Below are 57,119 nucleotides of genomic sequence, written 5' to 3'. Positions count from 1 at the left end.
TTTTCTCGGCACGACCGACAAATTCCTCGCCGCGCATCGCTTCTACGAGAAGAACGGCTTTACAGAGATCGCCAAGACCGCCCTGCCCCGCTCGTTCCCGCTGATGGCGGTGGACAGCAAATTCTACCGATATAAGGTCGGCTGACCGAAGCTTTCAGAAGGTCATGATGGCTGAAACAGCCACTTCCGCTCGATCGCGGCGGCGAGATCGATCTCATTGCGGCGAGCAAACAGCAGGAGGTGTCCAAGTACGTCGGCGGCCTCGTCGGCGAGGTCACGCTGCATGTCTTCAGCCGAGCGGCCCTTCGCGCGGCCGCGGCCGGTCAGGCGGTTCCAGGCCTGGGTGAGCTCGCCCATTTCCTCCTGCAGCTTCAGAAGAAACCAATCGGCGTCACGCTCAATGCCGTTTGCGGCGACATGGGAAGAGGAAGACGTTTCGAACTGGTCGGCGAGACGGCGCAACATGGATGTTCTCCTTTTGTTTATGAAGGAGAACCCTGATTCCCGATGATTGTCCAGAGTGCTCGGACGGCGATCAGCCGTGGTCCGGCAGCAGCATGCAATCGTAAGACCGTTGCTTCAGCGCGTCGCAGGCGGACTCGGCGGCGTCCTTGCTGGCGAAGCCGACGAAACGGGCGCGATAGATCTTGTTCGCCCCCTGCCCCACAGCCTCGGTGTAGGGAGAGGCCGAGACGAGCGGCGCACCGCCTTCCGACTTGGCTTGGTTGAGAAGCGCACGCGCCGCATCGGCGCTCGGGGCGGCCGAAATCTGGATCTGCCAGTTTCCATCGGCCTTCTCTGCCGAGGTCTTCGCCGCCTTGTCAGCGGTCAAGATCTCGTCCATTGCGGTAGGGCGTTCCAGCGGGACGACGGCATCATCGGCGTAGGCGAGGCTGTTCGCGGCAAGATTTTTGGGGGCCAGGTTCTTCGGCGCGGGCTCGCCGGCCGGACGCCGTGCGTTCAGCGGCACCGGAACATCGGAAGCATCGGCCGCCGAAGCGACTTCGACAGGTTCTGTAGCGCCGACGCTCGCTACCAGCCCGGCGCCGCCAGAAGACGAGGCGCGGCCGAGATAACGATCGAGCAACGCCGCCATCTTGTCGTCGCGGCTGCGGGCGGTGCGACCGCCGAACACGACGCCGACCACCCGGCGGTTGCCGTCCTTCACGGCACTGACGAGATTGAAGCCGGAGGCGTTGGTGTAACCGGTCTTGATACCGTCCATGCCCTGATAGCGGTACATGAGATTATTGTGGCCGCGCACGGTTCGGCCACGGAAATTGAAGCTTGCCACCGAAAACAGCCGGTATTCGTTCGGATAGTTCCTCATCAGCGCCACCGCAAGAGTCGACATGTCACGCGCGGTCGTCACCTGGCTGCTGTCCGGCAGGCCCGATGCGTTGACGAAGACGGTTCGGCTCATTCCGAGCTGGCGGGCCTTTGCCGTCATCATCCGGGCAAAGCCGCTTTCGGAGCCGCCGAGCTTCTCGGCCATGGCGGCGGCCGCATCGTTGGCGGATTTGACGATCATGCCATAGACCGCCTCGCGCACGGTGATCGTGCCGCCCGCTTTGACACCAAGCTTGGTCGGCGGCCGTGCGGCGGCATATTTCGACATCGCGACCTGCGTGTCCCAGGAGATATTGCCGCGCTTCAAAGCTTCGAAGGTGAGATAGAGCGTCATCATCTTCGTCAGCGACGCCGGATGGTTCAGCGTATCGGCGTTTTCGGCGGCGAGAACCTTGCCGGTTCGGGCATCAAGGACCAGAGAAGCGCTGCCGGCAAGCGCAGCAAGAGGCGCCGAAACGGCAAGCGTCACGGTCAAAACAGCCGCCAAAAGCTTTTTCATGCACTTCCCCTTGATGCCCCCGGCTCCCGATAGGACCGGCATTTGTCCCGTAATGTGACAGAAGCCGCAAGTTTGGCGCGACTTTGAGGCAACGCCTACCATTTTTCTAGCCTTTTCATTGTCTTGGTTAACCGGATATAAAAGGACTTGTCCACCTTCGGGATTCAGCAAGGCTTAAGTCGGGCTCGCTAATCTCCGGCGATCGCAGGGGACGGACGCCGCATGACAGGACATTGGAAGCGACTGGCAAAACGCGCGGCGATCGGCGCCGGGCTGGAAGTCTCCTCGCTGCTCGCCTCGGCTGGACTGATGCGCGCAGCGCGCGGGCGTGGCGTCGTCTTCACGCTGCATCATGTCCGTCCGCACATTCCCCAGGACTTCGAGCCCAACGCGCATCTTGAAATTACCCCCCGCTTTCTCAATGCAGCGCTGCAGCGCCTGACACGGTCGGGCTATCGCTTCGTGCCGCTCGACGCCGTGCCGGCGCTGCTTGCGGAACCCGACGACGGGCGACCGTTCGCGGCCTTCACACTCGACGACGGCTACGTCAACAATCTGGAATACGCGCTGCCAGTCTTCGAGCGGCACCGGGCGCCGTTCACGGTGTTCGTCACCAAGGGTTTTGCCGAAGGTTCGCACAGTATCTGGTGGGAGACGCTCGCCGTCCTGCTGCGCCAGACACGAGAAATCCGCTTCGATTTCGGCCGCGGCACGGAACGGCTGGTGCTCGACAGTCCGCAGCAGCAATGGGATGCCTTCGATCGATTCGCCGCTTACATCCACCACTCCGACGAGGCCTACGCCGTCACCGCAATCGATACGCTGGCGCGGGAAACCGGCATCGAACCAACCGATATCGTGCGAGATCTGGTCATGAGGCCCGACGAATTGCAATGGCTCGCCAGGCGTCCACTCGCAGCGCTCGGCGCCCACACGATCAGCCATCGCGCGCTTGCCCGCCTGCCGGAGCCAGAAGCGCGAATCGAGATGCAGGTTTCGGCGGATTACCTGGAGGCGTTGACCGGCATCCGTCCTGTTACGATCGCCTATCCCTACGGCACAGCCGATGCCGCGACCAGCCGCGAGGCGCGCATTTCAACCAATCTCGGCTTTGCGGTCGCAGTCACCACCCAGCCCGGGCTGCCGGCTGCGGACAGAACAGCGTATCTGCCGCGCATTTCGCTTAACGGTTTCTATCAGAAGCACCGTTACGTCTCCGCACTCGCCTCCGGCATACCCCTGAAGCTCATGGGCCGGTGAGCCGTCACGGATACATTCGCACCTTTTGCCAGTCGCCTTCGGGCGAGGACCGACGAAATTCGATTCGGTCGTGCAGGCGGAATGTCTGGTCCTTCCAGAATTCGATCGAGGTCGGGCGGATGCGGAAGCCGGACCAGTAGGCGGGGCGCGGAATATCGCCGAGGGCATAACGCGCAGTATATTCCGCCACCGCCTTTTCCAGCGCGAAACGACTTTCCAGCGGCCGCGACTGCTTGGAAGCCCAGGCGCCGATGCGGCTGCCGCGCGCACGCGTCTTGAAATAGGCGTCCGCTTCGGCATCGCTCACGATCTCGACGGGGCCGCGCAGCCGCACCTGCCGGCGCAGGCTTTTCCAATGAAAGCACATGGCCGCTTTTTTCTGCCCTAAGATTTCACGACCTTTCTGGCTCTCAAAATTGGTGTAGAAGACGAATCCGTCGTCATCGAATCCTTTCAGGAGAACCATGCGGACATTCGGAAGACCATCCTCATCGACCGTTGCGAGCGCCACGGCATTCGGGTCGTTGGGCTCGGAAGCCTCCGCTTCCTTCAGCCATTCGGCAAAAAGCTTGAAGGGTTCGCCGCTTTCGGTAAAGTCACCGCTTGTTAACTCGTTTGCCGACATATTAGCTCAAATGCCCCGGATCATTCAAAACTCGCCCAGCTTTTCATAACTGGACAGGACGCAGGGTGGAAGTCATAGCAAAGTCAATTCGCCATACAAAGGGCCTGCGGCAACGCAGCAGGGCATTCTTGGTCATGGCCGTCGCGATGCTGTCGCTTTCCGGCTGTGTTGGCAGCGGCATGGATTTCCTGAGCGAAACCAAGGTCGACCGGTCGGTGGCAACCGGCACCGTGCCACAGACCCCGCCGAGCACGGACACACTTTCCGACGAGATGACCGTGCGTAACGCCGTGACCTCGGCCGATGTGAACAAACTCGAAGGCCAGCCGCTTCCCTGGGCCAACGCATCGACGGGCAGTGCCGGCGTCATCGATACGATCGTCGAGAACAATGAGGCGGGCCAGGTCTGCCGCCAGTTCCGCACGACGCGGCATTCCTATGTCGGTATCGCCAAATTCTACGGCAAGACCTGCCTGGTCGGCGGTGGCAATTGGCAGCTCTTGAGTTTCCAGCCGGAAAGTTAATTCCGAGGAAAGCTAGTTCCGGCGGGAAGCTGATTCCCGTGGGAAAGCTGATCGGGCCGGCCGACAAGTTAATGTCCGGCCCTGTTCAGACGAATGCTTAGCAAAGAGCTAACCATTTACGACAAAACACCCCACATCTCTCCCTAGAAATAAGAAGTGATTAGCAACTCGGCTCCACGATCGGCCTTGAGAATGGCTCTTCGTGCCTTTGCGGCGGGTGGGCCGTGCAATTGATATTGGAGTTTCGGGATGCCGGGCAAGGATAAGGCCTCCGGCATCGCAACACCGGCGGTTTTGACATGCGCGATCCTTACAAAATTTTGGGCGTCAAGCGCGACGCGGCGGCAGACGAGATCAAGGCGGCCTGGCGCAACATGGCCAAGGCAGCCCATCCCGACCACAATCAAGGCGATCCGACGGCGACAGCGCGGTTTGCCGAGATCGGCCGCGCCTATGAAACGCTGAAGGACCCGCGCAAGCGCAGCCTGTTCGACAATGCCGTGCGCATGGCGGAAGCCAAGAAGCAGGAACAGACGATCATGCAGCAGCGCCAGGCCGCCCGCGAGGCGGCGGTGCGCGCCAAGGCAGCGCAGGCCAATGCCGAGCGCGTGATGGAAGAGCTGGCGCGAGCCGCCCAGAAGGCTGCCGCCGAGAACTCCAAGCAACAGGCTGGATCGGCTGAGCCCGCCGACGAGATGGTCGAGCGTATTTTCGGCGCCCAGGCGCGTGCGGCAGCCGGCGGCCAGACGCAAGGTCGCGCACAGCAGGCACAATATCAGCAGACGCAAAACACGCAGGCACAGAGCCAGCAGGCGGGCGAAACCGGCAGGCGGGTGGACGGCGACGCCGCCGAGACAGAGACTAGGGGCGACGAGGAAGCCGGCGAAGCTGCCGCAACTGCCGGCGCCAACCTGTCGCTGCCGCTGAGCATCCTGACATCGCTCGTACGCCGATTCACCGGCGCCAAGGATGCAGGCCTCGAGAAAGCGCCTGACGAAGTGACGACGGCGACGGTCACGATCGACGATGTATTGAAGAGCGGCTGGATCACGGCATCGTTGCCGGAAGGCCGCGAAATCGGCTTCGCTTTACCGGCAGGCACGACGGATGGTCACGAAGTGAGGCTCAAGGGACAGGGCTTCAAGCTGCCGGGCATGCAGCGCGGCGATGCGGTCATCAACATCCGCATCGCGCCCGATCCGCGCTTTACGGTCGACGGCTTCGATCTGCACGCCGTGCTGCCGCTCAGCATCGAAAACGCGGTGCTCGGCACCGAGGCCCGCATCGACGGACCGAGCGGTCCGCTGAACGTTAGCGTTCCCGCATGGTCCGGCTCAGACAAGACCATCCGGATACCCGGCCAGGGATTGCCCCGCGAAGAAGGCGGAAGAGGCGATCTCGTCGTCGAATTGCGCATCATGTTGTGGGAAAAACCCGACGACAAGGTCACCGATCTCATGAGGAGCATGCGCGAAGGCCTGTTCTTGTGAAATTTTCATGACATTCGCACCCTTTGTTACGATCCCTAACAGTTGATGATCTCGGCCAAGCTTGAACCGATTAACGGCCTATGCCATAGGCAGGATCGATCAGATTCCTAGGGAGCGAAACATGGCTCAAGCATCCGGCCTCATGGCAGGCAAACGCGGCGTCATCATGGGTGTCGCCAACAATCGTTCGATTGCGTGGGGTATTGCCAAGGCCATTCATGCGCAGGGCGGAGAAGTCGCATTCACCTATCAGGGCGATGCATTGAAGAAGCGCGTCGAGCCGCTTGCCGCCGAAATCGGCGCGACGCTGGTCGGCCACTGCGATGTCAGCGACGAAGCCACGATCGACGCCGTTTTCGAGAATGTCGAAAGGCTCTGGGGCAAGATCGACTTCATCGTGCACGCGATCGGTTTTTCCGACAAGGACGAGCTGACCGGCCGGTATGTCGACACGACGCCCGACAATTTCGCCAAGACGATGCAGATCTCCGTCTATTCCTTCACCTCGGTCGCTCGCCGCGCCGAGAAGCTGATGACGGATGGCGGCTCGATGCTCACCCTCACCTATTACGGTGCGGAAAAGGTGATGCCGAACTACAACGTCATGGGCGTCGCCAAGGCCGCGCTCGAAGCGAGCGTCAAATATCTCGCCGTCGACCTCGGACCGAAAAACATCCGCGTCAACGCCGTTTCGGCCGGTCCGATCAAGACGCTTGCGGCCTCGGGCATCGGCGATTTCCGCTATATTCTGAAGTGGAACGAATATAACGCGCCGCTGCGCCGCACCGTTACCATCGAGGAAGTCGGCGATGTCGGCCTTTATCTCCTGTCCGACCTCTCGCGCTCCGTTACCGGCGAAGTGCACCACGCCGACAGCGGCTATCATGTCATCGGCATGAAGGCGGTCGACGCGCCTGACATCTCCGTCATCAAGGACTGACTACTCCATAAGCGGAGCCGAGACCGTGCTTATCTACGTGATCAGACACGGCCAGACAGACTGGAACGCTGAGCGCCGCCTGCAGGGTCAGAAAGATATCCCGATGAATGCGACGGGCCTGGAACAGGCCCGTCAAAACGGCATCGCGCTCAAGGACATTCTCGGCGACACGGCCGATCAATTCGATTTCGTGGCAAGCCCGCTCGGGCGCACGCGCGCGACCATGGAAATCATGCGCGCCGCGATGGGCCTGCCGCCGCTTGCCTACCGCACCGACCCGAGGCTGGTGGAGATATCCTTTGGCGATTGGGAGGGCTCGACGCTCAAGGAATTGAAGGCGACCCAGCGCGAGCGGGTGGCGGAACGCAACGCCTCGAAATGGGATTTCATCCCGCCCGGCGATGACGCGGAAAGCTATGAAATTCTCTCCTGGCGCACCGGCTCATGGCTGACCTCCGTCGATCGTCCGACGGTCTGCGTGACGCATGGCGGCGTCATCCGGACGCTTTTCAAGACGATCGCCGATCTGCCGAAAAGCAGCGCCGCGGAAGGCGAAATCCCGCAGGACCGTATCGTCAGGATCGATACCGCAGAACGGACGATCGTCTGGCTGTAAGACCCAAATCGCACGGCTGTCTCGAAACCATCGTGGGCGCCACAAAAGAAAGTGTGTCACGTGATATTTCGTGGCGCGCCTCGGTCAGACCCGTCTACTTGACGATATCGAGATCATTGATAACGCGCTTGCCGTCGACCTCGGTATAGAAGACGATAACCTTCACGCCAGCTGCGAGGCCGTCAAAATTGAATTCCTCGGGCGCCTGGTAGGTCTTGCCGTCGTCAAGCGTCAGCACGAGATTTGTTGTATCGACCTTCTTGATCGTGGCCTCGACATCGGCGCTCTCGGCAAAACCGCTCATCGGTGAAAGGAAACTTGCTGTGGCCAAAAGCGTGGCGACGACGAAACGCATGGCAACAATCCTTTTGAAGCGCTGCACGAGAACATGACTGGTCACAGATAAGCTCCTGAATATGGCGAAAATTGCCCGTAAGAATGGCTTTTCCCGCCCAATTGATGAATAGGATTTTAAATATAATCAAGATGCCGCGTTAACCCTGCCTTCTTCCCATCCCGCAATTTTTCGGCGTCGAATGGGGCAATCGTAAATTAACCCCTGCGCCCTACAGTCGCTTCGAACATGGGAGTTTCATTTTGCTATCCAGGCTCGGCGACAGCAAGCAGTTGCGGCGCGTGTTGAAGAATACTCGCGTTTCGTTTCTGGTTTCGTCGCTTGTTGCCCTCGTCGTCATCATGATCGGCGTCGGACTCGACCGCGCCAATACTGCGTCTTATATGCGCGAACTTCACATCCGCACCGAAAACGAGACGAATCTCATCCGCACCCGCGTCATGGCGCAGATCAATATGGACCTCAGCATCGTCCGTGATCTGTCGAACCTGATTTCCGTCAGCAGCGCTGCAAACAGCGAGGAGATGGAGCGCCAGATCAACTGGCTGCTGATCCAGAACCCGTCTTTCGTTCATATCGCCGTCGCACCCGACTTCATCGTTAGCAGCATCTACCCGCCGCAGTCCGACAATGAGCGAATCGGCCATGACGTGCGCGAGCCCCTCTTCTCACGCCAGGCGATCACGCATGCGGCCGGCGATCAATCGGCGCGCTTTTACGGGCCGATCAAGACCGACGGCCGCGATGCCTTTGCCATCTTCTTTCCGGTTTTCGTCAGAGAGAAAGGCGAGCGGCAGATCTGGGGCGCGGTCGAGGTCGTCATCGACCAAGACATGTTCTACGAGGCGACAGGGCTGAAGGCCGCCCTTAACCGCGAGAACCAGGAACGCTACGCGCATCTTGACCATCTTTCGATTGCCATCAGGGATATCTCGCCGGCCGTCGCGTCGACGCCGTTCTTCGGCTCCCCCGGTATTTACGACGAGGATCCGGTGCACCGGGAGATCGGCTTTGCCGGCGGCAGATGGGAGCTTTCCGCCGTCCCGAGCAGCGGCTGGGAGGCAATACCCGAAAACCGCACTGAACTGCGCCTGATCGTCGCCGCCGCCAGCTGCATCATCATCATCCCCATCTTCTTTGCCACACTCCTGCTCGGCGAGCGCAACCGCAACATCACCGAGCTGGTGGCGCGTGAAGCGAAACTGCTGGAACTGTCGCAGCGGCTCAATCTCGCGCTTGAATCCTCGAATATCGGCATCTGGGAGCTGCAGGATCATTCGAGCAGCCTGCTCTGGGACGCGCGCGCCGCGGCCTTGCACGGCAAGCCGGCGAGGGAAGGCAGTTGGCCGCTCGACGAATGGCTGGCGGCGATCGTGCCTGAGGACCGTGAGGTTGCCGAAGTGCATTTCTTCAGCTGCAGCATCGCCGGCGCTGCCTGCACGGGCCAATACCGCATCATGCTTGCCGACGGGGGCATCCGCTACCTGCGCTCGGTCGGCGCCGTCTATACGGATGCCGGCGGCGCCGGCAAGACGATCGGCATCGTCTGGGACGTAACCGCCGATGCCGAGACCACCGACACGCTGCGCAAGGCCAAGGATACGAGCGAAGTCAAGAATGCCGAACTCGAGCTGGCGCTGGAAGAACTCTCGAGCCGCGAAGGGCAGCTCGCCGAGCTCTCGAGCCGGCTCGACCTGGCGCTCAATTCCTACCAGTGCGGCATATGGGAGGCACGGCCCGGTCGAGGCGGCTCGATCTGGAATGAACGGATGCACGAGCTCTACGGCCTCCCTCCCCGCAACGGATTCATGACCGAGGAAATCTGGCTCAGCCGCATCCATCCTGATGACCGCGGCCTGGCGCTCGAGAGCGCCCGTTACTTCAAGCAGAGCGGCGATACCCATACCCTCGTCTGCCGCGTAATCGTCGATGACGGTTCGGTTCGATATGTCCGCTCGGTCGGCAAGGTCCACCAGACGGCAAGCGGCGAGATGAAGATTATGGGCATCGCCCTGGATGCCACCGAAGACGTGCTGATGACGATCCGGCTGAAAGCCGCCAAGGACGAGGCGGTCGCCAAGAATATCGAGCTCGAGCTCGCCAAGAACAGGATCGAGCATAATTCGCTGCACGACCCGCTGACCGGGCTCGCCAATCGCCGCAAGCTCGACATCGCACTGGCAAACCTCACTCGCGACGGTCGCGGGCAGCGCCAGAAATTTGCGATCCTGCACATCGACCTCGACCGCTTCAAGGAAATCAACGACACGCTCGGCCATGCCGCCGGCGATGCGATGCTCGTGCACGCCTCCAAAGTGCTTGCCAAGAACGTTCGCGGCAGCGACGTCGTCGCGCGCATCGGCGGGGACGAATTCGTCATCCTCGCGCTTGACGTCGGCGACACGGAAATGGCCGAACTCTCGACGCGGATCATCGAAGAGATGCGCCAGCCGATCGATTTTCAGGGCTTCTCCTGCCGCTGCGGCGTGTCGATCGGCGTGGCGCTCGCCAACGGCATTCATGTCGATGCGCGCAAGGTGCTGATCAATGCCGATATTGCGCTCTACCGCGCCAAGAGCATGGGTCGCAACCGCTTCGAATTCTTCAATCACAATCTCCAGGCCGATATCGTCAACACCAAGCGCACGGCCGACGAGATCCTCGCCGGCATCGAGAATGGCGAATTCACCGCCTGGTACCAGCCGCAATTCTCGGCCCGCACGATGGAACTAACGGGTGTGGAAGCGTTGGTACGCTGGACACATCCGTCCAAGGGGCTGCTTTCGCCCGACAAGTTCCTGCGCATCGCCAGCGAGATCAATGTCGTGCAAACCCTCGACCGGATCGTCCTCGAAACGGCGCTGCGCGACAAGATACGCTGGGCGGGGCGCGGCATCGACGTTCCCAAGGTCTCCGTCAATGTTTCGGCGCGGCGGCTGCATGATGGCAGCCTGTTGGAATCCCTTGCCGGTCTGCATATTCGTCCGGGCGAACTCTCCTTCGAACTGGTGGAATCGATCTTTCTCGACGAGAGCGAGGATGTGGTTTCGCACAATCTCGAACGCATCAAAGCACTCGGCATCGACATCGAGATCGACGATTTCGGCACCGGCCATACGTCGATCGTCAGCCTGTTGAAGCTGAAACCCAAGCGGTTGAAGATCGATCGCCAACTGGTGCAGCCGATCATCGGATCTTCGCAGGAGCGCGCGCTGGTCAGCTCGATCATCGATATCGCCCGTTCGCTCGGCGTCGAGACGGTGGCCGAAGGCGTTGAGACTGCAGCGCATGCCGAACTGCTGCGCGATCTCGGCTGCGACATCCTGCAGGGCTATGCCTTCTCGCGGCCGCTTTCCTTCGACGATTTCACCGCGGAAGCGACCGGGACGGGATGGCGGGTGGCCTCATGATCGCAACCTGCCGGTCTAACTTCCCGCTCGCGGAAAGAAGCTAGTCCCGTTCATCGTTCACAAAGGACGGAAACAGCATTTCCGCCGCGGCCGGTTTGACGCAAAGAAAGGCTTTTGCCTCGACGGTTTTTTGGCCTATGAGTGTCGCGCCTTTTCAAGCAATGGCGCGGCCGGCGGCGACCGGCCATGGCGCCACCGTGGGAACACATGTCGCACAATACATTCGGTCATCTCTTCCGTGTAACCACCTGGGGCGAAAGCCATGGTCCGGCGCTCGGCTGCGTCGTCGACGGCTGCCCTCCGGGGCTGCGCTTCAAGCTCGAGGACCTGCAGGTCTGGCTGGACAAGCGCAAGCCGGGGCAATCCCGCTTCGTGACGCAGCGGCGCGAGGATGATCTCGTCAAGGTGCTGTCCGGCGTGATGCTGGATGCCGACGGCGAGACGATGACATCAACCGGCACGCCGATCTCCATGCTGATCGAAAACACCGATCAGCGCTCCAAGGATTACGGCGAGATCGCCAGGCAATATCGCCCCGGCCATGCCGACTATACCTATGACCTCAAATACGGCATTCGCGATTATCGCGGCGGCGGCCGCTCCTCGGCGCGCGAGACCGCTGCACGGGTCGCTGCCGGCGGCATCGCCCGGCTCGTCGTGCCGGGCGTCACCGTGCGCGGCGCCTTGGTACAGATCGGCAAGCACAAGATCGACCGGCGCAACTGGGATTGGGACCAGGTCGGGCAGAACCCGTTCTTTTCGCCTGATGCAGCGATCGTGCCCGTCTGGGAGGAATATCTCGACGGCATCCGCAAAGCCGGCTCCTCGATCGGAGCGGTCGTCGAAGTGATCGCCGAAGGCGTGCCGGCCGGCCTCGGCGCGCCGATCTATGCCAAGCTCGACCAGGACATCGCCTCGCTGCTGATGTCGATCAACGCCGTCAAGGGTGTCGAGATCGGCAATGGTTTTGCCGCTGCCGAAACCTCAGGCGAAGACAATGCCGACGAGATGCGCATGGGCAATGACGGCACGCCGATCTTCCTTTCCAACAATGCAGGCGGTATTCTCGGTGGCATCTCCACCGGGCAGCCGATCGTGGCGCGCTTCGCTGTCAAGCCGACTTCCTCGATCCTGACCGAGCGCCAGTCGATCGACGCCGATGGCAAGAATGTCGACGTGCGCACCAAGGGCCGGCACGATCCCTGCGTCGGCATCCGCGCCGTGCCGATCGGCGAGGCGATGGTCGCGTGCGCCATCGCCGATCACTATCTTCGCGACCGCGGCCAGACCGGCCGGCTGAAATAGGAGCGCCGCATGTCTTATGACCAGAAGCGCGTCGTCGACGCCATCAGGGCCTTCGAGGCCGGCGAAATCGTCGTCGTCATGGACGACGACGACCGCGAGAACGAGGGCGACCTGATCGTTGCCGCCGTGCACGCCACGTCGGAAAAGATGGCCTTCATCGTGCGCCATACCTCGGGCATCGTCTGCGCGCCGATGCCGAAAGAGGAGGCCAAGCGCCTCAACCTCAACGCCATGGTGGCGGAAAACGATTCCGCCCATACGACGGCCTTCACGGTTTCGGTCGATTTCAAACACGGCACCACGACCGGCATCTCGGCCGACGACCGTACGCTGACGGTGCGCAACCTGGCCAATCCCAATGCCGGGGCTTCCGATTTCGTCCGTCCTGGCCATATCTTCCCGCTCGTCTCCCGCGAGGGCGGCGTGCTGATGCGTTCAGGCCATACCGAGGCAGCCGTCGACCTCTGCAAACTTGCCGGCCTGCCACCGATCGGCGTCATCTCAGAACTGGTCAATGATGACGGCACCGTCACACGCGGGCCGCAGGTGGTCGAATTCGCCGAAAAGCACGGGCTGAAGCTCCTCTCTGTCGCCGATCTCATCGCCTATCGCCAGCGCAAGGAAACACTGGTCGAACACGGCGCGAGCTTCGACATCGAAACGTCATTCGGCAAGGCCAAGGCCCATACCTATTCTCTTCCCTGGGATCCGATGCAGCACCTCGCCGTCGTCTTCGGCGACATCCGCGACGGCGTCGACATCCCGGTGCGCCTGCATCCGGAGAATGTCGCGGAAGATCTCTTCGGCAAGAATAGCCCTGTGGATTTCTACATGAAGAAGATCGCCGAGGAAGGCCGCGGCGTCATCGTCTATCTGCGCGAGGGGTCGGTCGGCGTCGGTCACTACGACAATGGCCGCAAGGCCCGCAGCCAAGGCCGCGAAGGCCATGCTGAGGCGCAGACGCGCGAGAGCGAATGGCTGGAAATCGGCCTGGGCGCGCAGATTCTGAAAGACCTCGGCGTCGGTTCGATCAAGCTGCTTGCCAGCCGCGAGCGGCACTATGTCGGCCTGGAAGGCTTCGGCATCAAGATCAGCAAGACGGAGATCTGCTGAGGGCTTTTCCCTTCTCCCCAGCGGGGAGAAGGGGTATGTCGCAGCGCCCTGCCGCTCTCACTAGCCGGAGCAGGACTATCGGACGAGATTATCCTCTCCACCCCTCCAGAAACACGACCCTCTCGACACCAGCAAACCGCGCCAGCCGGTCCAGCTCCGCCTCAAGCTTCTCCAGTCGCCCGGCCGAAGGCTTGACGCCCGGCTCCAGCCAGAGCCGCCTGACATCGAGCGTCGATTTCTTCCGATCCGCCTTCATATCGATGCGGCCGATCAGCCGGTCGCCTTCGAGCAGCGGGAAGACATAATAGCCGTATTCGCGCTTCGGCTCCGGCACGAAAATCTCGATTCGGTAGAAGAAGCCGAAGAGGCGTTCGGTGCGGTTGCGGTCGCGGATCATCGGATCGAAGGGGCTGAGCACGCGGATACGTGGCGGAGCATCAGGATAGCTGTCGAGCGTTGAGAGAAAATCTGTAAAAGCCCAGGACGGGCGCGCCTTGCCGTCGAGCACGGGTTCGATCAGCACCTCGATCAGTTCATCGCGATGGGCTGCGACCCAGGCCTTGGCTTCATCCGGCGAGACCAGGTCCCAGAAAGCGGCGATTTCGCCATGGGTGGCAAAACCGAGGCGGGTGAGAGCGCTGCGGCAGGCCCAGTCGACGAATTCCTCGCGGCTCACCTCCGGCTCGCGGAATTCGGCTGGAACAACGCGCTCGGTGAGATCATAAATCTTCTGGAAATTCGAGCGGCCGGCGATGGCGAACTTGCCGATGTGCCAGAAATATTCGAGCGCCGTCTTGTTCGGATGCCAATTCCACCAGCCGCCGGAGACATGGCCATCGACCTTGACGTCGCGCGCCAGCATCGCGCCGTCGCGCTGCACCCGCTCATAGGTCTCCTCGAACGCCGCCTCGAAGCCCTCGCCGCGCCATTTGCGCCAGCGTTCAATGATGACCTTCTCCTGATGGCTGAACTTGTGCTTCCAATAGACGAAGAAGGCGCTCGGCAGAATGGAGGCGTCATGCGTCCAGTGCTCGAAGAGCACCCCTTCCTTTTCGAGCAGCGTGGTCAGATGCTCGCGCCTATAGGTCTGGTTGCGGGAAAACAGGATTTGGTGATGCGCCCGCTCCACCGTCTGGATGCTGTCCACCTGCACGAAACCCAGATCATGGATGAGCTGCAGCAGCCCGGCTTTGGTCAGAGCACGGTTCGGCGGAGCACTGAGGCCCTGCTTGGCAAGAAAGACCCGGCGGGCGTCGGAATTGGAAAGCAGATTCGTCATGAGCGCATCATAATCCGGAAAATCTTCCTAGCCACCCGATATCGCCAGCGTGTTTTGCTCTTTCATCATGCTCGATTACCCGTATAGAAGCAGGACTTTCTGGATGCGAGGATTGGTTTGGATATTCGTTTCGAAGGCGCCGGGGTCAGTTTCGGAGCACGGGTAGCGCTGGAGCCGCTGACGCTTGCTCTCGGCGAGAAGCGTATCGGCGTCATCGGGCTCAATGGCTCGGGCAAAACGACTTTCGCACGATTGATCAACGGATTGACGAAGCCGTCGATCGGGCGGGTGATCGTCAACGGCCGCGACATGAGCGATGAAAAGACGGCCGCGCCTGATGTCGGCTTCATCTTCCAATCGCCGCAGAACCAGATCATCCTGCCGATCGTCAGGGACGACATAGCCTTCGGATTGAAGCGACGCGGCTTCACCAAGGCGGAGATCGAGGCGAAGGTCGACGGCGTGCTCGCCCGTTTCGGCGCGCAGACGCTCGCCGATCGAAGGGCGCACGAGCTTTCCGGGGGCGAGTTGCAAATAGCGGCCCTCTGCTCGGTGCTTGCGACGGGGCCAAGCATTCTTATCCTGGACGAACCCACCAACCAACTGGACCTCAAGAATCGGGCGCTGGTCGAGAAGATCATCACCGGGCTCCCGGAAAGCGCCATCGTCATCACTCACGATCTGGACCTGATTGCCGGTTTCGAGCGGGTGCTGCTGTTTCACGAAGGACGGCTTGCTGCCGATGCGCCGGCGGCCGACGCGATCACCCGCTACAGGGAGATCGTCCTCTGATGCAGTCGTTCTATGTCGAAGGCAACAGCGCAATGCATCGGCTTTCGCCACGCGTAAAGCTGCTTTCGCTTGCGATCGTCAGCGTCGTGCTGTTCATCAGCGTGAACATCGCGCTGCTTTCTGTCGCCGTGCTGCTGGCGGCAATCGTCTGCCGGATGGTCGGCATGCCCGTGAAGGACGGGTTGAGACGGCTGCGGCCGATCTTCCTGACGATCGTCATCGTGGCGTTCTTCAACCTCATCTTCAACCCCTGGCACGATGCAGTGGTGACGCTGCTGCGACTGACGGCGCTGCTGCTTCTGGCCGCCACCGTCACGGCGACGACGACCATTGCGCAATTCATCGACGAGGTGACGGCGCTCGCCCGCCCGCTGGAGCGTACCGGTTGGGTGCAGGCCGACGATATCGGCCTGGCCATCGGGCTCGTCCTGCGTTTCGTGCCGGAAATTCTCGGCCGGTATCAAGCAATCCGCGAGGCACATGAGGCGCGCGGACTGAAGGTCCGGCCAACCACGCTGCTCGCGCCGCTGATCATCCTGACGCTCAGGGATGCGGATAATGTCGCTGCGGCGATTGACGCGCGCGGCATTCGGCGGCATGGGAATTAACCATTAAAAATTACGGAGTTCATGATGAGCACCCGCGACCTCGTTCTTACCGCCCTCTTTGCCGCGATCATCGTGGCCCTCGGCCTGCTGCCGCCGATCACGCTCGGCTTCATTCCGGTGCCGATCACCGCCCAGTCGCTCGGCGTGATGATGGCCGGCGTAGTGCTCGGCGCCCGGCGCGGCGCGCTCGCCGTGGTGATCGTGCTGTTGCTGGTCGCTTTCGGTCAGCCGGTACTTTCCGGCGGCCGCGGCGGCCTTGCCATCTTCGCCTCGCCGTCGGCCGGCTTCCTCGTCGGCTGGATCTTTGCCGCCTTCGTTACCGGCTATCTGAGCGAACGGCTGGTCAATGAGCAGCAATCCGGCCTGGTGCAGACGGTGAGCTTCTTCCTCGCTGCCATGGTCGGCGGCATCGTCGTGCTTTACGCCTTTGGCATCACCTATCTGGCGACAGCCGGCGGCATGGGCTTCTCGAACGCCTTCGTCGGCTCGATGGTTTATCTCCCCGGCGACGTAACCAAGGCTTTCGTCGCAGCCCTTCTCGGCCGCGCCGTCATGGTCGGCTACCCGCTGCTGCCGGCGCGCGCCTAGTCCAAAAACCCATAAAGCCAGTCGCGCGTTTCCTCGGGCAACGAGGCCGGCGACTGGTCTTCGCGGGCGCGGGCCTGCCAGATGATTTCCACCTCGGCGGCACGCTCCTCCCCGGTGTCTATGGAAATCAGGAAGCCGATGGAACGCACGCCGATCTTGTCGACGGCTGCGGTGAAGGTGGCCGGTTCGTGATAGTGCAGCGGACGATGGAGAATGCAGGACACTTTGCTGGCGCTATAGAGCGGTTCGTCCTCCACGTCGGGGCGTGACGACCAGAAGCTCGAAAGGGCAGACTCCGCATAGGAAATATAGGAGGCCAGAAACATTTGGCCATTCATATCGACATCGCGAAACGGCACATGTATTTCCGCCACTCCTGGGCGTTTCGACTGACTCATAAACAGAACTGCCTTACAATATTCCCCAACGCCGACAGTACTGCATAAATCTTAAAATCGGAAACGATTTCAGGACGAAATCATGCAGCAGTTCAAAGCGTTACTGTAGGCCTCGCGAGTCTGTGTGACGACGGGGCGCTGCCGTGGCGCTGGTTTTCGAAGCAGCCGTCGCGAAGAAAGCTTTGCAATACCCAGAACGGCGTGCAGGCGCGAGAAGAGCGCTTGTTGAAATCATCAGGCGATGCCCCATCTGCTGTGGAACATGTCACATACGACCGATAGAGTGTCTCCATGAGCACCCGTCTTTACGAACATCCGATTTTCCTGGAACACGTGACGCCCGCCGGCCATCCGGAGCGGTCGGACAGGATCCGCGCCATCAATGTCGCGCTGGAACATCCGAATTTCGAGCGTCTGGAGCGCCGGCAGGCGCCGCAGGCGAGCGAGGACGCGGTGCTGCTTGCCCACCCCGAGGAACATCTTATCGCCGTCATGCGGGAGATTCCCGAAGAAGAAGATCGGATCAACCAGCTCGAAGCCGATACCTATGCCAGCCAAAAGAGCCTGCAGGCGGCGCTGACCGGCATCGGCGGGGCGATGGCGGCTGTGGACGACGTCTTTGCCGGCCGGGCCGACAATGTCTTCGTCGCCGCACGCCCGCCGGGGCACCATGCCGAGAAGTCGACGGCAATGGGCTTCTGCTTCTTCAACAATGCGGCGATTGCCGCTCGCCACGCGCAGAAGGCGCATGGAGCCGAGCGCGTTGCCATCGTCGACTGGGACGTGCACCACGGCAACGGCACGCAGGATATCTTCTGGGACGATGCCTCGGTGCTGTTCTGCTCGACGCATCAGATGCCGCTCTATCCCGGCACCGGCGCCAAGGAGGAGAAGGGCAAGCACAACACCATCGTCAATGCGCCGCTTTCGCCGAATGTCGGCAGCGACCATTTCCGCGAGGCGTTCAAATCCCGCGTGCTGCCCGCCCTTGACGATTTCCGGCCGGATCTCATCATCATTTCGGCCGGCTTCGACGCGCATCACCGCGATCCCTTGGCGCAGATCAACCTGACGGGCGAGGATTTCGACTGGGCGACCGGGCGCGTGCTCGAACTGGCCGACAGGCACGCGAAGAACCGGGTCGTCAGCCTGCTCGAAGGCGGTTATGATCTTGAGGGCCTCGCCGAATCGGCGGGCATGCATATTCTGAGAATGATGAAGGGTTGAGAATGTCTGACAGCGCCAAGCCTGAGGTATCGGGCCTTTCCTTCGAAAAGGCGGTCGCCGAACTCGAAAGCATCGTCGCCCGGCTGGAACGCGGCGACGTGGCGCTTGATGAATCCATCGAGATCTACGAGCGCGGCGAAGCGCTGAAGAAACATTGCGAAACCCTTCTTTCGGCCGCCGAAAACCGTATCGAGAAGATCAGGCTCGACCGCGCCGGCAAGCCACAGGGTGTCGAGCCGCTGGACGGCGCCTGAGCGCGCGAAACACCTTCTGAGGGTGCTTGGCGATCGGCTTCAGCCCGATCTATGATCCCCTTGCAAACCAATGAGGGGACAAGGAATGACGGACAGATTGAAGGGCAAGGTCGCTATTATCTCGGGCGGCGCGACCGGCATGGGCGGCGCCGCGTCGAAGCTCTTTGCGGCGGAAGGCGCGCGCGTCGCGATCATCGACCGCAACGGCCAGGCGGCTGATGAGACTGTCAAAGCGATCCGTGACGCCGGCGGCGAGGCCGATTGCTGGGCGGCCGATGTCTCGGACGAAGCCGCCGTCAATGCCGCAGTCGCTGGTGTGGAGGAGCGCTACGGCGCGGTGACCGTGCTCTTCAATCATGCCGGCACGATCGTCATCAAACCTTTCCTGGAAACGACCCTGCAGGAATGGGACTGGCTACATGCCGTCAACGTGCGCTCAATGTTTCTGATGACCAAGGCCGTGCTGCCGAAGATGATTGCGGCCGGCGGCGGCTCGATCGTCTGCACCTCGTCCATTTCGGCGGTCGCCGCCACGCCGATGGAAGTGCTCTACGATACGACGAAGGGTGCCGTGCATATGTTTGCCCGCGCCATCGCCGTGGAATTCCGCGACCGCAACATCCGCTGCAATGCCGTCTGCCCCGGCTTCATCCGCACGCCCCACGGCTTGCGCGAGGTCGCCGATCTGCAGGCGCTCGGCGTCGACGTTTCCGATGCCGCCATTGCCGCCCAGCAGGGGCGGATCGGCGAGCCCGAAGACGTTGCCCGGGCCGCACTTTATCTCGCCAGCGACGAGTCGAACTTCGTCAACGGCGCCCATCTTTTCGTCGATAACGGATTCACCGCAATCTGAGGTGACAGGGCCTCATCGGCACATCGTGTTGGACGCGCGGCGCTCGAGGCACTATTTGTGGTCGGTGCTTTTGCGATCGGAGATCCGTCATGTCCTTTTTTCCCGGTAAAGATCCCCTGCCCGGCGATGCCTTCGCCTGCGATGCGATCGAGAATCTGATCATCCCCCGCACCAGCGACATCGGCGGCTTCCAGGTGCGTCGCGCGCTGCCCACAAGGCAGCGGCGGCTCGTCGGCCCGTTCATCTTCTTCGACCGCATGGGCCCGGCGATCCTGAAACCCAACGAGGCACTCGACGTCAAGCCGCATCCGCATATCGGGCTGTCGACGGTCACCTATCTCTTCGACGGCGAGATCCGCCATCGCGACAGCCTCGGCACCGAGAAGGTCATCCGCCCCGGAGACATCAACCTGATGACGGCGGGGCGCGGCATCGTGCATTCGGAGCGCACACCCGACAATTTGCGCGGCCACCCGCTGCTGATGTCCGGACTGCAGACCTGGCTGGCGCTGCCGGACGACAAGGAGGAGATCGATCCCTCCTTCGCCCATACGCAAAAGTCCGAGATGCCGCTGATCGAAACGTCAGGCGTGCGCGGGCGCGTGGTCATCGGCTCGTTCGAAGGCATGACATCTCCCGTCGGTGTTTTCTCCGACACGCTCTATGTCGATCTGAACCTGGAGCCGGGCGCCAAGTTTCCCTTTGGCGCGGCTCACGAGGAGCGCGCCGTCTACGTGCTTTCGGGTGAAGTCGTCATCGCGGGTGACCGTTTCGCCGCTGATCAACTGCTGGTCTTCCGGCCCGGCGATGCAATTACGCTCGAGGCCGGCAGCGAGGGCTGCCACCTGATGCTCTTCGGCGGCGCGGCGCTGAATTCGAAGCGTTATATCTGGTGGAATTTCGTTTCTTCTTCGAAAGAGCGGATCGAAAAAGCCAAGGAAGAGTGGCGCACTGGCCGCTTCGATATCGTTCCCGGAGACGAAGAAGAATTCGTGCCTTTGCCGGAAAACTGAACCCTTTGCACTCGCGAAATAGAGCAGGATATCCTTCGAAAACCGCTCACGCTTTTCGGCATCATGCTTTAATAGTGGGAGCATGATGTTGCCCGAAAACCGCTCACACTTTTTTGCATCATGCTCTAAGGTGAAAACCTTCGGTTCCTGAAATGCACTTGTTTTGCCGCATTCTAATCGAATAAAGCGGAATAAGGAAAAGCAAGAAAGAGCGCCCGCCCGTGACACAATTGCCGAAGACCCCTCTGCTCGACCAGGTCACCTATCCCGCTGATCTGCGCAAGCTCGAGGATCGCGACCTGCCGCAGCTTGCGCGCGAGGTCCGCGACGAAATGATCGACGCGGTGTCGCGCACCGGCGGGCATCTCGGCGCCGGTCTCGGCGTGGTCGAACTGACGATCGCCATCCACAGCGTCTTCGACACGCCGGATGATCGGCTGATCTTCGATGTCGGCCATCAATGCTATCCGCACAAGATCCTCACCGGCCGGCGAGACCGCATCCGCACGCTGCGCCAGGAAGACGGGCTTTCCGGCTTCACCCGCCGGGCGGAGAGCGAGTACGATCCCTTCGGGGCGGCGCATTCCTCGACCTCGATCTCGGCCGGCCTCGGCATGGCGATTGCAGCCGATCTCGACAAGAACGACCGTCGTGTCATCGCCGTTATCGGCGACGGTGCGATGTCGGCCGGCATGGCCTATGAGGCGCTGAACAACGCCGGCGCGCTCGATGCCCGTCTCATCGTCATCCTCAACGACAACGACATGTCGATCGCGCCGCCGACCGGCGCAATGAGCGCTTATCTCGCCCGCCTCGCCTCGGGCCGCACCTATATGGGCTTCCGCGACTTCGGCAAGAAGCTGACGGCCTATCTCGGCAAGAACATCGACCGGGCGATCACCCGCGCCGTCGAACATGCACGCGGTTATGTCACCGGTGGCACGATGTTCGAGGAAATGGGCTTCTATCATATCGGACCGATCGACGGGCATTCCTTCGATCATCTGCTGCCGGTGCTGCGCAACGTGCGCGACAATGCACGAGGGCCGGTGCTGATCCATGTCGTCACCCAGAAGGGCAAGGGCTATCCGCCGGCGGAAGCCGCAGCCGACAAATATCACGGCGTCAACAAGTTCGACGTCATCACCGGTACGCAGGCGAAAGTGAAGCCGAATGCGCCGAGCTACACGAGCGTCTTTGCCGAAGCACTGGTGCAGGAAGCGGCGCTCGACGACAAGATTGTCGGCATCACCGCCGCCATGCCGAATGGCACCGGTCTCGACAAGCTCGCCGAAGCCTTTCCGTCGCGCTGTTTCGACGTCGGCATCGCCGAGCAGCATGCCGTAACTTTCGCCGCCGGCCTTGCCGCCGAAGGCTACAAGCCGTTCGCGGCGCTTTATTCGACCTTCCTGCAGCGCGCCTACGATCAGGTCGTGCACGATGTGGCGATTCAGGGACTGCCGGTGCGGTTTCCGATCGATCGCGCCGGCTTCGTCGGTGCCGACGGGCCGACGCATGCCGGTTCCTTCGACACCGCTTTCCTCGCCACCCTGCCCGGCTTCGTGGTGATGGCAGCGGCCGACGAGGCCGAGCTCAAGCATATGGTGCGCACGGCAGTGGCCTATGATGCCGGACCGATCTCGTTCCGCTATCCGCGCGGCGAAGGTGTCGGCATCGATATGCCGGCACGCGGGGAAATCCTGCAGATCGGTAAGGGCCGCATCGTCAAGGAAGGCACCAAGGTGGCACTGCTCTCCTTCGGGACGCGGCTTGCCGACTGTCTGCTTGCCGCCGAGGATCTCGATGCTGCCGGACTTTCGACGACGGTCGCGGATGCGCGCTTCGCCAAGCCGCTCGACCGCGATCTGATCCGTCAGCTGGCCCGCCACCACGAGATGGTGATCACCGTCGAGGAAGGCTCGATCGGCGGCTTCGGCAGCCAGGTGATGCATTTCCTCGCGACCGAGGGCCTGCTCGACAACGGGCTGAAGGTGCGCTCGCTTGTTATGCCTGATATTTGGATGGAGCAGGCCAAGCCGGAAGCGATGAATGCCCATGCCGGCCTCGACCGTGCGGGGATCGTGTCGACAGTGTTCAGGGCGCTTGGGCGCGGCGTTGCGGTTGGTGTGGCTGGCTAGGTGAATGCTTGAGGGCGTGCCGTGTAGCCCTCATCTGCCTGCCGGCACCAACCGGGGCGAGCCACGGGTCTCGCCCGTCCTTCGGACCCCCGCTGAGGAGAAGAGATATGCTGCAACGTCTCGACTCCCTGCTCTCCCCTCGGGGAGAAGGTGCCCGTAGGGAGGATGAGGGGGCCGCGAGGTCGGACAAACCTAACAGAAGCTTATTCCCAATCGGGTAGGAGGGAGCCTTGCGGCACCCTCCTCCCACACCACCGTGCGAACGGTTCCGTACACGGCGGTTCATCGAGTGTGGTTTAGGCGTCGGAGTTCCTGTTGGAGTGAGACTAGCCCCAGCTGTTCGAAGAAGGCTTTTCGGAAGGCGTCGTTCATGTGGCTGGCCCCGGCATTCCACCAAGGGCCGTGGCCGTTCCCCGCCGAGTCACGGGCACGCTGTTCCGTCAGTCCTCGTTGCCTCAACCGCATAGCGCGCGTGGCCGGTTTCTTCCATTGCCGCCACAGGATGCAGCGCAACCTGCGCCGCAGCCAGCCATCAAGGTCCTCGAGAATCCCCTTACTGTCGGTCAGCCGGAAGTAAGCAATCCAGCCATGCAGGATCGGGGTAAGGTCTTTGATGGTGGCGCCAAGGGCGCGACCGCGCCCGGCACGGAAGGCAGCCTTCAGCTTGCCCCTGAACCGCGCCACGCTCGACGCCGCGATCCGCAGACGCGGCGCCTTGTGGGCGGTCATGGTGTAGCCGAGGAAGGTACGCTTCCATGGACGGTCCACGGCACTCTTCGCGCCATTGACCGTTAGCTTCAGCCGTTCGGTAAGGAAGCAGGTGAGCGAGGCCATGACCCGCTCGCCGGCATGCTGCGAACGTACATAGACGTTGCAGTCGTCGGCGTAGCGGCAGAAGGCATGACCGCGCCGCTCCAATTCCTTGTCGAGATCGTCGAGCAGGATATTTGACAGCAGCGGCGAGAGTGGACCGCCTTGCGGCGTGCCTTCGCTGCGTGCCGTTACGATCCCGCCCGTCATCAGCCCAGCCTGCAGGTAACGGCGGATCAACCGCAGCACCTGCGTGTCTCCGATTTTGCGTGCCACGCGTGCCATCAAGACATCGTGGTTCACTCGGTCGAAGAACTTCTCCAAATCAAGATCGACCACAAAGCGACGGCCGCCGGCCACATAAGACCGGGCGGCAAGAACCGCGTCGTGGGCGCTCCGCCCCGGCCGGAAGCCGTAGGAGGAAGCAGAGAAGTCCGGGTCGAAGATCGGCATCAGCACCTGATGCATCGCCTGCTGGATGAGTCGGTCCAGGACCGTCGGGATGCCCAATTGCCGCATCCCTTTGCCGCCAGGCTTGGGGATTTCCACCCCACGCACCGGCGTCGGTCTGTAGCGGTCCGCCAGCAGGTCTTCTCTGATGCGCGGCCAATGCTCCGCAAGGTATGGCTTCAATTGCTCGACAGACATCTTATCGATACCCGGCGCACCCTTGTTCGCCACCACCCGGCGGTAAGCCGCCATCATGTTCTCGCGGCTGAGGATCGCCTCCATCAGTCGCTCATTCGCCTCCGGTCGAGAGGATCCCGGCCCTGCCGTGGTGTCTGATGCACCCAATGCCTGCCCTCGCGGCTTCCGGCCGCTGCTCTCAGCATGGGCACGGGGCGTCTCAGCCCCGTCTTCTGCGTCTGTCCTCACCATCGAAAGACCGGCCTCCGTCCGGCACTCAATGTTCGGCCCTTCACCGCTTGGTCGGCTAATACGGCTTCTGCTGACCCCTGCCGCCCCATCCCGACGCCTCGCGACGCCGGTAGCACACCTGAAACCAGGGGCAGGTCGGCAGGTCTCCCAGGGTAAGACGCGTGACCTTCGTGCCATATACCTGTCGCATCTACGGCCGCATCCTCCGGGTGATATTGGACTTCAGGCATTTGTGCACCTTCGTCCGGATGCGGTCGCCTCATATGCGTTTCCTGTTCGTCAGGCCGGCACTTTGCTTACAACTTCCTTCAGACCTCGCCTTGCAACGACGCCCTTGTTGTTCGGCTAGCAGTTCCCATCACCAGGGCCTGCAGAGGACTTTCACCTCCAAGTCATCAACCGGATACCATCCCGGTCAAACGGTGCTCTCGCACCACGCGCCATGCCTGGCGCACACAAAAAAGGCGGCGCCACCGCGCCGCCTTCTTCATTTGACGTCTCTTCCGAAAAAGCTCTCTCAGAACTCCGTCCAGTCTTCCTGAACCGCAACCGCAGCACTTGCCTGCCGGCCGCCGAAGGCCTTGGTGACCTTGCTGGCGAGGGCGCGGGCGGGAGAAGCGACCGGGCGGGCGTTTGGTGCGGCAACAGTTGTACGGGGCGCAGGAGCAGCCTGGCCGAGCTTGAACTGGTGCAGCAGTTCATCGAGGGCATTTGCTTCCTGGGCGAGCGCATGGCTTGCGGCAGTCTGCTCCTCGACCATTGCAGCGTTCTGCTGCGTGCCCTGGTCCATGTTATTGACGGCGGTGTTGATCTCCTGCAGCCCGATCGACTGTTCGCGCGTGGCGGTGACGATCGCGCCGACATGGCGGTTGATTTCCTGCACCTCGGTGACGATCGCCTCCAGAGCCTTGCCGGTTTCGCCGACCAGCGATACGCCGGTCTGGACATGGGTGCCGGATGTGGTGATCAACGCCTTGATCTCCTTGGCGGCGTTGGCAGAACGCTGCGCGAGTTCGCGCACTTCCTGGGCAACGACGGCAAAGCCCTTGCCGGCTTCACCGGCACGCGCCGCTTCGACACCTGCGTTCAAGGCCAGTAGGTTGGTCTGGAAGGCGATATCGTCGATCACGCCGATGATATTGGAGATTTCGCCCGAGGACTTCTCGATCTGCTCCATGGCGGAGACGGCCTTGCGGACGACATCGCCGGATTTTTCGGCGCCGAGGCGGGTGCGCTCGACGAGATTGCCGACATCCTCGGCCCGCTTGGCGCTGTCGCGAACCGTCGTCGTCACTTCCTCGAGTGCCGCGGCGGTTTCTTCAACGGCGGCAGCCTGCTGCTCGGTGCGGTGGGCAAGGTCGTCGGCGGCCGAGCGGATCTCGCCGGCGCCCGCATTGATGGCGGAGGCATTGCGGCCGACCGACTGGAGAGCCGCCTGCAGCTTTTCGACGGCATTGTTGAAATCGTTGCGCAGGCTATCGTATTGCGGCGCGAACGGCGTCTGGATGCGTGCTGCGACATCGCCCTCGGCGAGGCCGGCAAGGCTACCCGCCAAAGCATCGATCGCAAAACGCAGTTCGCCTTCCTCGCGGGCCTTCTGTTCGTCGGTTGCCCGGCGCTGGCGCTCGGCATCGTCGCGCATGCGATCAGTCTCGCCGGAAAGCCGCAGTTTTTCGATCGCGGCCTGTTTGAAGACCAGCACCGACTGGGCCATGCGGCCGACCTCGTCGCCGCGATCGACGGCCGGAACCTCGATGTCGTTCTGACCGCCGGCAAGGCGGTCCATCGCGGTCGTCATGCCGACGATCGGGCGGATGATGGTGCGCGACAGCAACCAGGCAAGAACGGCAGCGGCAAGCGCGGCGACGATGCCGCCGGCAAGCAGCGTCGTCTTCAGATCGCTGTTGGCTTCGGCGCGAACCGTGGCGAGGGCGTTCGATTTTTCGCGGGCAGTGGCCTTGATCTTGGCGGAGGCCTGACGGAAGCCGTCGAGCTGGCCCTTGGTGGCGTTGACACCGATCTTGACGACTTCCTCGATCGGCATGTCGGTTTCCTTGCGCGCCTTTGTCTGCGGCTCGGCAAGCTCATGGAAGTAAAGGTCTGCAGCCTTCTGCATGCCGTCGATCATCTCGACCAGCTGAGGCTCGGCAGCGGCAGTCTGTTTGGCAGCGGCAATCGCCTTCAGCATGCGCTCGCGATTGGCAAAAATGTCGCCATAGGTGCTGTCGCTGCGGAAGAGGATGAAGCCGCGCAAGTTGACGGCCTGCTCGAGCATGGCCTGCAGCGCATCGTCGATCTGGTTGACGAGCAGCTCGGACTTTTCCTGTTCGGCGGAAGCAGCCGCGGACGCCGTCGCCTTGGAGTAAACCAAAACAGAGAAGGATACGAAGATAAGGATGAGGGCTGCGAACGTGGCCGCAAGCTTACCATACAAGGATATGTTTTTAGCGGACATCGGCGAATTTCTCCTAACGACAGTCGACGCGGCGAGAGGCGGGTCGCGCCGAGGGCGCAACCGCAAGAACTCCTGAACTGGGAACATGATCGGCGGGGAGATGCTTGCGCCTTCATGGCGCCAAGCAGTTCAAACGAACCGCTGCAATCGAGCCGAACCTATGCGGGCACACTTTAAATTTGTTTAAATTGTGCACCGCAGCAGCGGCCAAGCTTAAATTATTGCGCAGCTGAGTTACGGCTGCGCTTCGGGGGGATTGAGGATCAGAATGTCCAGATCCTTATCGGGATCGAAATCCTCTGCCGCCATCCGGAAGGTGGTCGGCCCGATCTTCTGCACGTTGCTGCCGCAGAAGCTGATAAGGCTGCCGGGCTTGCCCTTGTCGATCGTCAACTGGAAGCGTCTGATCGGTCCTGCCCAGTTCGAGCCGGTCGACAGCACATAGGAAATCCAGCTTTCGGTGTAATTCGCGCCGCTTGTCTCGGCCTCCCGGAAACGCTGCTGCGCAACCCTGACAAAGTCACTATCCAGGCAGTATTTGCGGGAATATTCCTCGAAGCGCTCGCCCTTCGGCTCGCCATTGTCGAGGAAGCTGATCGCCACCGTGCCGCCTACGGCCGGCTTGTAGCGGTGCTGGACGGTGATCTTCGTTTTGGCAGGAAAGACCGTGCGCCACCAATAGGTCGAGCGCAGTGTCCAGAGCGGCACGAGTTCGTTTTCCGTCATGGGGTAGATAAGGCCGCGAGCGATCCAGTCCTTGCGGACGGTTTGCGGAAGTTTGGCGAGAGCCTCGGCGGTCTTCTGACTGAGCGGCAGGAGAGGAATGCCTTGCTTGGCCAATTCGTCGGTCACGTCGATGCCGAGCGAGATCACGCGCTGCTGCAGTTTGGCGGTGATCGCCTTGCCGTCCTGGACGGTGGAAAAATGCAGGAAATTATCGCTGTCATAGTCGGAGATGGCGGTATCGCCGTCCACGCGGCCGGTAATGTCAGGCATCGGAAAGGCAACCAGGCTTTCGACATCCTTGTCGGACGTATTCTCGAACACGTAGTCGACGCGCACTTCCGAAGCGGAGATGAAAAGATCCTCTTCCGCCATGCTGACATCTTCGGATTGGGCAAAGACCAGCCCGCCGGTCTTGACCTCGGCCAGAGTATCGTTCGCCAAAGCGGGCGACGCAATCGCCGCCGTCGCGACAAGAAGAGTGAAGAGCTTCGTCATGAAACACCCCCGTGCTGCGGCATGCCCCGCGATCGCCGCGGCAGGGATTATCGCCGAAAGCTTTTGAGGGTCAATGACGGTTTTCGGGAACAAAATACTTGCAACCGGCGGCTTTGCCGGTCATTCACAGCCGATGTCCGATCAAACCAGCCAACGCCTTGACCAGCTTCTCGTCTCCCGCGGCCTCTTCGCCAGCCGCTCGCGGGCCCGCGACGCCATACAGCGCGGCACCGTCCGGATCGGTGGCCAGGTGGTGACGAAGGCGGGTGAGCTCTTCGGCGAGGACGCTCATATCGAGATCGACGATCCGGCCCAGGACTATGTCTCGCGCGCGGCGCTGAAGCTTGCCGCCGCACTCGATCATTTCCGGCTCGATCCCGTCGGCCACCGCTGTCTCGATATCGGTGCTTCCACAGGCGGCTTCACCGAGGTGCTGCTGCAACGGGGTGCCGCGCATGTCACCGCCATCGATGTCGGCCACGGGCAAATGCATCCGCGCATATCAGCCGATCCGCGTGTAACGAACAAGGAAGGCCTTAACGCCCGCAACCTGGCGGCAGAGGATATCGGCCATTCCGTCACCTTCATCGTTTCCGACGTTTCCTTCATCTCGCTGAAGCTTGCGCTTGCGCCGGCTCTCGACATCGCCGGGCCAGGGGCGATTGCCGTTCTGCTGGTCAAGCCGCAGTTCGAGGCGGGGCGTGAGGCGATCGGCAAGGGCGGGCTGCTGAAAGATCCCTCCTCCGCTCCCGCCGTCGCTTCGGTATTGGAGCGCTGGTTCACCGAGGACATGGGCTGGAAAAGCCTTGGCCTCATCCCCTCCCCGATTTCCGGCGGCGACGGCAATCAGGAATTCCTCCTGGCAGGATTGAAGCCGTGAGCACAGAAACCGTCACGATCGAGAAGCTCGGCGCCCAGGGCGACGGCATCACCAGCAGCGCCGGTGGACCGGTTTACGTGCCTTTCTCCCTGCCCGGGGAAACCGTGGCGATCGCCCGCGTCAAAAGCCAGGGCACGATCATGTCGATCACGACACCCTCGCCCGACCGGCAGGAGCCGGCCTGCCGGCATTTCGGCCCGGACGGTGTCAACGGCACCTGCGGCGGCTGCACATTGCAGCATCTGGCGGACATCCCCTATCGCGCCTTCAAGCGTCAACTCGTCATCGATGCGCTGAAATCCAAGGGGCTGACACCTGATGTCGGCGAGATCGTTCCGGCCCGGCCGGGCGAACGCCGGCGTGTGGTCTTTGCCGCGCGCAGGACCGAAAAGGATATGCTGATCGGGTTCAACCAGGCCGAAAGCCATCATATCGTTGCGATCGAGGAATGTCCGATCTCCTCGGCGGGGATCATCGCCCGGCTGCCGGCGATCAAGGCGATCGCCGCTTCGCTTGCGACCAGCGCCGAGCCCTTCCGAGTCGCCGTGCTTGAAACGCTTTCCGGCCTCGATGTCGCGGTTGACGACGTGAAAAAGCTCTCTGACCCGCAACGGCGTAAGGCAGTCGAGACCGTGCTCGGTCTGCGTGGTATCGCCCGTGTAACGCTCAATGGCGAAATCCTCGTCGAGCCGTCGAAGCCGCTCATCGATTTCGGCGGCGTTCCAGTATCGCCACCGCCCGGCAGCTTCGCCCAGGCGACGAAGCCGGCGGAAGAGGCAATGGCAGAGCTCGTGCTTGCCCATGTCGGCAAAGCGAAGCGGATCGCCGATCTTTTCGCAGGCGCCGGCACGTTTTCACTGCGGCTGGCGCGGATCGGCCGGGTGCATGCCGTCGAGGCCGAGGCAAAGGCGCTCGCGGCACTCGACCACGCCGCACGCAACACACAGGGGCTGAAACCCGTCAGCGTCGAAAAGCGCGACCTCTTCCGCCGTCCCCTGATGACGCAGGAGCTCAAGCCTTTTGATGCCGTCGTCTTCGACCCGCCGCGCGCCGGCGCGGAGTTCCAGTGCAAGGAGCTTGCCCGCTCAGGCGTGAAGAAGATCGTCGCCGTGAGCTGCAACCCCCTGACGCTGGCGCGGGATCTGGCGATCCTCGTCGAAGGCGGCTACCGGATCACCGGCGTGACGCCGATTGACCAGTTCCTTTGGACCTCGCATGTCGAGGTGGTGGCGACGCTGGAGAAATAGACCTCCGGCGTCGGCTCACTTTTCGCGGCCGCTGCGATCGCGATATCCAGAGCGTCGGAACATCTTATCGATCGCCCGGCTCGCTTTCCCCGCGCAAACTCAGCCGCATTGCCCGCGTTCCGAGCTTTGCACCCGTGATGGCATCGATTGCGATCGGCTCGATCTCCGATCCTGACTCGACGTCGATATAGCGGGCGAGTTCTCCATCGCAATGGCGGTGCGCCCACGCCCCGATCATCATGAGCACAGGCAGAAAGTCGCGACCTGCTTCCGTGAGGACATACTCTTCTCGGGGCGGCCGTTCGGAATAGAGGCGCTTCTCCAGCAGGCCGTCATCCGTCAGCGCCTTGAGGCGTTTCGTCAGCATGGTCGGCACGATGCCAAGACTCTTCCTGAACTGGTCGAAGCGGGTGAGGCCCGTATGGGCGTCCCGCAAGACGAGAATGCTCCACGCATCGCCGACGGACTGAAGGCCGCGGGCGACCGGGCACTGCGGAATCGGATTATTTTTCATTCAGTATCTTTTCGATAGTGACACGATATCGAAAAGATAGTAACAGATCAGCCGACAATGATCCACACCTTGAAAGCTGACAAAATGATCGATAAAAGCAGAAACGTTGCACTGGTCACCGGCGCGTCCTCAGGCATCGGACTTGCGACGGCTGAATCTCTGGTAAAGGCCGGCTACCGCGTGTTCGGGACCAGCCGCAAACCAGTTGCCAACAGGCCTGGCATAACAATGTTGATCTGTGATGTGGCCGAGGAAGCCTCGGTGCAGGCGGCCGTTGCGGAGATCGTCCGGCAAACCGGCCGCCTCGACCTTGTCGTCAACAATGCCGGCATCGGCCTTATCGGCGGCGCGGAAGAATCCTCCATCACGCAGGCCCAGCGGCTTTTCGACGTGAACGTCTTCGGCGTGGCGCGCGTCGCCAATGCCGTCCTGCCCGTCATGCGTCAGCAGAAGAGCGGCCGGATCATCAATATGAGTTCGATCCTCGGCCTTATTCCGGCTCCCTACAACGCCTTCTATGCTTCGACCAAACATGCGCTCGAGGGCTATTCGGAATCGCTAGATCATGAAGTGCGCAACTTCGGCATTCGTGTCGTTCTCGTCCAACCCGGCGTCACCAGAACATCCTTCGAGGAAAATCTGACACGAGCAGACCGTCCTCTTCCGGTCTATGCTTCGGAGCGCGCCCGGAGTGAAGCGCTGATGCGGAAGTGGGTGGAAACGGGCGATGCGCCGCAGGTCGTCGCCGATATGGTCGTGAAAGCCGCAACGGCGAAGAAACCGAAGCTGCGCTATTCCGCCGGCAAGCAGTCGCGCCAGGTCCGCTCGCTTCGCCGCTACCTCCCGGAGCGGCTGGTCGACAGCCTGCTGCGCAAGGTCAACGAGTTTCCTGCCTCAGTCTGAGCGTTAAATTGAGGACAGGATCCAGATTTAATGCCGGCGCGCTTAAAGTCACCCTGTTCTCGGCAAAGGAAACCGATCCTGAATGCGCAAGACCAAAAGACGCAATCCCTACTATACCGGACCGGTGTCTGATCACTTCGACGGCACATACTTCTTCAATCCCGGCGGTATTGAGCCCCTTGGTTTCCGTGATTTGCTGCGGTGGCAATTCGGTGGTGGCCGTGAGCCTTGGCCGCGCTCGGTCCCAAGCCCATATGCGGCGGTCAAGCCGGATCCACGTGTCGACGGCGGGGATCTGCGGGTGACCATGGTTGGGCATGCGACCATGCTGGTGCAGGTCGCCGGGCTCAACATCCTCACCGACCCGGTGTGGTCCGAGCGCGCCAGCCCGTTCAGCTTTGCCGGGCCCAGGCGCGTCGTCCAACCGGGCATCGCGTTTCATGATCTGCCACCGATCGATCTCGTGCTGGTATCACACAATCATTATGATCATCTCGATATCGCAACACTGAAACGGTTGCATGCGAAGCATCGGCCGCGCGTGGTGACGCCGCTCGGCAACGACACGATCATCCGCCGCGCCGCGCCGGATCTGCAGACGACAGCGATGGACTGGGGCGAGCGCATCTCTCACGCAGGAATAAGCATCGATGCGGAGCCTGCACATCATTGGTCCGCCCGCGGCGGCACCGATCGCCGCATGGCGCTCTGGGCATCGTTCGTTTTGTCGACCCCGGCCGGAAAGGTCTATCATGTCGGCGATACGGGCTTTCATCGCGGCATCAATTACAAAGCGGCACAGCAGAAGCATGGCGGCTTTCGCCTGGCCATTTTACCCTTCGGCGCCTATGAGCCGCGATGGTTCATGCAAGGGCAGCACCAGAATCCGCAGGAGGCGGTGATCGGAATGAAGCTCGCGAATGCCGCCTATGTGGCGGGGCATCACTTCGCAACGTTCCAACTGACAAACGAAGCGGTCGACACGCCGACGAGGGCATTGCAAGACGCCATGAGCAAGCATGATATTTCCCCGGATCGGTTCCGGCCGCTCAGGGCCGGCGAGGTCTTCGATGTGCCGGCGGTCTAAAGCAGTTCTAGCAGAAGTGTGAAGCGGTTTAGCGGCGCATGAAGGCTTCGAAGGCGGCCCGGGCCTCCGCGCTTTTCAGACGTGCGGAGAAATGGCGGGCCTCTTCGTCGATCCGAGTGATGATCTCGTCCCTGTCGCCGCGGACGAGATCGCGGGCGATACGCAGCGCTTCCGGCGGCTTGGCGGCGAGCCGGGCGGCGGTCGTCAGCGTCACGGCATCGACCTCACCGGTTTCGACCACCTTCCAGATGAGACCGGCGTCCTTAGCCTCGGCGGCCGAGAAGCCCTCCCCGGCCGCCAGCAGCGCGAAGGCGCGCTGATGGCCCATCAGGCGCGGCGCGACAAGGCTGGAACCTGCCTCCGGCACCAGCGCCAGATCGACGAAAGGTGTGCGGAACTGGCTGCGGCTGGAAGCGATGGTCAGGTCGCAATGGAGATGGATCGTCGTGCCGATACCGATCGCCAGTCCGTCGACGCCGGAGACGACGGGTTTCTCGGCATTCACCAACGCGTAGAGGAAATCGAGGATTTCCTGCTCCAGGCCGCGGCCACCCATTGCCGCAGCCAGAAAATCGTTCATGTCGTTGCCTGCCGAAAAGCAGCCTTCGGTGCCGAGCAAAGCGGTGGCGCGGATGCCCGGATCGGCATTGGCCGCATTCAGCGCATCGGCCATGGTGCGGTACATGGCGCGGGTGATGGCATTCTTCTTTTCCGGCCGATTGAACCGGATGAGCTGGACGCCGGGATGGGCGGAAGGCTGCTCGACGATGATATGATCGGTCATGTGGTTTCCTCAGGCAAGCAGGATGCGGGCGGCGGCGAGGCTTGCCGCGCCATTGACCACGCGGTCGCGAAGGGCTGCGGTCTCGGCAAGCAGGTTTTCGGCTGTGAAGCGGCAGAGCGCGATGCGGTTTACGCCTCCGCCGTCGTTGCTCTCGGCGAGAGCGCCCTTGGCGAGATAAGAGCCGGTGAGCACGAGTCCGAACAGGCGCTGATAGGGCGTTGCGCCCGAGAGCACCTCGGCGGCCTTGTCATCAGCAAGCATCTTCAAGAGCCAGGCGGTCGCCTCGTCGAGGTCGGCGATAGCGGCGTCGAGCCTGGCGGCGGCTTCACCGAAACCGGGCAAATTGGAGTTGCGGACAGCGCCGGCGATCTCTGTGAGTTCTGCGATGAAGCCCTTGACCTGACCGCCACCTGAGAGCGGCAGCTTGCGGGTGACGAGATCGATCGCCTGGATGCCGTTTGTGCCCTCATAGATCGGGGCGATGCGGGCGTCGCGGAGATAACGCGCGGCACCCGTCTCCTCAATGAAACCCATGCCGCCATGCACCTGAATGCCGAGGGAGGCGACGTCGACGCCGGCATCGGTCGAGAATGACTTGGCAATCGGCGTCAACAGGGCGGCGCGCTCCTGCCAGTGCCGGCGATCGCCGCCTGCGCGGTGGGACATGTCGATCGCATGAGCGCAGGCATAGGAGATGGCGCGTGCCCCTTGCGTCAGTGCTTTCATGGTCAGCAGCATGCGGGCAACGTCGGGATGTTCGACGATCGGGCTCATGCCGGCGCCGCTCCAGCCGGGCGCCCTGCCCTGCGTGCGTTCCCTGGCATAGGCGAGCGCCTTCTGGGTGGCGGCCTCGGAGATCGCCACACCCTGCATGCCGACGGCAAGGCGGGCATTGTTCATCATCGTGAACATGCAGGCGAGCCCCTTATTCTCCTCGCCAACCAGCCAGCCGATGGCCCCCTTCTCGTCGCCGAACTTGCCGTCGCCATAGATCATCGTGCAGGTCGGCGAGCCGTGGATGCCGAGCTTGTGCTCCAGCGAATGGCAGAAGAGATCGTTGCGGGATCCAAGCGAGCCGTCGTCATTCACCAGGAATTTCGGCACGAGAAAGAGCGAGATGCCGCGTGTGCCGGCCGGCGCGTCCGGGAGGCGAGCCAGCACCAGATGGATGATATTCTCGGCGGCGTCATGTTCGCCCCAGGTGATGAAGATCTTCTGGCCAAAGATGCGGTAGCTGCCGTCGACGCGGCGCTCGGCGCGGGCCCTCAGGACGCCGAGATCGGAGCCGGCATGCGGTTCCGTCAGGTTCATGGTGCCGGTCCATTCGCCGGACACCATCTTCTCCAGATATTGGGCCTTCAGCGCGTCGCTGCCATGGGCGCTGACGGCCTCGATGGCGCCCATCGTCAGGGTCGGGGCGAGCGCGAAGGCCATGGAGCCGGAATTCCACATTTCGAGGGCCGCAACGTTCAGCATATGCGGCAGGCCCTGGCCGCCGAATGCTTCCGGCGCGGTCAGGCCGTTCCAGCCGCCGGCGATCCAGTTTCGATAGAGATCACGCCAGCCATCTGGCAGCCTGACCTCGTCATTGGCCAGACGGGCGCCCTGACAGTCGCCGATTTCGGCGAGGGGCGCCACTTCCTCTGTGGCAAAACGTCCCGCCTCGGCCAGGATGGCGTCGACCAAATCCTCGCCGAGATCACCGAGAAGCCCTTCTGAAATCGCCTCGCTCATGCCGGCTACGTACTTCAATGTGAACGCGATTTCCTCGACGGGCGCCTTATACATGCTATTTCTCCTCCTGAGATCGCCTGCGCACGGCAAAGCCCTTCCCAGGTGAGAGCTAATTGATTTTTACGTAAACGTCAATTTCGAATTCCGCAGCCGACATGCGATAGTTCGGTCGAAACGGCCCTTGGCTCTTGCGCCCTTGCACAAATGAACGTCATGGAGAATCTCTACTGCATGAAGTGATAGAGCGTCTCCAACACATCGCGTCGGACACGCGACGCTCCAAGAAATGAAATCGCCTTCGCAAAGGACCGGCGAACAATGGATACATTGCCCGTCAACATACCCGGTTTCGTCTGGGCCTATCGTTTTTCGCCCGATGAAAAGACGGCGGTGCGGTTGAACAACAGCGCGACCGTGGCCGAGCTGACCGCCGATAATTGCTTCTACTGGCTGCATCTCAACCTTGTCGACGCCCGCGTGCCGGCGCTGCTCGAGACGCTGGACGGATTGACGGAAGACGCGAAATCGGCGCTGACGACGCGCGATACGCATGCGGCCATCACCGTCGACGAGCAGATGCTCTATGGCACCCTAGTCGACTGCCAGCGCGATTTCGCCCAGGACACTAACAATCTTGGCTGGCTGCACTTTGCCATGTCCGACCGCTTCATCATCACCACGCGGCTGCAACCGCTGCGCAGTGTCGAACGGGCGCGCGCGCTGATCGAGAAGAACCCCGGCAAATTTTCGCGGCCGGTCGATCTCTTCGAGCTGCTGGTGATCGAGTTCCAACGCACGCTGATCACGATCGTCATCGAACTCACCGAAGAGCTGAACCTGATCGAGGACATCGTCTACGACAATGCGCCGCGTGACGAGCGCCGGCGGCTGGCACCGGTGCGGCGCACAGTGGTCAGGCTGCACCGGCATCTGCGCACCGTGCTGGCGCTGATGCGCCGGGCGGCGGCGGCCGACGACGACGAAATGCCCTTCGGCTTCGACGATGTGGCGCGGCGGCTGACCAGCCGGCTGGAGACGGTCGATCACGATATCTATGCGCTGCAGGACCGGGCACGGCTGCTGCACGAAGAAATCGATTCGAAGCAATCCTCCGAAACCAACCGTCACCTCTATTTGCTTTCGATCATGACGGCCTTCCTGCTGCCGCCGACCCTGGTGACCGGTTTCTTCGGTATGAACACGGCAAACTTGCCCTTCGCCGTCGGCGACTACGGCACCGAATACGCCGTCGCCCTCATCGTCGCGTCTATTGCTTTTGCCTGGTGGCTGCTGAGGCGTGTGGATATTCTTTGAATCTGAGACGTGCGGGGTAAGCAAGGGAGCGTTGCCCCCTCATCCACCCGGCACCGACCGGGGTTGAGCCACGGGTCTTGACCCGTCCCTGGATCCCCCGCTTACGGGGCGAAGCGGGATCGCTGCAACCTCGCCGTTACTCGCACGCGTCGCAGGGCACATCTGATGTTTGGCCCGGCGATGGCGGACAATCTCAGCGATCGACGCTCGGGTGATCAGCTGGTTCATGCGCCTCGCCCGGAACGGTTCTTGCACGGTTACTAATGTATTTACCGTGGGGAGATCTAATGTCATGAAATGGTGCACATCCGGAGAGTTTACCCCTCTGATGCTCGTTGTGAGTGGGCCGGAAAGATACAAGCTTGTTGCAACCCTTGGGCAGGCTGCCGAGATGCTGACAGTTGGCTGGCCGATCGACGATGGAGACGAATACCTCATTGCGATTAGGGCGTGCCGGGATGCGATTCATGGGGAAATTCCGGCTCAGGACGCGCGAGCAGCGCTTATCCGTGCCGCCGACGAAGCTGGGATTTCGGTAATCACCGTCGTTCACTGAGCTTCGCAACACCGCCCTCTCGTTCCGCTGGCAAGCTTGCCGAGAAAGCCGAATGGACAGCCGCGCGACGCCCCGTTTTTTTACGAGGGTCCGAAGGATGGGTCGAGACCGCTGGCTCGACCCGGTCGGGTTAATGTGAGAGACAGTTTTCGGGACCCATCAATACGGCGAATAGCACTGCTGGCGCGGGCCGTTATAGGGCTGGAACGTATTGTCGTAAGCGCGATAGGACCGGTAGCGGTTTGCGCACCAGGCAACGTGGCTCGAACCCATGCTGGGTGCAGGTTCGACATAACGCGGCTGGGCGACAATGGCGCCGCCGATGACTGCGCCGGCGCCGAAGGCGGCGAGCGGATACCAGTAGCCGTTATAATGCCGGTATCCCGGGCGGTAATAGGAATATCCGCGATAGCCGCCATAGTAGCCGGGCCTGTAATAGGCGCCTGGGCGATAGCCGGGCCGGTAGTAGCCCCCGGGCCCGTAACCCGGGCGATAATAGCGGCGGTACTGGACATTCTCGACTGCGGCAGATTTTTCCACCTGCGGAGCGGTGGGCATCTGGATTGCCTGCGACGGCACGAAGCCGGTCAGAACAACGGCGGCGGTAAGAACTGCGGTCGCGATCTTGTTTCTCAGCCCGATCATTGCTTCAACTCCCATTCAACAGCGATCACGCCCTGCCCAGCAACGCTTTCGCACCTGAATGGTTCCAGAAGCAGCCGGGGCCGGCTGCTTCTTGTAGATCAGCTGAACTGAACCGGACATTAACCGGCGCAGGCGCCGGGATCAGGCAACGGCCGAGATTTTCGACTGATCGCCCTGCAGGCGATTCACCATGAAGTTCGAATACCATTCGAGGAACTGCATGACGCCACCCTCGTGCACGGCAGAATAGGGACCGGGCTCGTAGGCGGGCGAGTGAATGCCGAAGGCGTTCTCCTCGACGATGCGGCGATCCTGATCGTTGGTCTCGGTCCAGACGTGGGTTAGCTCTTCCAGATTGTAGTCCACGCCTTCGACCGCATCCTTGTGGACGAGCCACTTGGTCGTCACCGCCGTCTCATTGGCGCTGAGCGGCAGCACGCGGAAGGAGATGGCGTGATCGCCGAGCAGGTGGTTCCACGTCGTCGGATAGTGGAAGAGCAGCATGGTGCCGATACGGTTGATCGAGATATCGTCGGAGATCCGGCGCTGGACGGCAGGCTTGCCGGACATGGTGTAGCTCTCGGCATCCTCGATCAGCGGCATGCGGGCGGTGCGGAACTGACCATCCGGCGAAATCTGGAATTTGCTCGGCAGTCCGGCGGCCTCGCAGCGCTCCCAATGGCCGGCGATCTCGGGATCATCGGCGCCGCCGTCCGTGCCGGTGACACTCGGGGCTTCCGGATAGGTGCGGCAGAGTTCGGGGTGATTGGCGGCGCAGTGATAGCACTCGCGATTGTTTTCCCAGACGAGCTTCCAGTTGCCTTTCTCAATGATCGTGCTCTGGAAGGCAACCTTGGTCTCGCCGATCCGATGCGGCGCCATATAGGGCTCGATCTTGTCGCGCACCGGCTGGAAATCCGGGGCGGTGTTGGCAAGGCAGATGAAAATGTAGCCTGCCACGCTCTCGCAATGAACGGGCTTCAGGTTGAAGCCTGATTTGTCGAAGTCATCGCCCATATGACGGGCGAAAGCGAGCTTGCCGTCAAGGTCATAGGTCCACTGGTGATAGGGGCAGACGAGACGTACCGAGGAACCGTGCTCCTTGGTGCAGACGCGCGAGCCGCGATGGCGACAGCTGTTGTGGAAGGCGCGGATGACATTGTCGCGGCCGCGGACGACGACCACGGGATAGGTGCCGATCTGAACGGTAAAATAAGCGCCCGGCTTCGGCAGCTCGCAATCATGGCCGATGAACAGCCAGTCGCGATAATAGATCATCTCCATATCAAGCCGGAAATAATCCTCGTCGGTGTAGAACGGCTGCTCGAGGCTAAAGCCCTCACGGCGGTTCTTGAGCTGACGCAAAACGTTGCTGCGAATATCCATCTTCGTGTCCTCGTGCATCCGGTTGCCAGCCTTGAGAAGAAGACCGGCGGAAGCGCGCCCGCTTCCTTCTCCTTCGGGAGAATTGTTACAACGTCATTTAATCACCGAGCATGCGTGCCGCTTGGTTACAATGCGACATCGGCTTCGAAATTGACGACAGGATGCCTCAAGGCGCGAGTGGCTTATCCCGATCGATCGCATCGCCCGACTCTTCAGGCAATTATCGTCAATTGCGCCATGGCGTAAAGACCTGTTCGGCAAAGAGATCTGCTGCCCGATACCGACAACTATCGCATCTGCGACATATGTCGGCGCCTGCCCTGCATTCCGTCAGCGGCCGGGCCGCTTTAACATCGCCTTAAGCATACGGTCCTATCCTCGCAACGATTGCAGACTGACCGAAGAACGCGAATCATGGCCAAACTTCGTTATTTCGACGCGAAAGAAGCAGGCAAGTTGCAGGAACGGCAACTGATTGCCGCTCATTCCGAATTCTTGCGCACCGGCCGCATCACCCGCGACCGGCGGCACTGGCTGGCCGAGGAAAAGCGCTACCTCACCCATGATGAGGTGGCGGCAAAAACCGGTCGCAAGCTCCAGGCGGCCGGCGAAAAGACCCATCAGCACATCAACGGCTTCCACCGCTCGATCCAGTTTCCGAAGATGATCTTCCACCGGACGCTGGAGGACAGCCCGCATCTCGGCTACTGCCACGTCACCGCCTCGCGCACGAAATTCGCCCACTACGAAGAGGTGAGCTGGGCCTTCTATATCGCCAACTTCTATTCCGACATCGGCGAGAACGACAATTTCTTCGAACGTATCGATGTCGGCTATTCCCGCATGTATTTTGCCGTTGCGATCAAGCCCGGCGAAGACTCCATGGAAAAGATGACCATCGATCGGTCGGTGCGCGGCAACGGGCTGCTCTTCCGCACCCATGATCCGCAGGTAGCGATCCGCAATATCCTGCTGCTCGGTGCGCGCAACGAACAGCTGCGTGAAATCATCCGCCAACTCTAAAGCGCCTCGCAGCGTATCGGTTCAACAACGCGATTGATCGCGGGCGGCGGAAAGCCTAATGACTGCCGGGAAAACACCGGACAGGACATGGCACGCACAATCGACATCAAAGCCGACAGGCAGGCAGCGCTTGAGGCGGGCTGCGCCGCTCTTGCCGACGGCTTTGCGATCGCCATCCCGACGGAGACCGTCTACGGTCTCGCCGCCGACGCCACCAATCCGGCGGCCATCACGCGCATCTACGAGACGAAGGGACGGCCGCGCTTCAACCCGCTAATCTGCCACATGGCCGATCTTGCGATGGCCGAGGAGCATGCCGAATTCGATCCGGTTTCGCGGGCGCTCGCCACCGCCTTCTGGCCCGGCCCGCTGACCCTGGTGCTGCCGCTAAAAGCTCAGAGCCCGATCCATGCGCTGGCAACTGCCGGGCTCGACAGCGTCGGCGTCCGCGTACCGAAGGGTTTCGCCGGCGCGTTGATCGGCGCCTTCGGATGGCCGCTGGCCGCCCCAAGCGCCAATACGTCAGGCGGGATCAGCGCGACGAGCGCAGCCCATGTCGAAGCCGATCTCGGGACGAAGATCCCGCTGATCCTCGATGCCGGAGCGAGCACCGTTGGCGTCGAATCGACGATCGTCAAGGTGGAGGATGGGCAGCTGAGACTGCTGCGGCCCGGCGGCTTGGCGGCGCGCGAGATCGAACGTGTCGCAGGCAAGCCGCTGCTGCGCGCGAAGACGGCATCGGCGGCGATCGAGGCACCGGGCATGCTCGCCTCGCATTACGCGCCCGGCGCTTCCGTGCGCCTCAACGCAACGGCGGTGGAACCGGGCGAGGCGCTGATCGCCTTCGGCAATGCTTCCGTATCCGGGACGGACGGCGCCCGGATCATTCTCGACCTCAGCCCGCGCGGCGACCTTGCCGAAGCGGCCGCAAATCTTTTCGACTATATGAAGCGTGCCGATGCCAGTGGGGCGTCGAGCATCGCCTTTTCGCCAATCCCCGAGGAGGGGCTGGGCGAAGCAATCAACGACCGCCTGCAGCGGGCGGCCGCCCCCCGCGACTGAAACACCGCCGAGCACAGGGACAGAGAAGCGAGCCGATGACCAATCCCAGCATTTCCACCGAGCATCTCGACCGCTTCGCCGCGATCGTCGGCGACAAATACGCGCTTCGCAGCGAGGCCGATCTTGCCCCGCATCTGATCGAAAACCGCGGCCTCTACCACGGCTCTTCCCCTCTCCTTCTGAAACCAGGCTCGGTCGAGGAAGTCTCCGCGATCATGAAACTTGCGACGGAAACCGGAACGGCGATCGTGCCGCAAACCGGCAATACCGGCCTCGTCGGCGGCCAGACGCCGCGCGAGGGCAAGTGCGATATCATTCTGTCGCTCGAGCGCATGAACCGGATCCGCGACGTCGATCCGGTGGCCAACGTCCTGGTGGCCGATGGCGGCGCCATCCTTGCCGAGGTCCAGAAGGCGGCAGAGGCCCATGGGCGGCTCTTTCCGCTGTCGCTCGGCTCGGAGGGTTCCTGCCGCATCGGCGGCAACCTTTCCACCAATGCCGGCGGCACGGCCGTGCTTGCCTACGGCAACATGCGCCAGCTCTGCCTCGGCCTCGAAGTGGTGCTGCCGACCGGCGAGATCTGGGACGGCCTGCGCCGCCTGAAAAAGGACAATACCGGCTATGACCTGCGCGATCTCTTCATCGGCGCCGAAGGCACGCTCGGCATCATCACCGGCGCGGTCCTAAAGCTCTTTCCGCAGCCGCTCGGCCATCAGGTGGCCTTCGCCGGCCTGAATTCGGTCGAAGATGCACTTGCCCTCTTCAACCTTGCCTCCAGCCTCTGCGGCGCCTCGCTCACCGGTTTTGAACTGATGCCGCGCTTCGGCGTCGAAATCACGGCCCGCCACATCGACGGTGTCCGCGATCCGCTGGAAGCGGCCTATCCCTGGTACGTACTAATCGACATCTCGACCTCGGACTCGGCCGAGACGGCTGAGCGGATGATGAACGGCCTGCTTGAACAGGGTTTCGAGGCCGGGCTGGTGCTGGATGCCGCGATCGCCTCCTCCGTGGCGCAGCAGAAGGCGCTCTGGCACATGCGCGAGAGCATGTCCGACGCCCAGAAGCCGGAAGGCGGCTCGATCAAGCACGATGTTTCCGTGCCCGTATCAAGGGTGCCGCATTTCATGGCCGAGGCCGAAGAGGCGGTCATGGCGGCCATGCCGGGAGCCCGCATCTGCGCTTTCGGCCATATGGGCGACGGCAACATCCATTACAATATTTCCCAGCCGCTCGGCGCCGACAAGGACGCCTTCATCGCCCGCTGGCACGAGATGAACCACATCGTGCATGGGCTGGTGCTCGCCCATGGCGGCTCGATTTCCGCCGAGCACGGCATCGGCCAGTTAAAGCGGGACGAGCTGGCGGCGATCCGCCCGGCGATCGAAATCGAGCTGATGCGCCGCATCAAGCGCGCCTTCGACCCCGCAAACATCATGAATCCAGGAAAGGTCGTCAGCCTCGATCCTTGAGGCTGACGGACACGACATCAGGCTTTCTGCGTGCCGCCGCCGGTCAGGATCTGCAGTGCCGGCGACTGCTGCGTATTGTTCTTGATGTCGTACATCGCCGTGAAGCGGCGCAACAGCTTGTCGACCTTCTTCGGGTCCTGGAGATCATCGAGCTTGACGAAGCGGTTGATCAGATCGGCCTGCTTGGCAACATCCATGCCCGATATCTGCGACGGCAGGCTGTAGGCGGTGGTGATGACCTGATAGAGCGCCTTGTCTCCGAGGATCGAGTAGATCGAGGTGATGTTCGGGGCCTTGCGGCTGAAATAGAGCGCCAGGCGAACCCCGTCGTTGCTTTCGCCTTGCTGGTTTTCCAACGTCTGCTGGACGAAGAGCTGCTGGGTATGGTCCTCGGCTGCCTTGTTCTGGACGGTACCGATCTTGGCGCGGGTCAGGTTGCCGTCCTTGTCGAAATTGAAGGCAGCGACGATATCCTTGAAGCGCGCGTCGGCCTTGGTGTTGAGATAGCTCTTCTTATCATCGGGATCCGAGGTGAAGATCTTCTTCAGCGTGGCCTTGTCGTAATTCTTGGGGTCGAGGTTATTCGCCTTCAGCACCAGGTCGGTCAGGCGGCTATCATCCAGGAAGTCGTCGAGCGATTTCACCTTCGCCATGCCTTTGGCGAAATAGTCGACTTCCGCCGTCGCGTCCTTGGCAGCCTTGTCCTTTACCGGGCCATCCTTCATCAGCATGGTGATATGCGATTTGTAGTCGGTGGCGTATTTGGCCATCGTCGCATCGGGAAGCGCCTGAAAGGGAGCCGCCGCCTTGCCGTCGGGGCCGAAGTTGAAGGCGCGGGCAAGATTGGTGATGCGTTCGTCCTTGAGGGAGGCGATATAACCCTTCGGGTCATAGGCATCGCTCGTCAGGATCTTGCGCATCATCGAGCGCGGTACTTCCTGCTCCGTCAGGCCGAATGCCTGCAGCGCCACGTGATAGGGATCCGGCAGGTTGTCGTTGCTCTTGACAAAATCGGCCGTCGAATTGGTGCGCAGGAAATCATTGACGGTCTTGATATCGGAAAAATCCAGCAGGCTGTTGCTGGGGGCCATCATGGACTTATAGTTGGACGCCACCTCGTCAATCGCCTCGTCGCGCTCGTCGTCATAACGTGCTGCATAATTGTCATTGGTGGTCTGCGCCTGATCAGCGTTCTGGACCGAGCTTAGCGCCGGAAGCGATCCGTCGGCAGCGAAGTTGAAGTCCGCGTTAAGGTCGGCATGGCCGGCTGCCGCAGCGGCCGTGGGATCGGTCAGAATGCTCTTCAGATCGGCGTTCGAGATATCGAAAGGCAGATCGTAGGTGCTTTTCAGGAAATTGGTGATGGCCGGGTCGGCCAAAAGATCATCAACGTTGCCGATCGTCGCCATCCGCGAGGAATAGTCGTCCGTGCGTGCCGCGGCCGTAAATTTCGTGTTGTTGATCTGGGTGGCCGTCTGCGCAGCCATACCGTCCTCGAGCGAGCCGTCCGCCTTGAAATTAAAGGCGGCAGCGACGTCGGCATAGGTGCCGGTGCCACTCTGATCGGTCAGGATCGCGCGAAGCGCGACATCAGTGACCGTCGACGGGATGCCATAGGCGTTACGCACGAAATTGTTCAGTTTTTGATCCGCCAGCAACTGATCGACGTTCGAGATGCCTGCGATCGTTGCCTGGTAATAGACTGCCGCATTGTCGGCCTTGCTGGCGGTGTTCGCGCTCTGGGAGGCGCTCTGGGAGGCATGGAGCGTGGCGACCGAACCATCCGCCTTGAAATTGAACAGGTCGTGGACATCGCCGTAGCCCTGGGCGCTGGCGGCCGTCGGATCGACGAGGAAGGATCTCAAGGTCGCATCGGAAACGCTGTCTGCGATCTGCATGCTGTTTCTGAGGTAGCTCACCGCAACAGGATCGGACATGATTTGATCGACATTGGTGACATTGGCGATCATGCTGTTGAAGTGTGCTGCGTTCGCCGCCGACTTGTCGGTGGTCGATTTCCGTTGCGCCGCCGTCTGGATCGCAGACCCGTTGATCGAACCGTCGGCCTGAAAGTTGAAGTCGGCGTTGAGGTCGGCATGTCCCTGAGCCGCGGCAAAGGTCGGATCGGTCAGGATGCTCTTCAAATCGGCATTGCTGAAGCTCGTGCCGAGACCATAGGCATCCTTGATGTAACGCGCCAGAACGCCGTCTGCGAGCAGGTCATCGACATTGGTGATGGCGCTCGATTGAGACGTCACAGTGTAATAGTTGTTCGTGCTTGAGGCGGCCGATTGCAGCTTGTTTGCCTGATCGATCGACTGAACGCGCGCGGTGGTCGACGCCGAACCGTCGGCCTTGAAGTTGAAGGCGTTGTACACATTGGTGAAGCCCATCAGTTGGGCGTAACTGGGATCGGTGAGCACCATGCGCAGCGCTGGGGACGTAAAGTCGGCGCCCATGCTGTAGGCCGTCTTGATGTAGGAGGTCAGACGGTTGTCTGCGACCAGATCGTCGACATTGGTGATCGTGCCGATCTTGGCGGTGTAATAAGCCTTGTTGTAGTCGGCCGCCGTCTGGCTGACATAGTAGACATCGGAACCGACCGAATTATCGATGATGACCGACTGCGAGTTCAACGTATAGGTCTCGATGACCGAAGCCTTCTGCGCGGCGCTCTGGGCGCTGCCGTTGACCGTGCCGTCGGCGTTGAAGCTGAACTGGGCGGCAAGCGCCTTGTACTTGTCGCCGCCTTGCGTGTTGACGACGCTGTTGGGGTCGCTGAGATCGCTCGTCAGCACCTGGCGCAGAAAGTCCTTCGACGCATAGGTGGGATCGATCTTGAAGGTCTTCAGCACATAGGTGCGCAGCCGGGTGTTGTTGACGAGATCGTCAACGGTCTGCACGTCGCCTATATTGTTGCTGTAATAGGTGCTTTCGGTAGTCGCTGCCTTGTCGGCATCGACGAAGGACTGCTTGTAGAGGCCGATCAGATCGTCCTCCTGCGCATCCGTCTGCACATCCTTTTCAGGCGAATTGAAATTGAAGGCGGCGGCGAATTCGCGGTAACGCGTGTCGGAAAGCTTGTTGGCGTAGCTGTTGGGATCGGTGAGATCGCTCTCCAGCACCTTCTTCATGAAGGCCTTGGCATAGGTCATGTCCTCGAGGCCATAGGCCTTCATCGCATAGCTGTAGAGCTTGTAATTGCCGAGGAAGTCGTCGACGTCTTTGACCTTATTGATATTGTCCGCGTAGTACTGAGCATCCTTCTTGACGGTCGTCTGCGACGCGACCTTGGCGAGGCTGGACGTCATGTCCTTCGACAGGATCGAGTAAGCGAGGGAGGCCGTAATCATGAAAAGCGCCCTTTTCGACAAATTCTTTAAGAGAATCACGAACTACTGGTGACGACATTTTGCCACGGAAAACTTACCCGAGGCTTACTCCAGGATGTGCCGCTTCAGCACACCACACCGTTCACCTTCCGGAAACCCTGCCGGATTCGGTTTTGATAACCATCGTAGGAGGCAAAGTTTTCTTAACCGCAATTTTTAAGCTGTACGGAACGGGGCGCGCCTATTGTCGGCCATAGAGGACGAAAAGTCCCAAGGAGAAGACCGGAAATCGGCTCTCAGGTAAGACAAGGGTAGAATGAAATGAACAATCCCGTTATGAAGCCCGCCTGGGCTGGTACGACGCTGCGCCTCGATCCTTCCCGCTTTCCCCAGCAGGTCAGCTACGCCATCCATGATTGTTCGGATGACGTCAGCATCACGATAGACGAACGCGGTGCGGTTCTGCGCAAAGTCCTCCCTTCCAGCGGCCTGCCGCTCTCGATTGCGCTGCCGAAGCGCGTCTTCCAGGGTGTCGCCGCCCGCGCCATCGACCATGGCGACGGCGAAGTCACAGTGACGCTCGAGCTCCACCACGCCGATCCGGAGCTCTGCATTCCGCTGCTCGTTGCCCATGACCTCAGCGATATCGCCGCCGACTGGCGCAGCTGGTCCGAAGCCTTCCGCATTCCGATGCTGATGGTCGAGGCCGACGGCGTCGCCCGACCTCTCGAGGACCATATCGGGGCTTTGCGCACCAGCGACCTCAAGCCGCGCCGCCGCCATTCCTACTTCGCAAACCGCCGCCCGCGCTTCCTCGTGCGCCGCACGACCGGCCGGCTCGGCGTTGCCATGAAGATCGAAGGCAAGGAAATTATCGCCCGCAACTGAGCGAGATCGCGACGCTTCCACTCGGCAGCGCCGTTTTGGAACCAGTTTGAAACCCGGCGTCCACGCCGGGTTTTTCGTTTCATTCAGGGAATGGCGAAGAGCAGCGAGACAAACAGGCCAAAGAAGATGATCAAGCCGACGCGGTTGTTCGACCTGAAGAGCGCCAGGCATTGGGCGGGATCGTCGATATCAAGCCGAACGATCTGCCAGCCGAACATGCCGGCCGCACCGATGAGCCCCAGGAAAGCAATGAGATTGGCGCCGGCGAGCGCGAAAGCCATGAACATCAGCACCAGAGTCAGCCCGTAAAGGCCGATCAGCCATTGCCGCGTTTTGTCACCGAAAAGGCGGGCGGTGGAGCGCACGCCAATCAGCTCGTCATCCTCCTTGTCCTGATGCGCATAGATCGTGTCGTAACCGATCGTCCAGGCGACGGAGGCGGCGTAGATCAGGATGGCAGCGAAGGAGAGGCCGCCCAAAATGCCGGCCCAGCCCATCAGCGCGCCCCAGGAGAAAGCAAGCCCCAGGAAGAATTGCGGCCAATCGGTAAAGCGCTTGGCATAGGGATAAAACGCCACGATCCCGAGCGAGAGCACGCCGAGGAAGACGGTGAGCCAGTTGAACTGCAGCAGCACGAAAAGGCCGACCAGGGCCTGCAGGCCGATGAAGATCTTCGCCCCGGCGCGCGTGGCGCGGCCGGAAGGGAGCGGACGCGAACGCGTGCGGGCCACTTCCATGTCGATCTCGTGGTCGACGAGATCGTTATAGGTGCAGCCGGCGCCACGCATGGCGACCGCGCCGATGAAATAAAGGAAAAGATGGGACACCAGCAGGCTGCCGGAATAAAGCCCCTGGTCAATCGCCGCATTGGCGGCAAGCGTTGCCGACCAGAAACACGGCCACATCAAGAGCTGCCAGCCGATAGGGCGATCCCAGCGCGCAAGCTGCGCATAGGGCCAAAGCCATTGCGGCAGGATCCGGTAGACCCAGTTGTCTGAAGGCGCGTCGGAGACGCGGTCGTTGAGATTGTCGGTATCTTCCATGCGGCCCATCTAGCGATGGGCCGGCAACCCGGTCAAGAAGCGATCGCCGCACCGCCGCTGCATAATTCCCTAATCCGGAACTGATCCACCCAGAAGATCATGCGCAATTCAATGGGATACAGCGCCGTTTTCGTGCCTGGAGGGACACGCGCCGCCGTCAATCACTGCAGCGAAAAATTGAACTTGTAGGTCGCCGAGACGCCGATCAGGACCTGGTTCTTTGAGCCGCGCTCCCGCACGAGGCTGCTGTCGGCGGCCGGACCCGCAAGCCGCTTATATTCGAGGAAAGAACTCGCCGAGAGATTTTCCGTCGCCTTCCAGGTCAGAGCAGCCCCGGCACCGTAGGACTGAATGCCTGACGACGGCTTGTATTGATCAAGCCCGCTTGCCGCCGCCTGCTTGGCATTGACGCCGTAATAAGCGTCGTAATAGCCGCTGGTGGCAAATGTCGCGCGCGGACCGCCGGAAAGCTGGAGGTCGGGGGCGATATCAGTGAAGGCGTCGACGGCGAGATCGGCGACGACGCCGTCATGGGAGCGGATACCCTGGCGAACTTCGGCGCGGGCGCGCAGGAAATCGGTCGGATAGACCTCGACGAAGCCGCCAGCTTCCGCCCCCCACTTGACCTTCTTCATGCCCTTCAGCTCGTGACCATCGCCCTCGTCTCGCGAAGGCACGAACTTGCCGACGATGCCGGCGCGGAAAGCACCGTTATCCATGAGGGCGAAGGAAGGATTGTCATTGCGCGAGGAAAAGCGCGGGCCCGAGCCTTGCCGGCCGGCCGATATCAGCGGGCTGAACCTGAATTCGTAACGCCGCGAGCCCTCGAATTTCGGCGCGGAGAAGCCCGCGACGCCGACGCTCAGATACCAGTCGCCGGACCAGAAATGCTGGCCGCTGTCCTGCGCGGCGGCCGAACCAAAGGATGAAAAGGCAATAAGAAAAGAAATCGATACGGCTGATCGATGGGACACGTCCGCACTCCAGAAAACGCAAAAACAAAGCCGCGGAGGGCGGCGGCCGCTACATTTATCCTGATGTCGTTACGCCATTGTTAACCACGGCAAGAAGACGCGGACGCTTCAGCGTTGGTTCCAGCGACGGATGACCGGTTCGGTGAGATCATGTTCATAGCCGAGGACGCTGATGCTCGTGGTATCCAACACGAAATGCGCGCCATCTTGCGGTGGCAAGCCGAGCCAGCGGGCAGCGAGCACGCGCAGGAAATGCGAACTGGAAAAAATCAGAATGCTTGCGGCTTCTTTGCGAAGGGCGTGGATGACCGCGTCTGCGCGCGCACCCACGTCGGCAGCCGCCTCTCCGCTCGGGCAACCGTCGCGAAAGAGCTGCCAACCGGGGCGGCCCGCAAGGATTTCCTTGGTCGTGACGCCTTCATAGGCCCCGTAGTCCCATTCGGCGAGATCCTCGCGGATCACAGCGCCTGCCCCGAATCCGGCAAGTGCACAGGTCTTGCGGGCGCGCTCGGACGGGCTCGACCAGACGCCTGAGACGGAGAGACCCGCCAGCCGCTCGGTGAGCTTGCGGGCGGCCGCCTCGCCGTTCGCCGTCAAAGGAATATCGCTGCGGCCGGTATGACGGCCGGAAAGGCTCCATTCGGTCTCGCCGTGGCGAACCAGGTAGATCTCCGGAAATGCGCTGCTCATCGGAATGTCCTTTCGTCAGCCGCCGCCGCTCCAATTGCGCGGATCAGAACGTCACCTTCTCCAGCGGCGCGCGCCTCGCCTCGAATTCCTTCAACTTCGCTTCGTTCCGGGCAATATAATTGCGGTTGTCGGGAACGGCGAACTGGTTCTTGGCGATCTGGATCTGCAGGATGAAGAGCTCGTCCCAGCGGAAGCCCATCTCAGAACCGGCCAGATAGAATTCCCACATGCGGAAGAACTGTTCGTCGTAAAGTGCCACCGCCTCGGCCTTGCGCGCCACGAAACGCTCGCGCCAATGGCGCAGCGTATAGGCATAGTGCATCGGCAGGATTTCGATATCCTTGACCAAGAGCCCCGCTTTTTCGAGCGGCGGCACGACCTCGCCGACGGAAGGGATATAGCCGCCCGGGAAAATGTACTTCTCGATGAAGGCATTGGTGCCGAAGCTTGGCTTCGGGCGGCCGATCGAATGCAGCACCATGACGCCGTTATCGTCGAGCAGGTTGGCTACCTTGCGGAAGAAATTGCCGTAGTTGCCGATGCCGACATGCTCGAACATGCCGACCGAAACGATGCGGTCGAACTTTTTGCCGGTCATGCTGCGATAGTCCTGCAGCTCGAAACGCATGCGGTCGGCAAGACCGCGCTTTTCGGCGCGCATACGGGAGACCTTGAGCTGCTCCTCGCTGAGCGTAATGCCGGTGAAGTCGGCCCCATCAGTTGCCTCCGTCAAATACATGCCCATGCCGCCCCAGCCAGACCCGATCTCCAGGATGCGCTGGTTCGGCTCGAGCAGGAGCTTGGCGGCGATATGGCGCTTCTTGGCAAGCTGCGCCTCGTCGAGACCGATGCCCGGCGGCTCGAAATAGGCGCAGGAATATTGCCAGTCTTCATCGAGGAAAAGATCGAAGAGCTTAGCCGACAGGTCGTAGTGGTGGGCGACATTATGCTTGTTTCGGTTGACCGGCAGTCGGCTCTTCAGCTGCTGCAAGGCAATGCGGCCGACGAGCAGCGCCGCCATCTTGAAATCGAAGATCTCGTTGGTGGTGTTCTGCTTCACCAGCGACAGGAAATCGTAAATGTTGCCCTGTTCGAGAATGAACCGGCCCTGCATGTACATTTCCCCGAGCTTCATCGTCGGGTCGCGGCGGATGGCGTCTTCGGCCTCCTGATCGGCAAGGCGGGCGACCACCATGTCGCCGGTGCCGTCGCCGATCACATGAGTGTCGCCGTTGGCAAGGGTAAGTTTCAACGAACCCTTGCGGATGATTTGCTGGACGATCGATAAGAAAGCCGACGCCATGGACGCCTCGCAAATGTGACAGGATGGTCACATCAACTTAGGCGTTCTCTTTCGCCTTACAAGCGCCGGATTTAGCACTCTGTAAAGAACGCTGCCAAACTGTTGCAATTTTGCCGAAATGCTGGCTAAGCCCTTATTTTCGCTTCATGGCTTCGGCAAGTGCTGCGCCGAAAGCACCCTGGCTTTCCTGTTTGGGCGCGGCAGGCCGGCGCTCGTTCTGCGGCCGGGAGCCGGAATTCCCGCGAGAATCACCACGCGGCGAAGGCGCCGAAGACCCGTCATCGCGTCGCATGGAGAGACCGATGCGCTTGCGCTTGGCGTCGACCTCGACGACCCGCACCTTGACGACATCACCCGCCTTGACGACCTCATGCGGGTCCTTGACGAAGCGATCGGCGAGCTGGGACACGTGCACCAAACCATCCTGATGCACGCCGATATCGACGAAGGCGCCGAAGGCAGCGACATTGGTCACCGTTCCTTCCAGCACCATGCCGGGTGTGAGATCGGAAATTTCGTTGACGCCCTCGGCGAAGGTAGCGGTCTTGAAGCTCGGACGCGGATCGCGGCCTGGCTTTTCAAGCTCCGAGATGATGTCTTTCACCGTCGGCAGACCGAACTTCTCGTCGATGAACTGACGCGGATCGATCGATTTCAGAAGCGCGCTGTCACCCATCAACGCACGCAGATCACGGCCGCAGGCGGCGACGATCTTCTTGGCGACGCCATAGGCTTCCGGATGCACCGAGGAGGCATCGAGCGGCTCCTTGCCGTTCGGGATGCGCAGGAAGCCGGCGCATTGCTCGAAGGTGCGGCCGCCGAGCCGGACAACCTTCATCAGATCGCGCCGCGTCTCGAAACGGCCTTCGCTGTCGCGATGGCGCACGATGGCCTCGGCGATCGAAGGGCCGAGGCCGGAGACACGGGAAAGCAGCGGCGCAGACGCGGTGTTCAAATCGACACCGACGGCATTCACCGCATCTTCCACCACGGCATCGAGCGAACGCGACAGCTTCTGCTGGTCGACGTCGTGCTGATACTGGCCGACGCCGATCGACTTCGGCTCGATCTTGACGAGTTCGGCCAGCGGATCCTGCAGGCGGCGCGCAATGGAGACGGCCCCGCGCAGCGACACGTCGAGATCGGGGAATTCGGCGGCCGCCGTTGCCGAGGCGGAATAGACCGAGGCGCCCGCTTCCGAAACGATGACCTTGGTCGGCTTCGGCGCCGGAAGCTCGGCCAGCATGTCGGCGACCAGCTTTTCCGTTTCGCGGCTGCCGGTACCATTGCCGATCGAGATCAGCTCGACATTGTGTTTGCGGATCAGCGAGGCGAGCTCGATCTGGGCGCCGCGCACGTCATTCCGCGGCTGGAAGGGATAGACGGTCGAAGTCGCAACGACCTTGCCGGTGCCGTCGACGACGGCAACCTTGACGCCGGTGCGGATGCCGGGATCGAGGCCCATCGTCGCGCGCGAGCCGGCAGGTGCGGCGAGCAGCAGGTCCTTGAGATTGCGGGCGAAGACATGGATCGCCTCCTCTTCGGCCCTTTCGCGCAGCTCCCGCATCAGATCGAGCGAAAGCGACATGGAGAGCTTGACGCGCCAGGTCCAGCTTGCGACCTCCATCAGCCAGCGGTCGCCGGGGCGGCTTGCGCCGATCTCGTAGGCCGCAGTGATCATGCGCTCCACCGGCTTGTTCGGCGAGGCGGTCTCGGCGTCCGCCTCGATCGTCAGCGTCAGCACCTCCTCGTTCCAGCCACGGAGCATGGCGAGTGCGCGGTGGCCGGGCGCGGTCGCCCAGCGCTCGGAATGGTCGAAATAGTCGGAAAACTTCTCACCCGCCGCCTGCTTGCCGTCGACGACCTTGGCCTTCAGAAGTGCCGCCTGGCGCATATGGGCGCGCAATTTGCCGAGCAGATCGGCGTTTTCGGCAATACCCTCGGCGATGATGTCGCGCGCGCCGTCGAGCGCCGTCTTCACATCGGCCACGTCAACCGTGACGAAGCCTTCGGCCAGGACGGCCGGCTCCCGTCCGCGGTCGGCGAGGATCGCCTCGGCAAGCGGGCCCAGGCCGCGTTCGCGAGCGATTTCAGCCCGCGTGCGGCGCTTCGGCTTGTAGGGCAAATAGAGATCTTCGAGCTCGGCCTTGGTTGCGGCGCCTGCGACCTTGGCCATCAGCTCGTCCGTCATCTTGCCCTGGCCGGTGATCGATTCGACGATCGCGTCGCGCCGGGCTTCGAGTTCTCGCAGATAGACCAGCCGCTCGGCGAGATCGCGCAACTGCGTGTCATCGAGCCCGCCCGTCACTTCCTTGCGGTAGCGGGCGATGAAGGGCACGGTGGCGCCTTCGTCGAGCAGCTCGATGGCGGCTTTGGCCTGTTCGGGCCTGGCGTTGATTTCGGCCGAGATGCGGGCTGCGAGAAAGCGGAGGTCTGCGGCCATGGGATTTCCTGTTGCGACGAAAGTTGCGGGACCATAGCGGCGAAAAGCGGCAAGGCAATGTTGGAGTCTGCCGGCATGCGCCGATCCACAGGAAAGCATGCAGAAAGGCGGCGATTTTGCGGTTGTGCATATGCGGCATTCTTTGCTAGCAGAAGCAACGTTTTGACCCGGCGCCCAAGCCACCCCTCCCCTGTTGCGGGAGGCAAGGAAATTCGACATGCCAAACCTTCTTCTCGAACTCCGCTCCGAAGAGATTCCGGCCCGCATGCAGCGCAAGGCTGCGGGCGACCTGAAGAAGCTCGTCACCGATGCGCTTGTCGAAGCGGGCCTGTCCTACGAGGGCGCACGCGAATACTGGACGCCGCGGCGGCTTGCGCTCGACATTCACGGCCTGACGGCGCGCTCGGCCGACGTGCGCGAGGAACGCAAGGGACCGCGCACCGACGCCAACGAAAAGGCGATCGAAGGCTTCCTGCGCGGCGCCGGTCTTTCGTCGGTCGCCGAAGCGCTGGTCGTCAGCGATCCGAAGAAGGGCGATTTCTACGTCGCGGTCATCTCCAAGCCGGGCCGCGCGGCCGAAGACATCATCGCCGAGGTGATGCCCGGCATCATCCGCGATTTCCCATGGCCGAAATCCATGCGCTGGGGCAAGGCGTCGTCCAAGCCCGGCGCGTTGCGCTGGGTGCGGCCGCTGCAGTCGATCGTCTGCACCTTCGGCCCTGAACATGACGAGACGGTCGTCATCCCCTTCGAGATCGACGGCATCACCGCCTCCAACGTCACCTACGGCCATCGCTTCCACGCGCCCGAGGCGATCTCGGTGCGGCGCTTCGACGACTATGTCGCAAATCTCGAAAAGGCGAAGGTCATCCTCGATGCCGAGCGGCGCAAGGACATCATCCTGCATGATGCGCGCGACATCGCCTTTGCCAACGGACTTGAACTGGTGGAAGACGAGGGCCTGCTGGAGGAAGTCTCCGGCCTCGTCGAATGGCCGCAGGTGCTGATGGGCTCTTTCGAGGAGGATTACCTCTCCATCCCCTCCGAGATCATTCGCCTGACGATCAAGACCAATCAGAAGTGCTTCGTTACCCGCAAGCAGGGCGAGGAAACGCTCTCGAACAAATTTATCCTCGTCTCCAATATCCAGGCAACGGATGGTGGCAAGGAAATCGTCCACGGCAACGGCAAGGTCGTGCGCGCCCGTCTTTCCGACGCACTGCATTTCTGGAAGCGTGACCAGGGAAACCTGCCGGATTTGGAGACTCTGGAAGCTTCGGCCAAAAAGTTCGGCCTCGACCTTAAGAAGCCGCTCGACCAGCGCATGGCAAAACTTGATGCGCTCGACGTGACCTTCCATGCCAAACTCGGCACGCAGGGCGCGCGCGTCACCCGTATTCGCGCGCTGGCATCCGAGCTGGCGAGGATTACCGGCGCGGACGCGGCTCTCGTCGATCGCGCCGCCGTGCTGGCAAAGGCCGATCTACGCACGGAAGCCGTCGGCGAATTCCCGGAACTGCAGGGCTTGATGGGCCGTAAATACGCAGTGCTGCAGGGCGAGAGCGCCTCCGTCGCCGCGGCCATTGAGGATCACTACAAGCCGCAAGGCCCGTCGGACCGCGTGCCGGAGGATAAGGTGGCGATCACGGTCGCCCTTGCAGATAAGCTCGATACGCTGATCGGCTTCTGGGCGATCGACGAAAAGCCGACCGGTTCGAAAGATCCCTTTGCCCTGCGCAGAGCTGCACTCGGTGTCGTCAGAATCCTGCTGGAGCGCAGAATTCGCCTGCCGCTGCTGGCGACGACCAAGGATATCGACCTCCTCTCCTTCTTCCACGACCGTCTCAAGGTCTATCTGCGCGATCAGGGCGCCCGCCACGATCTCATCGACGCCGTCCTGACACCCGAGGCCGACGACCTGTTGATGGTGGCGCGCCGCGTCGAAGCCCTGACGGCCTTCATCACCTCGGAGGACGGCAAGAACCTGCTCGCCGGCACCAAGCGCGCCACGCAGCTGCTCGCCGCCGAAGAAAAGAAAGGCACGGTGATTGCCGATGCCGTCTCGGGCGCGCTCCTGAAGCTCGACGCCGAAAAGGAACTGTTCGCCGCGATATCAGGCGCATCGAAGGATGCGGCAGGCGCCGTCGCTGGAGAAGACTTCCGCTCGGCGATGGAAGCCCTTTCTAAGCTGCGCGGCCCGGTCGACCGCTTCTTCGAAGACGTGCTCGTCAATGACGAGGACGCCGCCATCCGCGCCAATCGTCTCGCCCTGCTCAGACTGATCCGCGAAGCGACGGGAACGGTTGCTGATTTCTCGAAGATCTCGGGGTGAGAACGACCACCATCGGCGGACTGGCATTGCGGCCGCCGAGGCGCTATTCAAGCAGACATGCAAAACAGGATTCTCGTCAGCGCCTGTCTCATGGGTCAGGCCGTCCGCTATGACGGGCGGGCGAAGCCATTGCTTCATCCCGTGATCGAGAGATGGCAGGCCGAGGGACGGCTTGTAACGATCTATCCGGAGATGTCGGCGGGCATGCAGGTACCGCGGCCGCCGGCGGAAATCGCCAATGCGGCAACCGGCGAGAAGGTGCTGGCCGGCATGGCGCGGGTCGTGGAATTGACGGGCGGCGATGTGACGGCAGAGTTCCTGCAGGCGGCGGAGAACGCCGTGGCGCTCGCCCGGCAGACCGGTTGCCGCTATGCGTTGCTCATCGACGGCAGCCCGTCCTGCGGATCGGATTTCATTTATGACGGCACCTTTTCCGGGCGCAAGCAGGCCGGCAATGGTGTGACGGCGGCGGCGCTGAAAGCGGCCGGCATCGAAGTGTTCTCCAATCACGAGATCTCGCGGTTGATCGACCGTATCGGGCAATAAGCTTCAAAAGGCACGGCCGCCGGAAAACCGACGGCCGTGGAAATTTGGTGATGAGAAGGCTTGTCGTCCGCCGCTTATGCCGCGCGGCGACCCTGATGCATGGCCGGCGCAACACTTTCGCCACCGACGCGGAAGCCGCGGATAAGATTGAGCAGTTCGTCGGTATCGCTCGCCAGGGTTTCGGCCGATGCCGTGGTCTCCTCGGCCATGGCGGCGTTCTGCTGGGTGGCGGCGTCGAGCTGATTCATCGACGAGGAGATCGAGCGCAACGTCGTATCCTGTTCGGAGGCGCTGTGGGCGATCTTGGCGACGATCTCGTTGGCCGCCTTGATCTGGTCGGAGATGCGCTTCAGCGCCTCGCCTGCCTCGCCGACCAGACGAACGCCCTGATCCACCTGGCTCGACGAGCGGGCGATCTGATCCTTGATCTCCTTGGCCGCGGCGGCGGAGCGTTGAGCAAGTTCGCGTACTTCCTGGGCGACGACGGCGAAACCCTTGCCGGATTCACCGGCGCGGGCGGCCTCGACGCCGGCGTTCAGCGCGAGCAGGTTGGTCTGGAAGGCGATCTCGTCGATAACGCCGATGATCTTGGTAATCTCCGAGGACGACTTCTCGATGCCGCTCATCGCTTCGATTGCCTGGCCGACGATCGCATCGCTGCGGGTTGCCTCGGCGCTGACGGAATGAACGCGCTGGCTCGCCTCGTGGGCGCCATCGGCCGTCTGGCGGACGGCGACGGTAAGTTCGTCGAGGGCGGCCGAGGTTTCCTCCAGGCTCGCGGCCTGGCGCTCGGTACGTTGCGACAGCTCGTTGGAGGCGCGGCGGATCTCTTCCTTGCTTGTCCCGATATCGCTACCCTTGGCGCTGACCTTGGCCATGGCGGCTTCGAGATGCGACAGCGCGTCGTTGAAGTTATCGCGAAGGGCGGCGTATTTCTGGCCGAGATCGGCGCAGCGGAC

General features: G+C 61.8%; 50 protein-coding genes (2 of these 50 only partly in view). 29 read left to right on the top strand and 21 right to left on the bottom strand.

Annotated elements, in window-relative coordinates; translation table 11 throughout:
- On the top strand, positions 1-145 hold the end of the coding sequence (locus NE852_RS05440; RefSeq protein WP_008529249.1) for a GNAT family N-acetyltransferase. 347 nt of this gene lie to the left of the window's left edge; only the last 145 of its 492 coding nucleotides appear in the window; its start codon lies off the left edge, out of view; the stop codon is at positions 143-145.
- 17 nt (positions 146-162) lie between these two features.
- Here NE852_RS05440 and NE852_RS05435 read toward each other — a convergent pair whose 3' ends face one another.
- Together NE852_RS05435 and NE852_RS05430 are read right to left on the bottom strand one after the other, a co-directional pair.
- Positions 163-465, bottom strand: coding sequence for a MazG nucleotide pyrophosphohydrolase domain-containing protein (locus NE852_RS05435; RefSeq protein WP_008529250.1), 303 nt, complete (start codon positions 463-465; stop codon positions 163-165).
- Between the two features lie 70 nt (positions 466-535).
- Positions 536-1,849: a D-alanyl-D-alanine carboxypeptidase family protein gene (locus NE852_RS05430; protein WP_008529251.1), complete on the bottom strand. Its 1,314-nt coding sequence runs from the start codon at positions 1,847-1,849 to the stop codon at positions 536-538.
- A gap of 222 nt (positions 1,850-2,071) precedes the next feature.
- Between NE852_RS05430 and NE852_RS05425 the strand changes: the two genes are divergently transcribed.
- Positions 2,072-3,109, top strand: coding sequence for a polysaccharide deacetylase family protein (locus NE852_RS05425; protein WP_008529252.1), 1,038 nt, complete (start codon positions 2,072-2,074; stop codon positions 3,107-3,109).
- A gap of 4 nt (positions 3,110-3,113) precedes the next feature.
- Here NE852_RS05425 and pdxH read toward each other — a convergent pair whose 3' ends face one another.
- Positions 3,114-3,734: a pyridoxamine 5'-phosphate oxidase gene (gene pdxH, locus NE852_RS05420; protein WP_008529253.1), complete on the bottom strand. Its 621-nt coding sequence runs from the start codon at positions 3,732-3,734 to the stop codon at positions 3,114-3,116.
- A 65-nt stretch (positions 3,735-3,799) separates the two neighbouring features.
- On the opposite strand from pdxH, the gene NE852_RS05415 reads away from it, so the two are divergent.
- From NE852_RS05415 to NE852_RS05400, 4 genes are all read left to right on the top strand, one after another.
- On the top strand, positions 3,800-4,258 hold the full coding sequence (locus tag NE852_RS05415) for an RT0821/Lpp0805 family surface protein (protein ID WP_008529254.1): 459 nt from the start codon (positions 3,800-3,802) through the stop codon (positions 4,256-4,258).
- Positions 4,259-4,557: 299 nt separating this feature from the next.
- Positions 4,558-5,748 (top strand): DnaJ C-terminal domain-containing protein, encoded by a 1,191-nt coding sequence (locus NE852_RS05410; RefSeq protein WP_258156275.1) that lies wholly within the window; start codon positions 4,558-4,560, stop codon positions 5,746-5,748.
- A 121-nt stretch (positions 5,749-5,869) separates the two neighbouring features.
- Positions 5,870-6,688: an enoyl-ACP reductase FabI gene (gene fabI, locus NE852_RS05405; RefSeq protein ID WP_008529261.1), complete on the top strand. Its 819-nt coding sequence runs from the start codon at positions 5,870-5,872 to the stop codon at positions 6,686-6,688.
- Between the two features lie 25 nt (positions 6,689-6,713).
- A complete protein-coding gene (locus NE852_RS05400; RefSeq protein ID WP_008529263.1) occupies positions 6,714-7,304 on the top strand; it encodes a histidine phosphatase family protein in 591 nt (196 codons plus the stop codon).
- Between the two features lie 94 nt (positions 7,305-7,398).
- On the opposite strand, the gene NE852_RS05395 is transcribed toward NE852_RS05400, so the two are convergent.
- Positions 7,399-7,659: a DUF1344 domain-containing protein gene (locus NE852_RS05395; protein WP_008529265.1), complete on the bottom strand. Its 261-nt coding sequence runs from the start codon at positions 7,657-7,659 to the stop codon at positions 7,399-7,401.
- 242 nt (positions 7,660-7,901) lie between these two features.
- Here NE852_RS05395 and NE852_RS05390 point away from each other — a divergent pair, with 242 nt between their 5' ends.
- The 3 genes from NE852_RS05390 to ribB all read left to right on the top strand — a co-directional run bounded on the left by NE852_RS05390 (position 7,902) and on the right by ribB (position 13,487).
- Positions 7,902-11,069 carry an EAL domain-containing protein gene (locus tag NE852_RS05390; protein WP_008529266.1) on the top strand — a complete coding sequence of 1,056 codons (3,168 nt, stop codon included), beginning with the start codon at positions 7,902-7,904 and terminating at the stop codon, positions 11,067-11,069.
- 207 nt (positions 11,070-11,276) lie between these two features.
- Positions 11,277-12,374, top strand: a complete 1,098-nt coding sequence (gene aroC / locus NE852_RS05385) for a chorismate synthase (RefSeq protein WP_258156274.1) — start codon at positions 11,277-11,279, stop codon at positions 12,372-12,374.
- A gap of 9 nt (positions 12,375-12,383) precedes the next feature.
- Positions 12,384-13,487 (top strand): 3,4-dihydroxy-2-butanone-4-phosphate synthase, encoded by a 1,104-nt coding sequence (gene ribB / locus NE852_RS05380; RefSeq protein WP_008529275.1) that lies wholly within the window; start codon positions 12,384-12,386, stop codon positions 13,485-13,487.
- Between the two features lie 88 nt (positions 13,488-13,575).
- Here the strand turns inward: ribB and NE852_RS05375 are convergent, their stop codons facing one another.
- Entirely contained in the window at positions 13,576-14,766 is a 1,191-nt protein-coding gene (locus NE852_RS05375; RefSeq protein ID WP_008529276.1) for a winged helix-turn-helix domain-containing protein, read from the bottom strand.
- Positions 14,767-14,883: 117 nt separating this feature from the next.
- Between NE852_RS05375 and NE852_RS05370 the strand changes: the two genes are divergently transcribed.
- The 3 genes from NE852_RS05370 to NE852_RS05360 are packed head-to-tail and all read left to right on the top strand — an operon-like array spanning position 14,884 to position 16,754.
- Positions 14,884-15,558, top strand: a complete 675-nt coding sequence (locus NE852_RS05370; RefSeq protein WP_258156273.1) for an energy-coupling factor ABC transporter ATP-binding protein — start codon at positions 14,884-14,886, stop codon at positions 15,556-15,558.
- Complete coding sequence (locus tag NE852_RS05365; protein WP_008529283.1) at positions 15,558-16,166, top strand: energy-coupling factor transporter transmembrane protein EcfT; 609 nt, start codon at positions 15,558-15,560, stop codon at positions 16,164-16,166. The genes NE852_RS05370 and NE852_RS05365 overlap by 1 nt, the downstream gene beginning before the upstream one ends.
- Before the next feature lie 24 nt (positions 16,167-16,190).
- Positions 16,191-16,754, top strand: a complete 564-nt coding sequence (locus NE852_RS05360; RefSeq protein ID WP_008529284.1) for a biotin transporter BioY — start codon at positions 16,191-16,193, stop codon at positions 16,752-16,754.
- On the opposite strand, the gene NE852_RS05355 is transcribed toward NE852_RS05360, so the two are convergent.
- Positions 16,751-17,152: a thioesterase family protein gene (locus tag NE852_RS05355; protein WP_037172239.1), complete on the bottom strand. Its 402-nt coding sequence runs from the start codon at positions 17,150-17,152 to the stop codon at positions 16,751-16,753. The genes NE852_RS05360 and NE852_RS05355 overlap by 4 nt on opposite strands.
- Before the next feature lie 291 nt (positions 17,153-17,443).
- Here NE852_RS05355 and NE852_RS05350 point away from each other — a divergent pair, with 291 nt between their 5' ends.
- The 5 genes from NE852_RS05350 to dxs all read left to right on the top strand — a co-directional run bounded on the left by NE852_RS05350 (position 17,444) and on the right by dxs (position 22,637).
- Positions 17,444-18,379 carry a histone deacetylase family protein gene (locus NE852_RS05350; RefSeq protein WP_258156272.1) on the top strand — a complete coding sequence of 312 codons (936 nt, stop codon included), beginning with the start codon at positions 17,444-17,446 and terminating at the stop codon, positions 18,377-18,379.
- A gap of 2 nt (positions 18,380-18,381) precedes the next feature.
- The gene (locus NE852_RS05345) at positions 18,382-18,633 is read left to right on the top strand and encodes an exodeoxyribonuclease VII small subunit (RefSeq protein WP_008529288.1); all 252 of its coding nucleotides are present in this window, start codon (positions 18,382-18,384) and stop codon (positions 18,631-18,633) included.
- An 85-nt stretch (positions 18,634-18,718) separates the two neighbouring features.
- On the top strand, positions 18,719-19,486 hold the full coding sequence (locus NE852_RS05340; protein ID WP_008529289.1) for an SDR family NAD(P)-dependent oxidoreductase: 768 nt from the start codon (positions 18,719-18,721) through the stop codon (positions 19,484-19,486).
- Positions 19,487-19,575: 89 nt separating this feature from the next.
- The gene (locus NE852_RS05335; RefSeq protein ID WP_008529291.1) at positions 19,576-20,499 is read left to right on the top strand and encodes a pirin family protein; all 924 of its coding nucleotides are present in this window, start codon (positions 19,576-19,578) and stop codon (positions 20,497-20,499) included.
- 221 nt (positions 20,500-20,720) lie between these two features.
- Positions 20,721-22,637 (top strand): 1-deoxy-D-xylulose-5-phosphate synthase, encoded by a 1,917-nt coding sequence (gene dxs, locus NE852_RS05330; RefSeq protein WP_258156271.1) that lies wholly within the window; start codon positions 20,721-20,723, stop codon positions 22,635-22,637.
- 282 nt (positions 22,638-22,919) lie between these two features.
- Here dxs and ltrA read toward each other — a convergent pair whose 3' ends face one another.
- From ltrA to NE852_RS05315, 3 genes are all read right to left on the bottom strand, one after another.
- A complete protein-coding gene (ltrA, locus tag NE852_RS05325) occupies positions 22,920-24,179 on the bottom strand; it encodes a group II intron reverse transcriptase/maturase (protein ID WP_245270929.1) in 1,260 nt (419 codons plus the stop codon).
- 664 nt (positions 24,180-24,843) lie between these two features.
- Positions 24,844-26,781, bottom strand: coding sequence for a methyl-accepting chemotaxis protein (locus tag NE852_RS05320; RefSeq protein WP_008529303.1), 1,938 nt, complete (start codon positions 26,779-26,781; stop codon positions 24,844-24,846).
- 234 nt (positions 26,782-27,015) lie between these two features.
- Positions 27,016-28,002, bottom strand: coding sequence for a DUF4424 domain-containing protein (locus NE852_RS05315; protein ID WP_008529304.1), 987 nt, complete (start codon positions 28,000-28,002; stop codon positions 27,016-27,018).
- Positions 28,003-28,135: 133 nt separating this feature from the next.
- On the opposite strand from NE852_RS05315, the gene NE852_RS05310 reads away from it, so the two are divergent.
- Both NE852_RS05310 and NE852_RS05305 read left to right on the top strand, forming a co-directional pair.
- Positions 28,136-28,882, top strand: coding sequence for a TlyA family RNA methyltransferase (locus tag NE852_RS05310; RefSeq protein ID WP_008529306.1), 747 nt, complete (start codon positions 28,136-28,138; stop codon positions 28,880-28,882).
- Positions 28,879-30,129: a class I SAM-dependent RNA methyltransferase gene (locus NE852_RS05305; RefSeq protein WP_008529308.1), complete on the top strand. Its 1,251-nt coding sequence runs from the start codon at positions 28,879-28,881 to the stop codon at positions 30,127-30,129. The genes NE852_RS05310 and NE852_RS05305 overlap by 4 nt, the downstream gene beginning before the upstream one ends.
- A 64-nt stretch (positions 30,130-30,193) precedes the next feature.
- Here NE852_RS05305 and NE852_RS05300 read toward each other — a convergent pair whose 3' ends face one another.
- Positions 30,194-30,643 (bottom strand): helix-turn-helix domain-containing protein, encoded by a 450-nt coding sequence (locus NE852_RS05300; RefSeq protein WP_008529310.1) that lies wholly within the window; start codon positions 30,641-30,643, stop codon positions 30,194-30,196.
- A gap of 84 nt (positions 30,644-30,727) precedes the next feature.
- On the opposite strand from NE852_RS05300, the gene NE852_RS05295 reads away from it, so the two are divergent.
- Both NE852_RS05295 and NE852_RS05290 read left to right on the top strand, forming a co-directional pair.
- Positions 30,728-31,546, top strand: a complete 819-nt coding sequence (locus NE852_RS05295; protein ID WP_258156270.1) for an oxidoreductase — start codon at positions 30,728-30,730, stop codon at positions 31,544-31,546.
- A gap of 82 nt (positions 31,547-31,628) precedes the next feature.
- Positions 31,629-32,633, top strand: a complete 1,005-nt coding sequence (locus tag NE852_RS05290; RefSeq protein ID WP_008529316.1) for an MBL fold metallo-hydrolase — start codon at positions 31,629-31,631, stop codon at positions 32,631-32,633.
- A 28-nt stretch (positions 32,634-32,661) separates the two neighbouring features.
- On the opposite strand, the gene NE852_RS05285 is transcribed toward NE852_RS05290, so the two are convergent.
- Positions 32,662-33,417: a crotonase/enoyl-CoA hydratase family protein gene (locus NE852_RS05285; protein WP_008529319.1), complete on the bottom strand. Its 756-nt coding sequence runs from the start codon at positions 33,415-33,417 to the stop codon at positions 32,662-32,664.
- A gap of 9 nt (positions 33,418-33,426) precedes the next feature.
- Positions 33,427-35,205: an acyl-CoA dehydrogenase gene (locus NE852_RS05280; protein ID WP_258156269.1), complete on the bottom strand. Its 1,779-nt coding sequence runs from the start codon at positions 35,203-35,205 to the stop codon at positions 33,427-33,429.
- Between the two features lie 264 nt (positions 35,206-35,469).
- Between NE852_RS05280 and NE852_RS05275 the strand changes: the two genes are divergently transcribed.
- On the top strand, positions 35,470-36,465 hold the full coding sequence (locus tag NE852_RS05275) for a transporter (protein ID WP_258156267.1): 996 nt from the start codon (positions 35,470-35,472) through the stop codon (positions 36,463-36,465).
- Between the two features lie 292 nt (positions 36,466-36,757).
- Positions 36,758-37,021 carry a DUF982 domain-containing protein gene (locus NE852_RS05270; RefSeq protein WP_008529324.1) on the top strand — a complete coding sequence of 88 codons (264 nt, stop codon included), beginning with the start codon at positions 36,758-36,760 and terminating at the stop codon, positions 37,019-37,021.
- Between the two features lie 159 nt (positions 37,022-37,180).
- On the opposite strand, the gene NE852_RS05265 is transcribed toward NE852_RS05270, so the two are convergent.
- Positions 37,181-37,666: a BA14K family protein gene (locus NE852_RS05265; protein ID WP_008529325.1), complete on the bottom strand. Its 486-nt coding sequence runs from the start codon at positions 37,664-37,666 to the stop codon at positions 37,181-37,183.
- A 141-nt stretch (positions 37,667-37,807) separates the two neighbouring features.
- Positions 37,808-39,052: an aromatic ring-hydroxylating dioxygenase subunit alpha gene (locus NE852_RS05260; RefSeq protein ID WP_008529327.1), complete on the bottom strand. Its 1,245-nt coding sequence runs from the start codon at positions 39,050-39,052 to the stop codon at positions 37,808-37,810.
- A gap of 414 nt (positions 39,053-39,466) precedes the next feature.
- Here NE852_RS05260 and NE852_RS05255 point away from each other — a divergent pair, with 414 nt between their 5' ends.
- The 3 genes from NE852_RS05255 to NE852_RS05245 all read left to right on the top strand — a co-directional run bounded on the left by NE852_RS05255 (position 39,467) and on the right by NE852_RS05245 (position 42,609).
- On the top strand, positions 39,467-40,075 hold the full coding sequence (locus NE852_RS05255) for a DUF6656 family protein (protein ID WP_008529330.1): 609 nt from the start codon (positions 39,467-39,469) through the stop codon (positions 40,073-40,075).
- Positions 40,076-40,162: 87 nt separating this feature from the next.
- On the top strand, positions 40,163-41,137 hold the full coding sequence (locus NE852_RS05250; RefSeq protein WP_008529331.1) for an L-threonylcarbamoyladenylate synthase: 975 nt from the start codon (positions 40,163-40,165) through the stop codon (positions 41,135-41,137).
- A gap of 35 nt (positions 41,138-41,172) precedes the next feature.
- Positions 41,173-42,609 carry an FAD-binding oxidoreductase gene (locus NE852_RS05245; RefSeq protein WP_008529332.1) on the top strand — a complete coding sequence of 479 codons (1,437 nt, stop codon included), beginning with the start codon at positions 41,173-41,175 and terminating at the stop codon, positions 42,607-42,609.
- 17 nt (positions 42,610-42,626) lie between these two features.
- On the opposite strand, the gene NE852_RS05240 is transcribed toward NE852_RS05245, so the two are convergent.
- On the bottom strand, positions 42,627-45,962 hold the full coding sequence (locus tag NE852_RS05240; protein ID WP_008529333.1) for a DUF1217 domain-containing protein: 3,336 nt from the start codon (positions 45,960-45,962) through the stop codon (positions 42,627-42,629).
- Between the two features lie 300 nt (positions 45,963-46,262).
- Between NE852_RS05240 and NE852_RS05235 the strand changes: the two genes are divergently transcribed.
- Positions 46,263-46,829 (top strand): DUF6101 family protein, encoded by a 567-nt coding sequence (locus NE852_RS05235; protein ID WP_008529334.1) that lies wholly within the window; start codon positions 46,263-46,265, stop codon positions 46,827-46,829.
- Positions 46,830-46,912: 83 nt separating this feature from the next.
- Here NE852_RS05235 and ubiA read toward each other — a convergent pair whose 3' ends face one another.
- The 5 genes from ubiA to NE852_RS05210 all read right to left on the bottom strand — a co-directional run bounded on the left by ubiA (position 46,913) and on the right by NE852_RS05210 (position 53,282).
- The gene (gene ubiA, locus NE852_RS05230; RefSeq protein ID WP_008529335.1) at positions 46,913-47,872 is read right to left on the bottom strand and encodes a 4-hydroxybenzoate octaprenyltransferase; all 960 of its coding nucleotides are present in this window, start codon (positions 47,870-47,872) and stop codon (positions 46,913-46,915) included.
- Between the two features lie 161 nt (positions 47,873-48,033).
- Positions 48,034-48,846, bottom strand: a complete 813-nt coding sequence (locus NE852_RS05225; protein WP_258156266.1) for a MipA/OmpV family protein — start codon at positions 48,844-48,846, stop codon at positions 48,034-48,036.
- Positions 48,847-48,954: 108 nt separating this feature from the next.
- Positions 48,955-49,536, bottom strand: a complete 582-nt coding sequence (locus tag NE852_RS05220; RefSeq protein WP_008529338.1) for a histidine phosphatase family protein — start codon at positions 49,534-49,536, stop codon at positions 48,955-48,957.
- 43 nt (positions 49,537-49,579) lie between these two features.
- Positions 49,580-50,839: a cyclopropane-fatty-acyl-phospholipid synthase family protein gene (locus NE852_RS05215; protein ID WP_008529340.1), complete on the bottom strand. Its 1,260-nt coding sequence runs from the start codon at positions 50,837-50,839 to the stop codon at positions 49,580-49,582.
- Between the two features lie 133 nt (positions 50,840-50,972).
- Positions 50,973-53,282, bottom strand: coding sequence for a Tex family protein (locus NE852_RS05210; RefSeq protein WP_258156265.1), 2,310 nt, complete (start codon positions 53,280-53,282; stop codon positions 50,973-50,975).
- A gap of 217 nt (positions 53,283-53,499) precedes the next feature.
- On the opposite strand from NE852_RS05210, the gene glyS reads away from it, so the two are divergent.
- Together glyS and NE852_RS05200 are read left to right on the top strand one after the other, a co-directional pair.
- A complete protein-coding gene (glyS, locus tag NE852_RS05205) occupies positions 53,500-55,614 on the top strand; it encodes a glycine--tRNA ligase subunit beta (RefSeq protein ID WP_258156264.1) in 2,115 nt (704 codons plus the stop codon).
- 57 nt (positions 55,615-55,671) lie between these two features.
- Positions 55,672-56,160, top strand: coding sequence for a DUF523 domain-containing protein (locus NE852_RS05200; RefSeq protein WP_008529355.1), 489 nt, complete (start codon positions 55,672-55,674; stop codon positions 56,158-56,160).
- Positions 56,161-56,234: 74 nt separating this feature from the next.
- Here NE852_RS05200 and NE852_RS05195 read toward each other — a convergent pair whose 3' ends face one another.
- Positions 56,235-57,119, bottom strand: the 3' portion of a protein-coding gene (locus NE852_RS05195; RefSeq protein ID WP_008529357.1) for a methyl-accepting chemotaxis protein. It continues 939 nt past the right edge of the window; the window shows 885 of its 1,824 coding nt (coding positions 940-1,824); its start codon lies off the right edge, out of view; it ends in the stop codon at positions 56,235-56,237.

The sequence above is a fragment of the Rhizobium sp. Pop5 genome (assembly GCF_024721175.1).
Taxonomy (GTDB): domain Bacteria; phylum Pseudomonadota; class Alphaproteobacteria; order Rhizobiales; family Rhizobiaceae; genus Rhizobium.
The sequence above is the reverse complement of the archived record's forward strand: the minus strand, read 5'-3'. Positions and strand labels throughout refer to the sequence as shown.

Excerpts from the sequence above, each read along its gene's own strand:
- NE852_RS05345 (WP_008529288.1), top strand. The coding sequence starts at position 18,382 with ATGTCTGACAGCGCCAAGCCTGAGGTATCGGGCCTTTCCTTCGAAAAG.
- NE852_RS05365 (WP_008529283.1), top strand. The coding sequence starts at position 15,558 with ATGCAGTCGTTCTATGTCGAAGGCAACAGCGCAATGCATCGGCTTTCG.
- NE852_RS05290 (WP_008529316.1), top strand. The coding sequence starts at position 31,629 with ATGCGCAAGACCAAAAGACGCAATCCCTACTATACCGGACCGGTGTCT.
- NE852_RS05250 (WP_008529331.1), top strand. The coding sequence starts at position 40,163 with ATGGCACGCACAATCGACATCAAAGCCGACAGGCAGGCAGCGCTTGAG.
- aroC (WP_258156274.1), top strand. The coding sequence starts at position 11,277 with ATGTCGCACAATACATTCGGTCATCTCTTCCGTGTAACCACCTGGGGC.
- NE852_RS05430 (WP_008529251.1), bottom strand. The coding sequence starts at position 1,849 with ATGAAAAAGCTTTTGGCGGCTGTTTTGACCGTGACGCTTGCCGTTTCG.
- NE852_RS05215 (WP_008529340.1), bottom strand. The coding sequence starts at position 50,839 with ATGGCGTCGGCTTTCTTATCGATCGTCCAGCAAATCATCCGCAAGGGT.
- pdxH (WP_008529253.1), bottom strand. The coding sequence starts at position 3,734 with ATGTCGGCAAACGAGTTAACAAGCGGTGACTTTACCGAAAGCGGCGAA.
- NE852_RS05335 (WP_008529291.1), top strand. The coding sequence starts at position 19,576 with ATGTCCTTTTTTCCCGGTAAAGATCCCCTGCCCGGCGATGCCTTCGCC.
- NE852_RS05280 (WP_258156269.1), bottom strand. The coding sequence starts at position 35,205 with ATGTATAAGGCGCCCGTCGAGGAAATCGCGTTCACATTGAAGTACGTA.
- NE852_RS05435 (WP_008529250.1), bottom strand. The coding sequence starts at position 465 with ATGTTGCGCCGTCTCGCCGACCAGTTCGAAACGTCTTCCTCTTCCCAT.
- NE852_RS05260 (WP_008529327.1), bottom strand. The coding sequence starts at position 39,052 with ATGGATATTCGCAGCAACGTTTTGCGTCAGCTCAAGAACCGCCGTGAG.
- ltrA (WP_245270929.1), bottom strand. The coding sequence starts at position 24,179 with ATGGAGGCGATCCTCAGCCGCGAGAACATGATGGCGGCTTACCGCCGG.
- NE852_RS05375 (WP_008529276.1), bottom strand. The coding sequence starts at position 14,766 with ATGACGAATCTGCTTTCCAATTCCGACGCCCGCCGGGTCTTTCTTGCC.
- NE852_RS05245 (WP_008529332.1), top strand. The coding sequence starts at position 41,173 with ATGACCAATCCCAGCATTTCCACCGAGCATCTCGACCGCTTCGCCGCG.
- NE852_RS05350 (WP_258156272.1), top strand. The coding sequence starts at position 17,444 with ATGAGCACCCGTCTTTACGAACATCCGATTTTCCTGGAACACGTGACG.
- NE852_RS05210 (WP_258156265.1), bottom strand. The coding sequence starts at position 53,282 with ATGGCCGCAGACCTCCGCTTTCTCGCAGCCCGCATCTCGGCCGAAATC.
- NE852_RS05295 (WP_258156270.1), top strand. The coding sequence starts at position 30,728 with ATGATCGATAAAAGCAGAAACGTTGCACTGGTCACCGGCGCGTCCTCA.
- NE852_RS05310 (WP_008529306.1), top strand. The coding sequence starts at position 28,136 with ATGTCCGATCAAACCAGCCAACGCCTTGACCAGCTTCTCGTCTCCCGC.
- NE852_RS05360 (WP_008529284.1), top strand. The coding sequence starts at position 16,191 with ATGAGCACCCGCGACCTCGTTCTTACCGCCCTCTTTGCCGCGATCATC.
- NE852_RS05275 (WP_258156267.1), top strand. The coding sequence starts at position 35,470 with ATGGATACATTGCCCGTCAACATACCCGGTTTCGTCTGGGCCTATCGT.
- NE852_RS05355 (WP_037172239.1), bottom strand. The coding sequence starts at position 17,152 with ATGAGTCAGTCGAAACGCCCAGGAGTGGCGGAAATACATGTGCCGTTT.
- glyS (WP_258156264.1), top strand. The coding sequence starts at position 53,500 with ATGCCAAACCTTCTTCTCGAACTCCGCTCCGAAGAGATTCCGGCCCGC.
- NE852_RS05270 (WP_008529324.1), top strand. The coding sequence starts at position 36,758 with ATGAAATGGTGCACATCCGGAGAGTTTACCCCTCTGATGCTCGTTGTG.
- NE852_RS05300 (WP_008529310.1), bottom strand. The coding sequence starts at position 30,643 with ATGAAAAATAATCCGATTCCGCAGTGCCCGGTCGCCCGCGGCCTTCAG.
- NE852_RS05220 (WP_008529338.1), bottom strand. The coding sequence starts at position 49,536 with ATGAGCAGCGCATTTCCGGAGATCTACCTGGTTCGCCACGGCGAGACC.
- NE852_RS05315 (WP_008529304.1), bottom strand. The coding sequence starts at position 28,002 with ATGACGAAGCTCTTCACTCTTCTTGTCGCGACGGCGGCGATTGCGTCG.
- ubiA (WP_008529335.1), bottom strand. The coding sequence starts at position 47,872 with ATGGAAGATACCGACAATCTCAACGACCGCGTCTCCGACGCGCCTTCA.
- NE852_RS05235 (WP_008529334.1), top strand. The coding sequence starts at position 46,263 with ATGAACAATCCCGTTATGAAGCCCGCCTGGGCTGGTACGACGCTGCGC.
- NE852_RS05255 (WP_008529330.1), top strand. The coding sequence starts at position 39,467 with ATGGCCAAACTTCGTTATTTCGACGCGAAAGAAGCAGGCAAGTTGCAG.
- NE852_RS05410 (WP_258156275.1), top strand. The coding sequence starts at position 4,558 with ATGCGCGATCCTTACAAAATTTTGGGCGTCAAGCGCGACGCGGCGGCA.
- NE852_RS05340 (WP_008529289.1), top strand. The coding sequence starts at position 18,719 with ATGACGGACAGATTGAAGGGCAAGGTCGCTATTATCTCGGGCGGCGCG.
- NE852_RS05320 (WP_008529303.1), bottom strand. The coding sequence starts at position 26,781 with ATGTCCGCTAAAAACATATCCTTGTATGGTAAGCTTGCGGCCACGTTC.
- NE852_RS05285 (WP_008529319.1), bottom strand. The coding sequence starts at position 33,417 with ATGACCGATCATATCATCGTCGAGCAGCCTTCCGCCCATCCCGGCGTC.
- NE852_RS05200 (WP_008529355.1), top strand. The coding sequence starts at position 55,672 with ATGCAAAACAGGATTCTCGTCAGCGCCTGTCTCATGGGTCAGGCCGTC.
- fabI (WP_008529261.1), top strand. The coding sequence starts at position 5,870 with ATGGCTCAAGCATCCGGCCTCATGGCAGGCAAACGCGGCGTCATCATG.
- ribB (WP_008529275.1), top strand. The coding sequence starts at position 12,384 with ATGTCTTATGACCAGAAGCGCGTCGTCGACGCCATCAGGGCCTTCGAG.
- NE852_RS05265 (WP_008529325.1), bottom strand. The coding sequence starts at position 37,666 with ATGATCGGGCTGAGAAACAAGATCGCGACCGCAGTTCTTACCGCCGCC.
- NE852_RS05425 (WP_008529252.1), top strand. The coding sequence starts at position 2,072 with ATGACAGGACATTGGAAGCGACTGGCAAAACGCGCGGCGATCGGCGCC.
- NE852_RS05240 (WP_008529333.1), bottom strand. The coding sequence starts at position 45,962 with ATGATTACGGCCTCCCTCGCTTACTCGATCCTGTCGAAGGACATGACG.
- NE852_RS05395 (WP_008529265.1), bottom strand. The coding sequence starts at position 7,659 with ATGCGTTTCGTCGTCGCCACGCTTTTGGCCACAGCAAGTTTCCTTTCA.